45 protein-coding genes and 2 riboswitches (1 of these 47 only partly in view) are annotated in these 50,625 nt (G+C 67.3%); of the genes, 14 read left to right on the top strand and 31 right to left on the bottom strand.

What is annotated here, in order from left to right; genetic code table 11:
- The first annotated feature begins 102 nt into the window (after positions 1 to 102).
- The gene (locus ACFSCV_RS10490) at positions 103 to 2,250 is read left to right on the top strand and encodes a hypothetical protein (protein ID WP_378799540.1); all 2,148 of its coding nucleotides are present in this window, start codon (positions 103 to 105) and stop codon (positions 2,248 to 2,250) included.
- Between the two features lie 326 nt (positions 2,251 to 2,576).
- Here ACFSCV_RS10490 and ACFSCV_RS10485 read toward each other — a convergent pair whose 3' ends face one another.
- From ACFSCV_RS10485 to aceA, 12 genes are all read right to left on the bottom strand, one after another.
- Complete coding sequence (locus ACFSCV_RS10485; protein ID WP_378799539.1) at positions 2,577 to 4,673, bottom strand: catalase; 2,097 nt, start codon at positions 4,671 to 4,673, stop codon at positions 2,577 to 2,579.
- Positions 4,674 to 5,029: 356 nt separating this feature from the next.
- Positions 5,030 to 7,012 carry a Fe(3+)-hydroxamate ABC transporter permease FhuB gene (gene fhuB, locus ACFSCV_RS10480; protein ID WP_378799542.1) on the bottom strand — a complete coding sequence of 661 codons (1,983 nt, stop codon included), beginning with the start codon at positions 7,010 to 7,012 and terminating at the stop codon, positions 5,030 to 5,032.
- Position 7,013: 1 nt separating this feature from the next.
- Complete coding sequence (locus ACFSCV_RS10475) at positions 7,014 to 7,760, bottom strand: ABC transporter substrate-binding protein (RefSeq protein ID WP_378799538.1); 747 nt, start codon at positions 7,758 to 7,760, stop codon at positions 7,014 to 7,016.
- Between the two features lie 139 nt (positions 7,761 to 7,899).
- Positions 7,900 to 9,963: a TonB-dependent siderophore receptor gene (locus tag ACFSCV_RS10470; RefSeq protein WP_378799537.1), complete on the bottom strand. Its 2,064-nt coding sequence runs from the start codon at positions 9,961 to 9,963 to the stop codon at positions 7,900 to 7,902.
- 442 nt (positions 9,964 to 10,405) lie between these two features.
- On the bottom strand, positions 10,406 to 11,329 hold the full coding sequence (locus ACFSCV_RS10465) for a FecR family protein (RefSeq protein WP_378799536.1): 924 nt from the start codon (positions 11,327 to 11,329) through the stop codon (positions 10,406 to 10,408).
- A 126-nt stretch (positions 11,330 to 11,455) separates the two neighbouring features.
- Positions 11,456 to 11,956, bottom strand: coding sequence for an RNA polymerase sigma factor (locus ACFSCV_RS10460; protein ID WP_378799535.1), 501 nt, complete (start codon positions 11,954 to 11,956; stop codon positions 11,456 to 11,458).
- A gap of 454 nt (positions 11,957 to 12,410) precedes the next feature.
- A complete protein-coding gene (locus tag ACFSCV_RS10455) occupies positions 12,411 to 12,698 on the bottom strand; it encodes a hypothetical protein (RefSeq protein WP_378799534.1) in 288 nt (95 codons plus the stop codon).
- A gap of 20 nt (positions 12,699 to 12,718) precedes the next feature.
- The gene (locus ACFSCV_RS10450) at positions 12,719 to 13,096 is read right to left on the bottom strand and encodes a hypothetical protein (protein WP_378799533.1); all 378 of its coding nucleotides are present in this window, start codon (positions 13,094 to 13,096) and stop codon (positions 12,719 to 12,721) included.
- A 168-nt stretch (positions 13,097 to 13,264) separates the two neighbouring features.
- A riboswitch (cobalamin riboswitch) is annotated at positions 13,265 to 13,507 on the bottom strand.
- 124 nt (positions 13,508 to 13,631) lie between these two features.
- The gene (locus ACFSCV_RS10445; RefSeq protein ID WP_378799532.1) at positions 13,632 to 14,060 is read right to left on the bottom strand and encodes a GlcG/HbpS family heme-binding protein; all 429 of its coding nucleotides are present in this window, start codon (positions 14,058 to 14,060) and stop codon (positions 13,632 to 13,634) included.
- Positions 14,057 to 15,238: a bifunctional 2-methylcitrate synthase/citrate synthase gene (gene prpC / locus ACFSCV_RS10440; RefSeq protein WP_378799531.1), complete on the bottom strand. Its 1,182-nt coding sequence runs from the start codon at positions 15,236 to 15,238 to the stop codon at positions 14,057 to 14,059. Before prpC ends, ACFSCV_RS10445 begins: the two co-directional genes overlap by 4 nt.
- A gap of 107 nt (positions 15,239 to 15,345) precedes the next feature.
- On the bottom strand, positions 15,346 to 15,624 hold the full coding sequence (locus ACFSCV_RS10435; protein ID WP_378799530.1) for a hypothetical protein: 279 nt from the start codon (positions 15,622 to 15,624) through the stop codon (positions 15,346 to 15,348).
- Positions 15,621 to 16,922, bottom strand: a complete 1,302-nt coding sequence (aceA, locus tag ACFSCV_RS10430) for an isocitrate lyase (protein WP_378799529.1) — start codon at positions 16,920 to 16,922, stop codon at positions 15,621 to 15,623. Before aceA ends, ACFSCV_RS10435 begins: the two co-directional genes overlap by 4 nt.
- 153 nt (positions 16,923 to 17,075) lie before the next feature.
- Between aceA and ACFSCV_RS10425 the strand changes: the two genes are divergently transcribed.
- The 5 genes from ACFSCV_RS10425 to ACFSCV_RS10405 all read left to right on the top strand — a co-directional run bounded on the left by ACFSCV_RS10425 (position 17,076) and on the right by ACFSCV_RS10405 (position 24,991).
- Entirely contained in the window at positions 17,076 to 18,497 is a 1,422-nt protein-coding gene (locus ACFSCV_RS10425) for a short-chain fatty acyl-CoA regulator family protein (protein WP_378799528.1), read from the top strand.
- 144 nt (positions 18,498 to 18,641) lie between these two features.
- A riboswitch (cobalamin riboswitch) is annotated at positions 18,642 to 18,850 on the top strand.
- Between the two features lie 120 nt (positions 18,851 to 18,970).
- The gene (locus ACFSCV_RS10420) at positions 18,971 to 21,844 is read left to right on the top strand and encodes a ribonucleoside-diphosphate reductase subunit alpha (protein WP_378799527.1); all 2,874 of its coding nucleotides are present in this window, start codon (positions 18,971 to 18,973) and stop codon (positions 21,842 to 21,844) included.
- A gap of 78 nt (positions 21,845 to 21,922) precedes the next feature.
- Complete coding sequence (locus ACFSCV_RS10415; RefSeq protein ID WP_378799526.1) at positions 21,923 to 23,041, top strand: ribonucleotide-diphosphate reductase subunit beta; 1,119 nt, start codon at positions 21,923 to 21,925, stop codon at positions 23,039 to 23,041.
- Between the two features lie 309 nt (positions 23,042 to 23,350).
- Positions 23,351 to 24,061, top strand: coding sequence for a (2Fe-2S) ferredoxin domain-containing protein (locus ACFSCV_RS10410; protein WP_378799525.1), 711 nt, complete (start codon positions 23,351 to 23,353; stop codon positions 24,059 to 24,061).
- 534 nt (positions 24,062 to 24,595) lie between these two features.
- Positions 24,596 to 24,991 (top strand): Rap1a/Tai family immunity protein, encoded by a 396-nt coding sequence (locus ACFSCV_RS10405; protein ID WP_378799524.1) that lies wholly within the window; start codon positions 24,596 to 24,598, stop codon positions 24,989 to 24,991.
- Positions 24,992 to 25,165: 174 nt separating this feature from the next.
- Here ACFSCV_RS10405 and ACFSCV_RS10400 read toward each other — a convergent pair whose 3' ends face one another.
- The 7 genes from ACFSCV_RS10400 to ACFSCV_RS10370 form a co-directional block, all read right to left on the bottom strand.
- The gene (locus ACFSCV_RS10400) at positions 25,166 to 26,023 is read right to left on the bottom strand and encodes a hypothetical protein (RefSeq protein ID WP_378799523.1); all 858 of its coding nucleotides are present in this window, start codon (positions 26,021 to 26,023) and stop codon (positions 25,166 to 25,168) included.
- A 729-nt stretch (positions 26,024 to 26,752) separates the two neighbouring features.
- Positions 26,753 to 27,802 carry an Ldh family oxidoreductase gene (locus ACFSCV_RS10395; protein WP_378799522.1) on the bottom strand — a complete coding sequence of 350 codons (1,050 nt, stop codon included), beginning with the start codon at positions 27,800 to 27,802 and terminating at the stop codon, positions 26,753 to 26,755.
- The gene (locus tag ACFSCV_RS10390) at positions 27,799 to 28,779 is read right to left on the bottom strand and encodes a phosphoglycerate dehydrogenase (RefSeq protein WP_378799521.1); all 981 of its coding nucleotides are present in this window, start codon (positions 28,777 to 28,779) and stop codon (positions 27,799 to 27,801) included. Before ACFSCV_RS10390 ends, ACFSCV_RS10395 begins: the two co-directional genes overlap by 4 nt.
- A gap of 10 nt (positions 28,780 to 28,789) precedes the next feature.
- On the bottom strand, positions 28,790 to 29,674 hold the full coding sequence (locus ACFSCV_RS10385; RefSeq protein WP_378799520.1) for a dihydrodipicolinate synthase family protein: 885 nt from the start codon (positions 29,672 to 29,674) through the stop codon (positions 28,790 to 28,792).
- Between the two features lie 91 nt (positions 29,675 to 29,765).
- Entirely contained in the window at positions 29,766 to 30,755 is a 990-nt protein-coding gene (locus ACFSCV_RS10380) for a Bug family tripartite tricarboxylate transporter substrate binding protein (RefSeq protein WP_378799519.1), read from the bottom strand.
- Positions 30,756 to 30,814: 59 nt separating this feature from the next.
- On the bottom strand, positions 30,815 to 31,945 hold the full coding sequence (locus ACFSCV_RS10375; RefSeq protein WP_378799518.1) for an iron-containing alcohol dehydrogenase: 1,131 nt from the start codon (positions 31,943 to 31,945) through the stop codon (positions 30,815 to 30,817).
- Positions 31,942 to 32,808: an IclR family transcriptional regulator gene (locus ACFSCV_RS10370; RefSeq protein WP_378799517.1), complete on the bottom strand. Its 867-nt coding sequence runs from the start codon at positions 32,806 to 32,808 to the stop codon at positions 31,942 to 31,944. Before ACFSCV_RS10370 ends, ACFSCV_RS10375 begins: the two co-directional genes overlap by 4 nt.
- Positions 32,809 to 33,053: 245 nt before the next feature.
- Here ACFSCV_RS10370 and ACFSCV_RS10365 point away from each other — a divergent pair, with 245 nt between their 5' ends.
- The 4 genes from ACFSCV_RS10365 to ACFSCV_RS10350 all read left to right on the top strand — a co-directional run bounded on the left by ACFSCV_RS10365 (position 33,054) and on the right by ACFSCV_RS10350 (position 37,185).
- Positions 33,054 to 34,091: a 2-keto-3-deoxygluconate permease gene (locus ACFSCV_RS10365; protein ID WP_378799516.1), complete on the top strand. Its 1,038-nt coding sequence runs from the start codon at positions 33,054 to 33,056 to the stop codon at positions 34,089 to 34,091.
- A 1-nt stretch (position 34,092) separates the two neighbouring features.
- Positions 34,093 to 35,343, top strand: a complete 1,251-nt coding sequence (locus ACFSCV_RS10360) for a four-carbon acid sugar kinase family protein (protein WP_378799515.1) — start codon at positions 34,093 to 34,095, stop codon at positions 35,341 to 35,343.
- Positions 35,340 to 36,338 (top strand): 4-hydroxythreonine-4-phosphate dehydrogenase PdxA, encoded by a 999-nt coding sequence (pdxA, locus tag ACFSCV_RS10355; protein WP_378799514.1) that lies wholly within the window; start codon positions 35,340 to 35,342, stop codon positions 36,336 to 36,338. The genes ACFSCV_RS10360 and pdxA overlap by 4 nt, the downstream gene beginning before the upstream one ends.
- A gap of 82 nt (positions 36,339 to 36,420) precedes the next feature.
- Positions 36,421 to 37,185, top strand: coding sequence for a DeoR/GlpR family DNA-binding transcription regulator (locus ACFSCV_RS10350; RefSeq protein ID WP_378799513.1), 765 nt, complete (start codon positions 36,421 to 36,423; stop codon positions 37,183 to 37,185).
- 64 nt (positions 37,186 to 37,249) lie between these two features.
- Here ACFSCV_RS10350 and ACFSCV_RS10345 read toward each other — a convergent pair whose 3' ends face one another.
- From ACFSCV_RS10345 to ACFSCV_RS10335, 3 genes are read right to left on the bottom strand one after another with little or no spacing between them, the layout of a single operon-like run.
- Positions 37,250 to 38,635, bottom strand: coding sequence for an FAD-dependent oxidoreductase (locus ACFSCV_RS10345; RefSeq protein WP_378799512.1), 1,386 nt, complete (start codon positions 38,633 to 38,635; stop codon positions 37,250 to 37,252).
- A gap of 9 nt (positions 38,636 to 38,644) precedes the next feature.
- Positions 38,645 to 39,046 carry an indolepyruvate ferredoxin oxidoreductase subunit alpha gene (locus ACFSCV_RS10340; RefSeq protein ID WP_378799511.1) on the bottom strand — a complete coding sequence of 134 codons (402 nt, stop codon included), beginning with the start codon at positions 39,044 to 39,046 and terminating at the stop codon, positions 38,645 to 38,647.
- Positions 39,033 to 41,168, bottom strand: coding sequence for a molybdopterin-containing oxidoreductase family protein (locus tag ACFSCV_RS10335; RefSeq protein ID WP_378799510.1), 2,136 nt, complete (start codon positions 41,166 to 41,168; stop codon positions 39,033 to 39,035). Before ACFSCV_RS10335 ends, ACFSCV_RS10340 begins: the two co-directional genes overlap by 14 nt.
- 333 nt (positions 41,169 to 41,501) lie before the next feature.
- Here ACFSCV_RS10335 and ACFSCV_RS10330 point away from each other — a divergent pair, with 333 nt between their 5' ends.
- Entirely contained in the window at positions 41,502 to 42,119 is a 618-nt protein-coding gene (locus ACFSCV_RS10330) for a TetR/AcrR family transcriptional regulator (RefSeq protein WP_378799509.1), read from the top strand.
- Between the two features lie 77 nt (positions 42,120 to 42,196).
- On the opposite strand, the gene ACFSCV_RS10325 is transcribed toward ACFSCV_RS10330, so the two are convergent.
- From ACFSCV_RS10325 to nthB, 8 genes are all read right to left on the bottom strand, one after another.
- Positions 42,197 to 42,754: a histidine phosphatase family protein gene (locus ACFSCV_RS10325; RefSeq protein ID WP_378799508.1), complete on the bottom strand. Its 558-nt coding sequence runs from the start codon at positions 42,752 to 42,754 to the stop codon at positions 42,197 to 42,199.
- Between the two features lie 15 nt (positions 42,755 to 42,769).
- Entirely contained in the window at positions 42,770 to 43,423 is a 654-nt protein-coding gene (locus ACFSCV_RS10320; RefSeq protein WP_378799507.1) for a hypothetical protein, read from the bottom strand.
- A complete protein-coding gene (locus ACFSCV_RS10315) occupies positions 43,420 to 44,178 on the bottom strand; it encodes a CbtA family protein (protein WP_378799506.1) in 759 nt (252 codons plus the stop codon). The genes ACFSCV_RS10320 and ACFSCV_RS10315 overlap by 4 nt, the downstream gene beginning before the upstream one ends.
- A gap of 11 nt (positions 44,179 to 44,189) precedes the next feature.
- On the bottom strand, positions 44,190 to 44,411 hold the full coding sequence (locus ACFSCV_RS10310) for a CbtB domain-containing protein (RefSeq protein WP_378799505.1): 222 nt from the start codon (positions 44,409 to 44,411) through the stop codon (positions 44,190 to 44,192).
- A gap of 68 nt (positions 44,412 to 44,479) precedes the next feature.
- Complete coding sequence (locus tag ACFSCV_RS10305; RefSeq protein WP_378799504.1) at positions 44,480 to 45,001, bottom strand: DUF1097 domain-containing protein; 522 nt, start codon at positions 44,999 to 45,001, stop codon at positions 44,480 to 44,482.
- 104 nt (positions 45,002 to 45,105) lie between these two features.
- Entirely contained in the window at positions 45,106 to 45,444 is a 339-nt protein-coding gene (locus ACFSCV_RS10300) for a nitrile hydratase accessory protein (protein ID WP_378799503.1), read from the bottom strand.
- A 13-nt stretch (positions 45,445 to 45,457) separates the two neighbouring features.
- On the bottom strand, positions 45,458 to 46,078 hold the full coding sequence (gene nthA, locus ACFSCV_RS10295) for a nitrile hydratase subunit alpha (protein ID WP_378799502.1): 621 nt from the start codon (positions 46,076 to 46,078) through the stop codon (positions 45,458 to 45,460).
- Positions 46,079 to 46,144: 66 nt separating this feature from the next.
- On the bottom strand, positions 46,145 to 46,819 hold the full coding sequence (gene nthB / locus ACFSCV_RS10290) for a nitrile hydratase subunit beta (RefSeq protein ID WP_378799501.1): 675 nt from the start codon (positions 46,817 to 46,819) through the stop codon (positions 46,145 to 46,147).
- A 521-nt stretch (positions 46,820 to 47,340) separates the two neighbouring features.
- Between nthB and ACFSCV_RS10285 the strand changes: the two genes are divergently transcribed.
- The 3 genes from ACFSCV_RS10285 to ACFSCV_RS10275 all read left to right on the top strand — a co-directional run bounded on the left by ACFSCV_RS10285 (position 47,341) and on the right by ACFSCV_RS10275 (position 50,254).
- Entirely contained in the window at positions 47,341 to 48,495 is a 1,155-nt protein-coding gene (locus ACFSCV_RS10285; RefSeq protein ID WP_378799500.1) for a transporter substrate-binding domain-containing protein, read from the top strand.
- The gene (locus ACFSCV_RS10280) at positions 48,495 to 49,139 is read left to right on the top strand and encodes an ANTAR domain-containing response regulator (protein ID WP_378799499.1); all 645 of its coding nucleotides are present in this window, start codon (positions 48,495 to 48,497) and stop codon (positions 49,137 to 49,139) included. The genes ACFSCV_RS10285 and ACFSCV_RS10280 overlap by 1 nt, the downstream gene beginning before the upstream one ends.
- A gap of 128 nt (positions 49,140 to 49,267) precedes the next feature.
- Positions 49,268 to 50,254, top strand: coding sequence for an acetamidase/formamidase family protein (locus tag ACFSCV_RS10275; protein WP_378799498.1), 987 nt, complete (start codon positions 49,268 to 49,270; stop codon positions 50,252 to 50,254).
- Positions 50,255 to 50,382: 128 nt separating this feature from the next.
- Here the strand turns inward: ACFSCV_RS10275 and ACFSCV_RS10270 are convergent, their stop codons facing one another.
- Positions 50,383 to 50,625, bottom strand: partial view of a DUF3011 domain-containing protein gene (locus tag ACFSCV_RS10270; protein WP_378799497.1) — the end only. The gene runs 399 nt beyond the window's last position; the window shows 243 of its 642 coding nt (coding positions 400-642); its start codon lies beyond the right edge, outside the window; the stop codon is at positions 50,383 to 50,385.

Here is a 50,625-nt window from a genome sequence, read left to right as displayed (position 1 = left end):
GCGCCGCCGTGTCGCCGGCGCATAGAACGGATCGCCCTGCCGACAGGTCGTGGCTGAAAGGGCTTTCTGGCGGCATCGCCGGTCGAGGCGACCGTCGCGCTGATGCAATCGGTCGAGGGCTACGTCGCAAGAGCACACCCGCGGTCGGAAGACCTGGAGGAGCTCAATTTCACCGTGGACGGCGCCGCCGTCTGCCTGCAGCCCGACTACAGCCACATCTGGGCCCACGAGCCCCATCCCGAATACGGGCACGACGCTGACGAACTCCTCTCGCAATTTCTGACCTGGCTGGAGGCCGGCGAGGAGGCCGCGGTGCTTGCCGGGGTGGAGCACGCGGTCCCGCGCTGTCGGCTGGCGGTGCTTTGGTCCAGGCTCTTCATGGCCGCCGCCGCCCGGGGCGGCACCTTGGCAGAGCGCCTTCGACCCTATGCGGCCCGGCCCGAGTTTTTACTCGCATCAGATACGAGCAAGGACGCCATCGATCTTCTGGCCGCCCAATACGACCAACTCCCGGAGCCGAAGCGCCGCGCGCTGGAGCTCGACCTGCTCGCCCGTCCCTTCGACGAATATGTCCATCCGGAGACGGCCAAGGAGGGCTTCCTTCGCCGGCTTTTCGGAACGATCGGCGCGGAGCGCCTAGCCACCGAAGAGGCGCGCGGGGTCCTGGCCGCCGCTCCCGAAGCCGGGACCACGAACCACCGGCTCTTCAGGATCAGCTCGGCCTATGTCGAGGCCGGCGATGACTATCGATGGCTAGAACAGGATACGAGGGACGATCCAGCCGTCCGCGACGCGATCGCCGATCTGGATGTCGTGCGCGAGAAGCTTCGCCTGGAAGTCGGCGACAATGAGCCGGTCGAGGATCTCGACGCCGCGCTTGGCGCCTTGGGCGAACTGCGAAATCGCCTGAACGCTGAAGCCATTCCCGACCGAGGCCTGCTCCATCGCGCCGAAGGTTCGTTCGCCCAGGGGCTGCACAAGTTGGTCAAGAGCGACCACATCGGCCTGGACACCGGGCCGAACACGCTCAGTCAGCTCGTCGGCTGGATCGAGGATGCCAGCCGGCTCGGCAATCCCGAGGTCAATGAGGAGACCGAGGCGAAGTTCGAGGAGTTTTCCTCCTGGGGCTCGCCTTCAGCCCGACTGGAAGCGGCCGAGGCGGCGCTCGACCTTTGCCTCAAGCGGCCGGAGGTCTATCCGGACCTTGAGGCCCTGATCGATCGTATGTTGACCGACCCCCATCCCGCCGTCCGGATGAACACGGCCGTGCACCTCGTCCGCATCTGGGACATCGATCGGGCTGGTTTCTGGCGCCGCGCGGCGCAGGTTGTCCAAGCGGACGCTAACCGAAGCGTGCTCGATACTTTCATCTCCAATACATTGGGCCGGCTTGTCTGGCACGGGGCGGCCCGCGAGGTGGCCGACCTGGTCCTCCCCATGGTCGCGCGCTTCCCCGCAAGCGACCCGCGCAACAAGACCATACGGCATCACTTGGTCGAGCGGTCCCTGCAGCTATGGTTCCGGTTCGGCTTCGAGGACGCCGCGACACATGTCCGCGCTTGGTTCGACAACACGGCTGATCACGCCAAAGAGGTCCGTGACGGCATCCAATGGCTGCGCCCAGTGTTCACGGCCGGCTTGCGCCCCAGTGACGAGCCGCACTTCGCGCTCCAAAGGCCGCAAGCGATTACCCTGCTCGGCCAAGCCGTTACGCAGGCGGGGCAAACTCTTGACCACTACAAGACCCTACCCAACCCAAGCGGGGCGGAGACGGCGCTCGCCCAACAAGTGGTCCAGATCATCGATACGGCCTGCCAGCAGCTTTATTTCAGCTCCGGCGCCTTCCGGCACGGCGACAACAATCCTGCGCCGCTTAGCCCCGAGAATGCGGCGATCTTCCTCCACGACACAGCGCCAATCCTGCGCCAGATCGGTCAGCATGGAGGGCCTCACACCGTCTACTATCTGATCCAGCTCCTCGAGAACATGGTCGAGGCCGATCCAGCTGGTGTCTTCGACCTGATCGCCGCCGCCGTCCTGCAGGGCGGGCAGGAAACCGGCTACCAGTTCGAGCACCTGGCCTCCGACTTGATGGTGAAGTTGGTCGGACGCTTCCTTGCTGACCACAAGGAAATCTTCGACGATCCGCAGCGCCGAACCGCCTTGGTGGACACGCTCGAGGTGTTCGTCGCGGCCGGCTGGCCGTCGATCCGGCGGCTCTTCTACCGGCTTCCGGAACTGTTGCATTAGGCCCTCTCGTGCTCAGCTACGAAGCACTGGATTTGGATTTCAGTGCCGTCCTTCCTTCGAGCGGCTGTTCGGAACGCCCGCAATGGGTCAGAAGCCGCTAGCGCAGCGGCCGCAGCGGCAAGGCTTCTGACTTCTCCGTATGCCGCCGGCTCGGGTCTTGGATACTCGAAAGAGAACTCGTAGAACAGCACCGCCTGATCGACCTGCCGCGCGCCCATCATCGCCGCGTCCTCCGCTCATCGGTCAGGTGTTGACGGAGGTTCGCCCGCGCCCGCCGACTTGCGCCGCCGGAGGTCAGGATGGCCGCACTGCGGTTGCGGCCATGTTCAGGCGAGGATGCGCACCTTCGGTTCGCGGTCCCACTGACGGGTGCGCGCAGGCTTGAGGAACGCCTCCGCGCCACTTCCAAGATCGACCACGCCCGCGTCGGGCTCGACTCCGGCCTTGTCGAGCAGAGGCTGCGCCTCCTTCGTATGCCCGATCGCCTTCAGGTGGCCGAAGGCGTCCTTGACGAAGTCGATCGCCGCGCCTTCCCTCAGAAGTTCGGCGCAGCCCGCTTCGGAGGCCACGACCGCGACCGCGTCGAAGATGACCGAGGGGGCGCCCTGCAACTGAGCGTCGGCCTTCAGCTTCCGACCGTCCTTCAGCGTCACGCCGCCGACCTTGAGCGCGACGATCTTGACCTTCGCGTCTTCGGACGCGGCCGCCGCCTTGAGCGCGTCCACGATCGCGCCGTTGGCCCCGTCGGTGACGAGCAACCCCAGCGCGCGGCCGCGAAGCGTCTCCGGGTACTTGCCGACGATGCGAAGCGCAGGCGACGGATCGAGGTCGATCGGCTCGACGGCGGCTTTCGCCTTCTCCGGCAGGTCCATGTCGAGCCCGGCGGCGACGCGCGTCGCGAGATCCTCGTCGACGTTCTGCAGGTTGGCGAGCACGCGCAGCCGCACATGCTCGAGCGACACCTTCGAAAGCTCGAACACCAGCGCGCTCGCCAGATGCGCCTGCTCCGGCTTCGTCTGCGACCGGAAGAACAGCCGCGCCTGGCTGTAATGGTCGGCGAAGGTCTCGGACCGAATCCGCGCCTTGGTACCCTCGAACGGGACGGCCGTCGTCCGGAAGCCGCCCTTGGGGGCGGCACGCGGACCGCCGTCTTCGCCGGCCTCGGACAGGCTGTTCGGCTCGTAGTTCGCCCGGCCCTTTGGAACGCTCGTCTGCATCTGCCCGTCGCGCTGGAAGTTCTGGAACGGGCAGCCCTTCGCCTGGTTGATCGGGATCTGGTGGAAGTTGACCGTGCCGAGGCGCGAGAGCTGGGTGTCCTGGTAGGAGAACAGCCGGCCCTGCAGCAGCGGGTCCTCCGACACGTCGATGCCAGGCGGGATGTTGGTCGGCAGGAACGCGACCTGCTCCGTCTCGGCGAAGAAGTTGTCGGGGTTTCGGTTCAGCACCATCCGGCCGATCACGCGGATCGGCGCGACCTCTTCGGGGATGATCTTGGTCGCGTCGAGGATGTCGAACGGAAGTGCGTCGGCCTCCTCCTGGGTGAAGAGCTGGACGCCGAACTCCCATTCGGGAAACGCGCCGTCCGAGATCGCCTCGTAAAGGTCGCGCCGGTGGTAATCCGGGTCGGCGCCGGCGATCTTGACCGCCTCGTCCCAGCAGGTGGACTGCGCGCCAAGCTTGGGCCGCCAGTGGAACTTCACGAGAGTCGCGACGCCGTCCGCGTTCAGCAGGCGGAAGGTGTTGACGCCGAACCCCTCGATCATGCGAAGCGAACGCGGGATCGCGCGGTCCGACATCGCCCACATGATCATGTGGGTCGATTCTGGCATCAGGCTGATGAAGTCCCAGAAGGTGTCGTGGGCGGACGCCGCCTGCGGATAGCCGCTGTCGGCCTCCATCTTCACCGAATGGATCAGGTCCGGGAACTTGATCGCGTCCTGGATGAAGAACACCGGGATGTTGTTGCCGACGAGGTCCCAGTTGCCTTCTCTGGTATAGAACTTTACAGCGAAGCCACGCACGTCGCGCGGCGTGTCGACTGACCCTGCGCCGCCGGCGACGGTCGAGAAGCGCGTGAAGACCTCAGTCTTCTTGCCGATTTCGGTGAGGATTTTGGCGGTCGTGACGTCTGCGAGCGACTCCGTCAATTCGAAGAAACCGTGGGCGGCTGAGCCCCGCGCATGGACGATGCGCTCGGGGATCCGCTCATGATCGAAATGCTGGATCTTCTCGCGGAGAACGAAGTCCTCGAGCAGCGTGGGACCGCGGCCGCCCGCCTTCAGCGAATTCTGGTTGTCGCTGATCGGCGCGCCGTGATTGGTGGTGATCCGGGCGCCGGGGCTTGACGCGGTCTGATGAAGTTCGCCGCCGGTGCCAAGGTGCGTCGCCGAGATCGTGTTCTTGGTGGTTTCTGCGTCCGCCATGTTGGCCGCCTCATTTCTGTAAACGTCGTGCCGGCGGCGTCAGACAGCCATGGCTCGTCAGCCGAGCGAAGCCGTCGCTCTCCAACGAGCCAACTGGACTAAAGCGCTCAGCTGTTCGAAACGTTCCAGACTGCAGGCGCCAATTCGGGTCTTTGTGGGAGCCGACCGGGCGTCGAAGCCCGACGAACGCCCCATTCGCCGAGGCTGACGCCAGCCTCGGCGACGGTGAGCTCCGAAGGCGTTGCGACGCGCGCTTCGGCGCAGCTTCGCGCAGATTGCGAAGCTCTGGAGGCGTCAGGCTGCGACGGGGCCCTGACGAGCGTCGCCCCGCTCTTACTGTCCCTGCACCCGCTCGATTATCGGAAACGTCGAGGCGATCTATGGACGACCAGCATGGCGAGCGCCGCCGGCGCGCCGATGAAGGCTGAGACCAGGCCGGCGGGAAGCGGCCATGGATAGGCGACGTTTCGGCCGATCCAATCAGCCGCCGTGAGCAGGGCGGCGCCCACGACCGCCGTGGCGAACGCTCCCGCCCCGTCGGCCCGAAAGCCGGCGAGCCGGGCGAGCCGCGGCGCGATCAGCCCTATGAAGCTCAGCGGCCCGACGATCATGGTCGAGACGCCTGCCGCGAAGGCCGCGAGCCCGAACAGCAAGGCTCGCGTCCGTTGAGGAGGCAGGCCTCCGGCGGAGGCCGTGGTGTCGCCCAGGCTGAGCAGCGCGAGGTCGCGTTGGGCGAGGACGCAGAGCGAAAGCGCGATGACGGCCGCGCCGAGCGCGATCAAGGCGCTTGTCGACGTGACGAGAGAGGTCGAGCCCGACATCCAGTTGAGCAGCGCGATCGCTCTTGGGCCGGACAGCATGAGCAGCAGCGTGGCGACCCCCGAGAGGAACGCGCCGAGCGCCGCGCCGGCGAGCAGGATGTGATTCGGCGAGGCTGCGCCGCCCCGGCTAACCAGAGCGAGCAGCCCGAGCGCGACGGCGGCGCCGCCGGCGGCGGCGAGCGGTGGAACGAGTCCGGCCGCGGTGGGAGCCACCACCGCGATTGTCATCAGGCCGACGCTGGCGCCTTGCGCGACGCCCAGTATTTCGGGACTGGCCATCGGATTCCGGAACAGCGTCTGCAGCACGAAGCCCGACAACCCCGCGAGCGCGCCGGCGGCGCACGCCCCCATGACGCGCGGCCACCGCAGATCAAACGCGAGGTCGCCTGCGAGAGCCGCAAACTGCCAACCGGACTCCGAACGGACGATGAAAAGGGCGCAGAGCGCAACGAATGCGAGCATCGGCAACGCCGACGCGAGTTGGCCCGTCGACCATCGCCGCCGAGTGACGTCGTCTGCCATCGCGGCTCCCCCGCCGGACGACTTCAGTCGTCGCATCAGCCAAAGCAGCAGAGGCGCGCCAAGAAATGTGGTCGCCGCCCCGGTCGGAACGAAGCCGAGGCCCGGCGTCGCCTGCAAGATTTGGTCGGTCGTGAACAGCAGGACGGCGCCGACGGCGGCGCTGGAAATCAGTCGCGGCGTGAGCCGTCGCGCGCCCATGAGGGCCGCGACATGAGGCGCGGCGAGCCCCACGAAGCCGATGACGCCGACCGCTGCCGTCACGCTCGCCGCGAGGGCGGCGGCCAGCGTGAAGGCCATGATCCGGACAGCCGCGACGGGCAGGCCCGCGCCTCGCGCGGTCTCGTCCGACAGATCGAGCAGGCTCAGCGATCGAGCGAGGAGCGATGCGAGAGCCGCGGCGCATGCGAGCCGCGCCGCGAGACGAGCGGCCACGCTCCAGCCCGTCTGATCGAGCGCGCCCGACTGCCACAGCAACAGGTCGCTGAGGTGGTCGCGATGAAAGATTATGACGAGCGCCGTGAGACTCGTGCAGTAAAGACCGAAGATCAGGCCGCCGAGCGTCACCGCGACGGGCGCCGCGCGCCGCCGCGCCGCGACGAGCAGCGCAAATCCGACGGCGAGCGCCGCCCCCGCCAACGCGGGAATCTCAGCTCCGAAGACAAGAAGGCCCGGCGCGTAGAGCGTCGCGAAAACAAGGCCTAGCTGAGCGCCGGCGCTGACGCCGAGCACGGAAGGCTCCGCAAGCGGATTGCGAAGCGCTTGCTGACAAAGCGCGCCGCCAAGACCGAGCGCGGCCCCCGCGATCAGTGCGACGGCTGCGCGCGGCGCGACGGCGAGACCGAAGACCGCCTGCCTGAAGTCGTCGGGAGACGGCTCGCGCAGGGCGTCGAGCCAGAGCGCCGCCGGCAGGGCGGCGTCCGACCGCGCGAGGAAAATCACCAGCCCCAGAATGGCCGACAGAACGAGAAGAGCGATCGGAAGCCGTCGTCCCCGCATGCTAGCCATGGGCGGCTTCCACGGCCGCGACGGCCTGATCCGCGAAGCGAAGCAGAGACGCGAGGCCTCCATAGGGATAAAACCCGCCGAGCCGCGCGATGCGGCCCTTCCGGACCGCAGGCAGGCTGCGCCACAGGGCGTTTGCTGCCGTGGCCCGCGCGAAAGAGCCGCTCGCGTTTTCCAGATCGACGGCCAGAACGACCGCCTCGTTCTCGCCTGCGAGCGCGTCGAGGCCGACGACGGCGGTCCCCGAGTGGGAGAACCGGCCACGCCACGCATTGGGAAGGCCGAGCCGCTCCAGTGCGCCGCCGACCAGCGCGGAGCCGCCGTACAGGGTCGCGTTGCGTCCGGTCTGCGACAGCAGCGCCACGTAAACCGGCGGCGCGCCAACGGCGGCGGCTCGCGCGCGCAGCGCCTCCATTCGCTTTTCGGCTTCGCTCAACAAGAGTCTGCCCAAATCCTCCCGGCCGAGGCGGAGGCTAAGATCTCTCAGGAGGCCCGCCGCAAAGGCCCAACCCGACGCTTCCGGCGGATATGCCGGGATCGGCAGGACAGGGGCGACGCGCTCGAACGTCCGGCGGTCCAGCGCGGACCAAGAATCCATCAGGATCAGATCCGGCTTCAGCGCGATCAGCCGCTCGAGGCTCGGCTCCCAGAACGGTCCGAGATCGGCGACGGTGTCCGGCAAAGGCGGCGTGGCCACGCGGATCCGAAAGTAACCGACGTCCGCGACGCCGACCGGCGTCACGCCGAGCGCCAGCGCGTGCTCGGCGCCGAGCCAAGCGATCGCGGCGACGCGCGACGGGGCCGGCTCCGCCCGCGCGGCCGTCGCCGCGAGCAGCGTGCCCCCGGCAATCAGCGAGAGCGCGTAGCGCCGTGTCGTCGCCTCAGAAATCGACGCGCACCCGGCCGATCACAGTTCGGCGCTGGCCCTGATAACAGGCCGCATCGCTTTCGCAGGTGGTGAAGTACTTCTTGTCGGACAGGTTGACGGCGTTGAGCGCGAAGGTGGCATTGCGCCACCTGTAGCTCAGGCCGGCGTCGAACACAGTCCAACTGTCGACCTTCACCGTGTTCTGAGCGTCGCCATAGGTCTTGCCGACGAAGCGCGCGCCGCCCCCGAGGCTGACGCCCTGCAAGGCGCCGTCCTGGAACGTGTAGTTCAGCCAGCCGGACGCCGTGTGGGCCGGGACCAGCATGGGCCGCTTGCCGGGATAGGCGCCCTTTTTCACATCGACGTCCGCATAGGTGTAGGAGCCGATGAAATCGAGGCCCTGGTTCAGGCTGACCTTGGCCTCGAGCTCAAACCCCTGCGAGTTGGTCTCGCCCATCGGAACCGGGAAACCGTTCTGATAGACGGTAGCGTTGGTCTTGGTGAGGTCGAAGACAGCGGCGGTGAAGAGAGCGTTCCAGCCCTGCGGCTCGAACTTGACGCCCGCCTCGTACTGCCAGCTGGCCGAAGGTTTGAGCGTCCCGCCACCCTGAGTGAGGCCCAGCTGCGGAACGAAGGCTTCGGAATAGGACACATAGGGCGCGAGGCCGAACGGCGTCACGTAAGTCAGGCCAACCCGGCCCGAGAACTTGCCGTCCTTGCGCTTGTAGTCGTCGGCCGCCAGCCGGTCATGCGTATCGACCTCGAGATGGTCGTAGCGACCGCCGAGCGTCAGGACCCAGTTGTCCCACTTGATCTGGTCCTGCCCGTAGAAACCGACCTGCGTCAGCTTTTGACGGTAGTTCTGGAAGCTGGTTCCGAGCTTGCGCGGATCCGGCATGTCCACGCCGTAGATCGGGTTCGACGGGATCAGGATGGTCGAGCCCCAGGCCGTCTGCCACCCGCGGACGTCGGCGTCGACGTAGTTGTTGTCGACGCCGAAGAGGACCGTGTGGTTGACCGGTCCGGTCGAGAACTTTGCTTCCGCCTGCGTGTCCGACGCGAAGGCGGCCATGTCTTCGTCGAATGTGCGATTGCGTCTGGCGATGACGCCGAAGTCCGAAGCCCAGTAGCCCTGCGTCACGTCGAGCAGGGTTTCGGTGTGGCCGAAGCGGCTGTTTTGGCGCACGGTCCAGACGTCGTTGAAGGCGTGCTCGAACTCGTAGCCGATCTGCTGCTGGTCCTGCTTGAAGCCGTCGAAGTTCGGGTCGCCCGTCGGTAGCCAGCGAGAGCCGGGTGCCCGCGCATAGAGCGCGCTGCCGCCGGAACGGTCGCGCAGGGCCTCGCCGTAGACGGTGAGCTTGGTCTGATCGTTCGGCTTCCAGGTGAAGGACGGGGCGAGGTAGAGCCGGTCGTCTTTACGCTCGTCGCCGGTCGGATATTCGAACTGGGTGTCGGACTTCCTGGCCACGGCAATGACCCGGTAGAGCAGCTTGCCGTCGGCGTCGACGGGGCCGCCGACGTCGACCGCGCCCTGGAAGCGATCGTAGGAGCCGGCTTGGCCTTCGATCTGGTAATGCGGATCGTCGGTCGGGCGCTTGCTCACCTTGTTGATGAGGCCGCCGGCGTCGCTCTGGCCGTACAGCGCTGAGGACGGCCCGCGCAGCACCTCGACGCGCTCCAGCGCGTAGGGCTCGGTGCGGAAGAAACTGTAGCTGACGGACGACTGCCGCAGACCGTCGCGGAAATCGCTCGTGGACTGCGCGTTGAAGCCGCGCAGATAGACCCAATCGAAGCCCTTCGGATCGGGACCGTAGGTCTCGACCACGACGCCCGGCACGTAGCGCAGCACTTCGGTGACGCTGGTCGCGCCCTGCCGCTCCATCTGCGTGCGGCCGACAACAGAGATCGACTGAGGCGCCTCGAGGATCGGCGTGTCGGTCTTGGTCGCGCTCGCCGTGCGCTTGGCGACGATCCCGTTCACCGGACCGCGGGCGTTCTCGCCCGCGCCTAAGACGTCGATCGGCTCCAACGCGATCGTCACGCTGTCGTCGGCCTCGGAGGTCCGGTCGAGACGCACGAGCGTGACGGCCTGAGGATCAGTGCGCCTTAAATCGACGCCTGCGCCTTCTAAGAGGCGACGCAGAGCTTCGCCCGGCTTCATGACGCCTGCGACCGGCTTGGAAACCATTCCATTGGGGAGGTTGGCGGGGTAGCCAATCTGCCAGCCGGTCGCGCGCACGAAGGTATCGAGAGCGGACTGAAGCGGTTGCGCAGGAATGAAGAAAGTGATCGAGCGACTTTCGGAAGCCGCTGCTTTGGGTTGAGCTGCCTGCCCGTGCGCCGCCGAGCACAGCAGCGCAAGCGCCAGTCCGCCCGCGACGCCCCGACGCTTCTTAAGTCCGTTCCGCATGAACATCCCCGCTCGCGAAAGGCTGGTCGCGCCGTCGCGATCACCCTCCCCATGCGCTGAGACGAACGAGGCGTCGCAGCCTCACAAATTTTTCTGATGCGTTTGACGCTCAGCGGAGCAGCGCGATCCCGCCCGGCAGATCGATAAGGGTCGCCCCCGCCGCGGCGGCAAGCGAACGGAGCGCCACGTCCGGTTGATCCAGGCGGTAATCACCGCTCACGCGGACGTGCGCCACGCCGCTCCCGAGCATCACGATGCGGCCTTCGCGATAGGCGCGCAGCCGGTCGACGATCTCGCCGAACGTCCTGTCCCGGAAGCTGAGCCAGCCCTCCATCCAAGCGACCGTGCGCGCTGAGTCGACGGTTCGGGGCGAGGACAAGGCGCTTCGCGTCACCTCGACCGCCTGTCCGGGCTGGAGCGCACGCCGCTCGGATGGCGCGGCCAGTCGTTCGACGTCCACCCGGCCTCGAACGAGAGTGATCTGATCGGCGCTTCCCTCGCGCCGGACTTCAAAGGCGGTGCCGATCACCTCCACCAGGCCGAAAGCGCTCTCGACGCGGAAGGGCCGCGATGGGTCGGCCCGGACATCGAAAAAGGCGGCGCCTTTCAGCAGGCGCACCGAACGCCTGTCGCCCGAGAAATCGAGCGCCACAGCGGAAGCTGCATCGAGCGTCATGAGGGATCCGTCGGACAGCGCCACGCGGCTGCGCTCGCCGGTTCCGGAAACGTGGTCCGCCTCGATCTGGATCAGCAATTCCGGCGCCCGGAGTGCGCTCAGTCCAGCGACCGCGGCGAAGGACGCCGCAGCGGCGACGACGAGACGGCGGTTTACGGGCGCGCGCGCAGGAGGCGGTTTGCGAAAGCGCAGCGCCGCGCCGCCGATCTCGGGCGAGCTCCAGAGCTCGGCGATGGCGGCGAAGGCCGCGGCGTGCGCCGGATCAGCCCCGCACCATGCGTTGAACGCGCGGACGACCTCAGCCTCCTCTCCCTGAGCCTGGATCTTCAGAAACCAGGCGAGCGCTTCGTCGCGCACGTCATCTGGAGACTGATTATGGTCGCCTGCAGTCTCTCGAAACAATGTCGCCGTCCGCTGTCGTGCGAGGCCTTATAGTCCAGACGATCCGCGACGAAGAACATCACAATCGTCGATCCTCGCTCGCTAGCGGCGATCGAACCTCTCGATGGCGTCAATGCACGCGCTCATTGCGAGCTTCATGTCGTTGTAGACGGTATTTGGCGACACCCCCAAAGCTTCGCCGATGCGCGGATAGGACCAGCCCTCCAGACGACTCAGCGTGAAGACGCGGCGCGCCCGCTCCGGCAGGCGCCCGAGCACGGCCTCCAGCGCCGCCAGCCTTTCGCGGTCAATCAGCGTCTGGTCGGCCGGCGGCGCGGGCGACATGACGAGCCGAGACTCGACGCTGTCCGGATCCACCTCGACGAGCCTTCGGGCGGCTTGCCGACGGGCGTGATCAAGCGCGAGGTTCCGCGCCGTCTGAAACAGAAACGCCTGAACGTGCTCGACGGGATTCTCGCGGATGGCCTGCGCGACGCGCAGGTAGCTTTCCTGCGCGATGTCCTCTGCTGTCTGCGCATCGCGGACGACGCGAAATATCGAGCCGATCAAAAGACCTCTTCGGTTCAGATAAATCGCGTTCAAGGACGAGTTCGGCATGGAGCACCCGGCGGCGACGGCACCGTAAGCCTCATAACGGCCGCACGACGACAGCCATCGTTCTGGACAGAAGTAAAAAATATAGCAAGTTCAGTATTTTAGAATTAATACAATGATGAGAGGGGTTACGCGTCGGACAGGCCTCGCGATCGGATGATCATTGCGACGATGGCGATTGCCGCGCGGCAGTTGATCTGCCCCTGAGAAGTGGTCCTCCCTGAGGTATGGCTTTTGGCCATATGGAGGACAGCAGGATGCCAATGAAGAGGCACGCCCCTGAAGAGATCGTCGCCAAGCTGCGGCAGGTTGCTTAGCGACACCTGCGTCGGCGACCGATAACCGCGGATTGCGGTCGCCGCTCCCGTCGCGCCGACATAGGAGAAGTCGTTGATGTTGTCGTAGGTTTCGCCGAGGGAGATCAGGCTGCCCGCCGTTAGGGTCAGCGTCGCGGCGTCGCCGGGCTCGCGGCCGTGTAGACGCGGATCTGGTTTCCGCGCGCGAGCCAGATCCGGTCGTTGTCGGGCGTGTACTGGGCCGCCCAGAAGTAGCCCGGCGCACCCGCGGTGAAGTCGTCGACAGTCGTGAGGGTGGTGAAGTTGGTGGTGCTGACCAGCTTGCCCTTCATCTGCCAACTGCTGTCGTAGGCGCCGAGAAGCACGTAGGCGGTCGAGCTCTTGAAGCTGATGTCACGGACTTCGTAAGGGTTGCTCGCGCTCGGAGTGAACACGTTCGTTACGGGGGCGGTCGTCAGGTTCGCAGCGCCGTAGGCGATCCGCTGCAGCCGCGAGGCCGCATTATTATAGGTGCCGCCGACCTGCGCGCCGCCGAGACCCGCGACGTAGTGTACTGGCCGGTGCCCGCGACGCGCCGCGCATAGACGCCGGGAATCTGGTCGAGCAGATCCGGAAGGGCCTTGTGCTCGCCCTTCACGTCGTCCGGGTAGACGACCGAGACCTCGCCCGGAGACAGGACATCCTTCAGGTCGGGCTCGGAGCCGAAGACTGTGATGGTCTCGAGTTGCGTCGCGCCGCCGTCGTCGTCCGAAGACTGGCCGGACGCCGGGCCGACCAGCCCGATGCTCGCTGCGAACGCGATCGCCAGCGGCAACCGACCGATGAAACTCATGTTGCGTCCCCGAGCGCTACGAGCTCAACAGGGGATACCGTCGAACGGTCGGCGCGTCTCGACGGTCTCGCGCTCACGACCCGTCAGGACGAACCGATGCGACCCCTGCCACACCGCGTATCGCTCAGACGGACAAAGCCGCGCCCAGGCCACCCCCTGGGCCTCGGCAAGAGCGATCAAGCGCCGGCAGGTCTCCTGGCTCGCGGGTCATCGTTCGATGCGCTGGCCTTCCCGGGCAGTTCCTCCGAACGGAGACCTGCGCCAGTGGCTGGAAAATGGGCCACGGGCCCATCCCCAACGCGCATCGAACTCGCCGCTTACAGTTGCAGGGACAGCCTCGGAATCGGGCGGCCATGCCGCCCTCACCGCGTTCCCTATTAAGCTCCTTGCGAAGCACCGGCGCGATCGACGCCCCCGACCGGAGCCGGAGGGGAATTGGAAGCTAGTGGTCCCTCGATGAGGTCACAATCAGAAGAAAGGCGAAGGGAAAGCCGGCCCGCGCGAGCCGCGCCCGTCGCGCCATTAAGTGACGCATTCAGGGAGGTCGGCTCCCAGCGCCGCCCAGAACGGCGCGAGCGACGTCGACGTCCTGCTCCGGCGTGCCCGAGCCCACGCCTACCCCTCCGACGCACTCCCCGCCGAACAGGATCGGCAGTCCGCCCGCGAGGTTGGTCAGCCGGCCTCCGGAGGCGATGGCGAGCCGCGTCTCCAGCGCCGGGTCGAGCCGCCTGATGGGTTGGCGGTGTGACGCGGCTGCGATCGCCTTGGAGAGCGACGTCTCACGCGACAGCAGCTTCGCGCCGTCGGTGCGCACGAAGGCGAGCAGATTGCCGCCGTCGTCCACGATCGATACGTTATGCGGGACGCCGATCTCGTCGGCCCTGGCGGCGGCCGCGGCGAGCGCGCGCAGGGCGGCGGCGTGGGTGAACGCAAGCTTCGCGCGCGTCGGAGGCGTCTCGCTCATGCGGCGCGCGCCTCGGCCGCCGCGGGGCTGCGTCCGGCGATCGGCACGAAGGCGCGCTGACCCGGCCCGATGTATTCGGCGGCGGGGCGGATGATCTTGTTGTCCGCGCGCTGCTCGATCACATGCGCGCACCAGCCGGCGGTCCGCGCCATCGCGAAGAGGGCCGTGAACATGGACTGCGGCGTGCCGAGCAGGTGGTAGACCAGCGCGCTGTACCAGTCGACGTTCGGAAACATCTGCTTGGCGTCGGCCATGACGGCCTCGATGCGCTCGGCAACGTCGAACAGCCGCGACGGCGAGCCTTCCCGCACAAGCCGCGCGGCCACCTCCTTGATTACGAGGTTGCGCGGATCGCCGGCTACATAGACAGGGTGGCCGAAGCCCATGACGACGTCCTTCCGGGCGATGCGCTCGCGGACGCGGACTTCGGCTTCGTCCTCGCTGACGTAGCGGCACATCTCGATGAAGGCCTGTTCGTTCGCGCCGCCATGCTTCGGTCCGCCGAGCGCGCCGATCGCTCCCGCGACGCAGGAATAGAGGTCGGCGCCGGTGCCGGCGATCGAGCGCGCCGTGAAGGTCGAGGCGTTGAACTCGTGTTCGGCGTACACCACGAAGGAGGCGTGCATGGCGTCGACCTCCGAGCGTGATGGCGTCGAGCGCCGGAGGGTGTGAAGGAAGTGGCCGCCGATGCTGTCGTCGTCGGTCTCGACCTCGATGCGGCGCCCGCCGAAGGCGAAATGGCGCCAATAGGTCAGCATCGAGCCCATGCTGGCGAGCAGCTTGTCTGCCACGTCGGTCGCGCCGCGCGGGTTGGAGCGCAGCGGCTCCGGCAGCACGCAGCCGAGCGCCGAGACGCCGCTGCGCAGCACATCCATCGGATGGGCGGACGCAGGAAGGGATTCGAGCGCGCGACGCACCGCTTCGGGCAGGCCGCGCGCGGCCTTCAGCCTCGCCTTGTAGTCGGCGAGCTCGGCGGCAGTCGGCAGCGCGCCATAGATCAGCAGATGCGCGACCTCCTCGAACTCGCAGGCGGTCGCGAGGTCGACGACGTCGTAGCCGCGGTACCGGAGTTCCGCCCCGCCGACGCTCGACAGGGCGGTTCGGCCGGCGACGACGCCGGACAGAGCGACGGATTTCTTGGGCGCGGGGCGCGCGGCTTCAGTGAGGGATAGGACCATCTTGCGTCTCCTCCACTTCGAATGCGGTCGGGTTTGATGCGTGCGCCGGCCAGGCGCCGAAGACCGCCGGCCTATGGGCCGGCGGCTGTCGTGTCGTTCGCGGGAACCTAGCGGCCGTCGCGAGGCGCCTCGCGGACCATGGGGACCATCTGGTCGCCCCAGCTTCCGGTCCCGTTATGGTAGCGGGACACCCTGGTGAGCTCGACCGAGAGGCCGGACTCGACCGCCTTGACGATCGCGAGGTTGAGCCGATGGACGGAGTCCGCCACACGGCGGAGCGCCCGGTCCTGTTCGGTCTCGTCGACGGGGCGGATCTTCCGGAACTCACCGGGAGGGGTCGGACCTACGGCGGTCGGCGCGAGGAAATCGACCGTATCGACGCTCATTCCGCGGCCTCCTGAACGCGGACCCCGCCTTCGAACTGCTCGGTCTCGGTCGAGTGGTCCATCGCCGTGGTCGAGGAGGCGCCGCCCGTGATCGCCATCGAGACGGCGTCGAAATAGCCGGTGCCGACCTCGCGCTGGTGGCGCGTCGCGGTGTAGCCGTTCGCCTCTGAGGCGAACTCGGCGTTCTGCAGCTCGGAATAGGCCGCCATGCCGCGGTCGGCGTAGCGCCGGGCGAGCTCGAACATGCCGTGGTTGAGCTGGTGGAAGCCGGCGAGCGTCACGAACTGGAACTTGTAGCCCATGGCGCCGAGTTCGCGCTGGAAGCTCGCGATCGTGTCGCGGTCGAGGTTCCGCTCCCAGTTAAACGACGGCGAGCAGTTGTAGGACAGCAGCTTGCCCGGGAACTTGGCGTGGATCGCTTCGGCGAACAGCCGGGCCTCCTCGAGGTTCGGCTTCGAGGTCTCCCACCACAATAGATCCGCGTAGGGCGCGTAATCGAGGCCGCGCTGGATGCAGGCTTCGACGCCGCATTTGTAGCGGTAGAAGCCCTCCGGCGTGCGCTCGCCCTTTTCGATGAACGGGCGGTCGCGCTCGTCGACGTCCGAGGTGATGAGCTTCGCCGACTCCGCGTCGGTGCGCGCCATGACGAGCGTCGGAACGCCGAGCACGTCGGCGGCGAGGCGCGCCGCCACGAGGTTGCGGATGTGCGCCTGGGTCGGGATCAGCACCTTGCCGCCGAGATGGCCGCACTTCTTCTCGGACGCGAGCTGGTCCTCGAAATGGACGCCCGCTGCGCCGGCCTCGATATAGGCCTTCATGATCTCGAACGAATTGAGCGGGCCGCCGAAGCCGGCCTCCGCGTCCGCCACGATCGGGGCGAACCAGCTGTCGACCGAGCTCTTGCCCTCGGAATGTTCGATCTGATCGGCGCGCTGGAACGTGCGATTGATCCGCCGGCACAGCTCCGGGCCGGAATTCGCGGGGTAGAGGCTCTGGTCGGGATACATCGCGCCTGCGGCGTTCGCGTCGGCCGCGACCTGCCAGCCGGAGAGGTAGATCGCGTTCAACCCGGCGCGGACCATCTGCATCGCCTGGTTGCCGGTGACGGCTCCGAGCGAATGCACGTAGGGCTGCGTCTTCAGTATGCGCCACAGCCGGTTCGCGCCGTAAACCGCGAGGGTGTGGTTGACCTGAAGTGAACCACGCAGGCGCTCCACGTCGGCCGGCGAATAGGGGCGCTCGATCCCGTCGAAGCGGCCGGCGGGGGTGTTGGGGACGAGCTTCTCAAAAACGGACATGGGATCCTTCCTCACGCGAATGGCGCGCTTGCGCCGTCGTCACGAACGCAATATTCGCAACCGAAATGCGCAAGGGAATGACTGAAAAAGCGAAGATCAGCGTAGGATTTGCAGCAAATTTGCAAATTTTGCGAACAAGGACGTGAGGTTCGAATGCGCAAAGCCTTCATGGGCGTGCGGCTGAAGAGGCTGCGGGAGGAGCGGGGCATGACGCAGGTCGCGCTCGCCCGCGCGCTCGAACTCTCGCCGAGCTATCTGAACCAGCTCGAAAACAACCAGCGGCCGCTGACGGTGCCGGTGCTGCTGAAGCTCAACGCCGTCTTCGGCGTCGACGTGCAACTGTTCTCCGAGGACGACGAGGCTCGGCTGATCTCTGACCTGCGGGACGCCGTCGCCGATCCCGCGATCACGGAGACGGTCGCGGTCAGCGAACTCCGCGAACTCGCGGCCAGCATGCCGGCGGTCGGGCGCGCGCTCGTCACGCTCCACCGGCGCTACCGCCAGGCGGTCGATCAGGCCGAAGCGCTCGCCGCGGGCCTTCTGCCGGGGGGCGAGGGGGCGGGGCTGGCGCCGCTGACGCCCTATGAACAGGTGCGCGACTTCTTCTACGCGCGGCATAACCATTTCGCGGAGCTCGACGAGCCTGCCGAGCGGATCGCCATCGCATTCGGCGGCGCGCTTGGCGCCGCTGCCGCGGGGCCTTTGGCAGCGCTGCTGGAGGAGCGGCACGGCGTCCGCGTCGTCGTCGGCGGCCCGGACGTTCAGGACGAGCGCCGCCGGCTCTACCGGCGGACGGGCGACGCCCTGCACCTGACGGTCGGCCTCAGGCCGGGGCAGCAGGCGTTCCAGATGGCGACGCAACTCGCCTATCTCGAACTTGGAGATGTCGTCGAACGGCTGGCGTTGGAGGCCTCGAAGGGCGATCCCGAGACGCACGCGCTCGCGCGGATCGGGCTCGCGCATCACTTCGCGGGCGCCGTGCTCATGCCCTATGCCGCGTTCCTGGAGGCGGCCGAGGCCGCGCGTTACGACGTCGAGCTGTTAGCGGAGCGCTACGGCGTCGGGTTCGAGACGATCTGCCATCGTCTCAGCACGCTGCAGCGCCAGAACGCGCGCGGCGTGCCCTTCGTGTTCGTGCGTGTTGATCGCGCCGGCAACATCTCGAAGCGGCAGTCCGCCACGGACTTCCATTTCTCGCGCGTCGGCGGCGCCTGCCCACTCTGGAACGTCTACGAGGCGTTCGCGCAACCCGGACGAATCCTGACGCAGATCGCGCGCATGCCGGACGGAAGGACCTATCTCTGGATCGCCCGCACCGTCGGGCGAAGTTCAGGGGGCTATGGCGCGATCCGCAAAACCTTCGCGATCGGCCTTGGATGCGATCTCCGCCACGCCGACCGGCTCGTCTATTCGAAGGGGCTCGACCTCTCCGATCCCGACGCGGCCACGCCGATCGGGGCGGGGTGCAAGGTCTGCGAAAGGCCGGCGTGCCCGCAGCGTGCCTTTCCGCCGCTCGGCCGGAAGCTTGCCATCGACGAGGCGAGCCGCACCGTCGCGCCCTACGCGTCGGGCTGAGCGGCCATTACGGGCTGCGCGTGCGTATGGCGTGGATGAAGACCACGACGAACGAGAGGTTAACGCCGGAGACGGAGCCGCATCCGCGGCTGCGCTGCATTGTGGATAGCTTGAACTACATGTTGACGGGAGAGGTTAACGAGCGGCTACATATGGTGTCGAGGTTCTCCTCCGCTGTTGCGGGGGAGCTAAGAGGGAAGCCGGTGAGCCTTCGGGTGATGCCGGCGCTGCCCCCGCAACTGTAAGCGGCGAGCCAAGGTCCATTTGAAATCACTGGGGCGAGAGCCTCGGGAAGACAGGACCGACGGCGCTGACCCGCGAGCCAGGAGACCTGCCCCGACAGCATGAGAACGTCCTCGGGCGGGGTGTCCCGGTGGATCGCTTGCGGTCGGCCGTCCCGCACGTCGGGATCCCTCAAGACCTCTCGCGTCCGCTTGGCCTCGTCCCCAACAGGTTTTCGGGGTCTGAAGCCGATGTCTCTCTCCATCTCCCAGGATCGCGCCGCGTCCGGCGCGCCGATCTTTACCGACGCCGAGCGGCCCGAAAAGGCCGCCGCGCCCGCGTTCCACGTCATCCGCCGCAACGGTTCGGTCACGCCGTTCGACGGCTCCAAGATCGCGGTCGCGGTCACCAAGGCGTTTCTGGCCGTCGAGGGCTCCGGGGCCGCCGCCTCGCGACGGGTCCACGAAGCCGTCGAGGAGCTGACCGGGGACGTGGTCGCGACGCTCACCCGGCGCGCCGACGCCGACCGCGCGCTCCACATCGAGGACATCCAGGACCAGGTCGAGCTCGCGCTGATGCGCGGCGGCCACCAGAAGGTCGCCCGCGCCTACGTGCTCTACCGCGAGGCCCGCGCCGAGGAGCGGCGCGCGAAAGCGGCGAAGAGCAAGGCGAAGCCCGAGACGCTGACGCTCAACGTGCGGCACGCCGACGGCTCGCTTGTCCCGCTCGACGAACGCCGCCTCGCGCTGATCATCGCCGAGGCCTGCGAAGGCCTGGAGGGCGTCTCCGCCGAGACCGTCGCGGCCGAGACGCGCCGCAACCTCTACGACGGCGTCTCGCCGACCGAGCTTCAGCAGGCGCCCGTGATGGCGGCCCGCACCTTGGTCGAGACCGAGCCGAACTACGCCTATGTCAGCGCCCGGCTGCTGCTCGACATGCTGCGGACCGAGGGAATGTCGGCTGTCCATGGCCGCGCGATCTCGGCCACGCAGGCCGACATGGCCGAGGCGTACCCCGACTACTTCCCGGCCTTCATCAAGGCGGGCGTCGTTGCCGGCCTGATCGACGCCGAGCTCGAGCGATTCGACCTCGCCCGGCTCGCCGCCGCGCTGAAGCCCGAGCGCGACCTCGACTTCCAGTTCCTCGGCCTCCAGACGCTGTACGACCGTTATTTTCTGCACACCAAGGGCAAGCGCATCGAACTGCCGCAGGCCTTCTTCATGCGCGTCGCCATGGGCCTTTCGCTTCGCGAGATTGATCGCGAGGCGCGCGCGATCGAGTTCTACGGCCTGCTGTCGAGCTTCGACTTCATGGCCTCGACCCCGACCCTGTTCAACTCCGGCACGACGCGGCCGCAGCTCTCGTCCTGCTTCCTGACCACGATCGCCGACGACCTCGACGGCATCTTCAAGGGCGTGAAGGATAACGCGCTGCTGGCCAAGTATTCCGGCGGCCTCGGCAACGACTGGAGCCGTGTCCGCGGCCTCGGCGCGCACATCAAGGGCACCAATGGCGAGAGCCAGGGCGTCGTGCCGTTCCTGAAAGTGGCGAACGACACCGCGATCGCGGTCAACCAGGGCGGCAAGCGCAAGGGTGCGGTCTGTGCCTATCTCGAGACGTGGCACGTCGACATCGAGGAGTTCCTCGACCTCCGGAAGAACACCGGCGACGACCGCCGCCGCACCCACGACATGAACACCGCGAACTGGGTGCCGGACCTCTTCCTCGAGCGCGTCGAGGTGGACGGCCAGTGGACCCTGTTCTCGCCCGATGAGACTCCGGACCTGCACGACCTCTACGGCCCGGCGTTCAAGGCCGCCTACGAGGCCTACGAGGCCAAGGCCGCGCGCGGCGAGCTCAAGGTATACAAGACCATGCGGGCGCTCGACCTGTGGCGGCGCATGCTCACCATGCTGTTCGAGACCGGCCACCCCTGGATCACGTTCAAGGACCCCTGCAACATCCGCTCGCCTCAGGGCCATGTCGGCGTGGTGCACTCCTCGAACCTCTGCACCGAGATCACGCTCAACACCTCAGACGACGAGGTCGCGGTCTGCAATCTGGGCTCGGTCAACCTCGTGGCGCATGTGACGCCGGACGGCCTCGACGTGGCGAAGCTAGCCCGGACGGTCGCGACCGCGATGCGGATGCTCGACAACGTCGTCGACATCAATTTCTACACGATCCCCGAGGCGCGCCGCTCGAACCTGCGCCACCGCCCGGTCGGCCTCGGGATCATGGGCTTCCAGGACGCGCTGCAGACGCTGCGCATTCCTTACGCCTCCGAGGGCGCGGTGACGTTCGCCGACGAGAGCATGGAGGCGCTGAGCTTCCACGCGATCTCGGCCTCGGTCGATCTCGCCGCCGAGCGCGGCCGCTACCCGAGCTTCGAGGGCTCGCTCTGGTCGAAGGGGATCCTGCCGATCGACTCGATCGAGCTGCTCGCCGACGCCCGCGGCGGCCTCGAGATGAACCGCTCGGCGACGCTCGACTGGGAGGGCTTGCGCGAGCGGGTGAAGACCATCGGCATGCGCAACTCGAACTGCATGGCGATCGCGCCGACCGCGACCATCTCGAACATCTGCGGCGTGTCGCAGTCGATCGAGCCCGCCTACCAGAACCTCTTCGTCAAATCGAACATGTCCGGCGACTTCACGGTGGTGAACGCGCGGCTCGTCCATGACCTGAAGGCGCGAGGCCTCTGGGACGAGGTGATGGTCTCGGACCTCAAATACTTCGACGGAAGCCTCTCGGCGATCGACCGCGCGCCCGACGACCTCAAGGCGCTCTACGCCACGGCCTTCGAGATCGACGCCTCATGGCTGATCGAGGCGGCGTCGCGTCGCCAGAAGTGGATCGACCAGGCGCAGTCGCTCAACCTCTACATCGCGAGCCCCTCGGGCAAGGCGCTCGACGCGCTCTATCGGCTGGCGTGGAGGCGGGGTCTCAAGACGACCTACTACCTGCGCTCCCGCTCGGCGACGCATGTGGAGAAATCCACGCTCAAGGGCGTCGACGGTCGGCTCAACGCCGTAACGTCGTCGAGCGTCGCGGCGCAGCCGATCATGGTCCCGGAAGGGACGGTCTGCTCGATGGACGACCCCACCTGCGAGGCCTGCCAGTAGGCGGCCGAGCACCGCAGCCAGCCGCTCCGGCGCTGGCGTCGCCCCAACCATTCAATTCCCGTCTCAAGGACGTCCGTGATGCTCGACTGGTCCGAACCCTCCGCCACACCCGCACGCACTATCCCGCTCCCTCAGATCGCCGCCGATCCGACCGGCCTCGGCGCGATCGACCGCTCGGGCGGCCGCGTCTCGGTCGACGAGAAGCGGATGATCAACTGCCGCGCCGACGTGAACCAGCTTCTGCCGCTCAAGTACAAGTGGGCATGGGAGAAGTACCTCGCGGGCTGCAACAACCACTGGATGCCCACGGAAGTCTCGATGCAGGCCGACATCGCGCTCTGGAAGTCGCGCGACGGGCTGACCGAGGACGAGCGCCGCATGGTCAAGCGGAACCTCGGCTTCTTCGCGGCGTCGGAGAGCCTCGTCGCCAACAACATCGTGCTGGCGATCTACCGCCACCTCACCAATCCGGAATGCCGCCAATACCTCCTGCGGCAGGCCTTCGAGGAAGCGGTCCACACCCACACGTTCCAATACATCGTGGAGAGCCTCGGCCTCGACGAGGGCGAGCTCTTCAACATGTACCGCGAGGTGCCGTCGATCACCGACAAGGCCGCCTGGGCGCTGAAGCACACCCAGCATCTCGACGATCCGGACTTCCGCACCGGCACGCCCGCGGCCGACACCGCGTTCCTGCGCGATCTCGTCGCCTTCTACGTCGTGTTCGAAGGTATGTGGTTCTATACGGGCTTCGCCCAGATCCTGTCGCTCGGCCGGCGCAACAAGATGGTCGGCATCGCCGAGCAGTACCAGTACATCCTGCGCGACGAGAGCATTCACCTGAATTTCGGCGTCGACGTCATCAACCAGATCAAGGCGGAGAACCCGCATCTGTGGACGGCGGCGTTCCAGGACGAGGTGCGCAGGATGCTGCGCGAGGCGGCCGATCTGGAGGCGGCCTATGGGCGCGACACCATGCCGAACGGCTTCCTTGGGCTGAACGCCGCGTCGAGCGAGCAGTACATGCGCTTCATCGCCAACCGCCGCTGCGCTCAGCTCGGCCTGTCGCCGGCGTTCGAGGCGGTCGAGAATCCGTTCCCCTGGATGTCGGAGGCGATGGATCTCAAGAAGGAGAAAAACTTCTTCGAGACCCGCGTCATCGAATACCAGAACGGCGGCGCTCTGGCGTGGGACTGACCGGCGCGGAGTTTCTACAGGGCGCTCTGCTTCGACGCGCAGAGGGCGGTTCGCCGCCGTCTCCGCGTCCGTCGCCACCTGCTCCCCTGGATACGTCCTACCAGAACTGGGTGATCGCGACCTCGCGGCGTCCTTTCCAAGCGGGGGCTTGCGATCTCCTCCGAAGGATCAGCCCGCCGGCCGGCGAGCCGGACAAACGACGCGGCGCCCTTGCGGCGAGGAACGCGCGGAGCGGACGCCGCCGGACATCGCCGGGCGGACGAGGAGCGTATGATGGCTGACGTTGTCACCGAGGCGCCTGACCGGGCGGTGATCCTCTACGGCCGCGCGTCCTTCGACAGCCGTCAGCGGCTTCAGGGGATCGTGGACCGTCTGCGCGCCGGCGCCCCTTCACGGCAGGTCGCCTGTGCTTTCGCCGACCTCAGCGGCCCGTCTCTCCCGGAGGTTCTCGGCCGGCTGGCGGACAGCGGGATCGCGGAAGCCGTCGTGGTGCCCTGCATGATCCCGACGGATCCCAGCATCGCGACGTGGTTGCCCGGCGCGCTGAGCGCTTGGAGGTCGGAACGCTCGACCGCGCCCCGGGTGACGATCGCGGCGGCGGTGGAGTGTTTCGTCGACCTGGCGGACCTTGCGGCAAGATCGCTCGAAAGCGCCGACGCGGCGGATGTCGGCGGAGCGGCGCCAAGCATGGGCAAGCCCGGCTGGTCGGAGATTCCACGACACGGCCGGCAGATATTCTTCTGCACCGGCGCGCGCTGCCTTCACCGCGGCGCTGAGCCACTCTACCAGAGGCTCAGGGATCTGATGAGGCGCGAGCACGGCTTAGTGCGGGGACCGCGTCGGGTGCTTTGTGCGCGAAGCTCGTGTCAGTTTCCGTGTAATCTCGGCCCGGTGATGACCGTCCATCCGGACGGCGTTTGGTACGGTCGCCTCGACCCTCAGGCGCTCGACCGCATCGTCGCCGAACACCTGATTGGCGACGAGATTGTGCAGGACTTCTGCATTCGGGACCTGGATTAGGGCCCATGGGTCGAGGCCAAAGCGCTGCCGTGGCCTTTGCGCGACGACCAGCTCTTCGTGGTCGTGCGCGGATCGAAGACGCGGAAACCTCGGATTCTGGGGCAGTTCGTCCGTAGGCGTCTTGTCGCCCGCAGAGCGGCAAAGGATCGGCTTGAAAGCGGACGGAACGCGTGACTGCTACGGGTCAAAATCAGCTAACGAAGTCAGCCGTAGAAAGTAGGAAAGTGGTCCCAGCGACCTTGATCGTATGCAGGATCACGCAGCTACCTCATGGAACCTACGAGCGCGGGAAAGTCTCGGATGGCCCAGCGCCTCTGATCCTCTGCGAATACGAGATCAGAGCCTCCGCTCAAGTCGGCGCGAAAGCTCATAGCCGAACGCCCGCTCGTGACCCTTTGCAAACGTTTGAGAAACCCGCTTCCGGGCGTCTCCTCACGAGCAATCCCTTCGAGATCGGCCGCCATCGGCCGTGTTTGGGCGACCGCCCGAATCTGTTCTCGTCGGTGGACGGCCTGATCAACGGAGTGGACAGCGATGTGGGGATTTTTGGCGCCTCTTCCCGCGGCGATGCTGTCGATGGTCTTGGCCACCAATGTCGCATCGGCAGAACCGGGCGACGATGCGGCCCCCGACTGGATGATCACCGGGACGGAGCTGATCAAGGCGCTCGAAGGGAAGCTCGATGACGGCGCCCTGCAGAGTGAGGCTGGCCGGATCACGTCGGCGGCCCGCGGTAACGCTTACATAGCCGGAGTGGCGGACGCCACCAGCGGGACCGCGTGGTGTGGCGCCGGATCGGTCCTCCCCCATGAGCTTACAGACCGCGTATACACGCATCTTCGGAGCGTCACGCCTGAGCGCCTTAAAGAAAGAGCGTCGACATTGGTGATCGAGGGGCTGGCCGCTGTTTTTCCCTGTCCACCGGATTAAGGCGAGTTTTCTCGTTTCACGCACCTTCTAAATGGCCCCGTATAGGATGTAAGATTATTTCGGTTCTGAAAAACTTTCTCTTCAGAGTCGTTCGGGGGTTATTCTTGAGGACCATCAAGATCATCGCGGCAGCCGATCAGGCGGCGTTCGGTTGGGAGAGTCCGTCGGCTCCCGTCACCACTCACGCCATTGCGCGGTGACATCCTCATCATCGGGAAGGATGAAGCCTGACGCCCTCACCACCGCGTCAATCAGGACGCCAAGTTCGTCGCGCTCCAGGGTTTCGATCATCCCGCTCCTGTCGTTGATCTCATTGATCGCAAGAACGATATCCTTGACCGCCGCCCAGATGGCCTGCGCATCCCGCTGGCTGGTCGCGGCCTTCACCGTGTCGACGAACACATTCAGCGCCGTTTCAGCCGCGGCGATGTCGGCCTCGTTGAATAGCCCGTCTCCCCGGGCCATCGATTCCCGCCAACGTGGCGTCGGAATTTTGTCCCGCAATGCTTCTACTTTATCGATACTGCCGGGCGCGATCTTATGCTTGGGAAAGGACGCCTTCCGGCGCTTGGCCTTGAGCATGGCGCGGTCGGCCTGCATCAGATAGACCGCCATCAGCCGCAGGTCCGCGTCATATTTCGCGATCACCACCATATCGCCGACGGCATGGGAATGCTCGAAGCGTTCGGCCGAGTATTCCGGCAGCGTGCTGCTCTTGCCTTTCCGAAACGGACCCGCCCCGAGCTTCTCGGCCACGACCTCGCTGCTGTCTCCAAACGTCAGATCGAATGGCAGCGCCGACATATAGGAACGCTGCACGGCCCTCATGGCGTCCAGCCCGGTAAAGGACAGCCGAGAGACGATCCTCTCCTCGTCGTCCGGCAGGCGCCGTGACCGTACCTCTTCGAATTCTGCGCTGTATGCGGAAAGGCTTTCCACCTGCAGGCTGAAACCGCTATCGAAGCCGCCGAAAAATCCAATCTCCGCATTTGCGCGGAAATCGATAGGGTCCAGCTTTTCGTGATCGGCCAAGTACGATTCGACGATCGGGTCAGCTATACTTCGGCCAAGCATATCGGAATGATTCATTCTACGCCTTTTTTCTTTCACAGCATCCCTATCCGATATTATCTTGCGATCTTGGTGACGTCGAATGCCTCGACGCCGTGGCGCGACGGCCCGACGTCTGTTGTCGGGCGCGCACGCGCTGTCCCGTCTTGGGGCGTCGCCGAACGGTGATGGACGTATGATCAAGTTGAGGGCCGCCTCGCCTGCGCCGAAGGAAGGTGTCGCTGATCTACAAGAAGGCCGGTCACCCGTGAGCGCGCGGTTGCTCCTAGGCCATGGGAAGCTCGACAGCACAGACCGCTATCTGGGCGTCGAGGTCGACGACGCTTTGGCGCTTTCCGGGCGACTCGAGCTTTGACCGCAGCAAAGCCGGCGCCCCCGCCTACGCTGGAAGAGGCGCCAAGAGAAATATCAGCCGATGTCTGCTTTCGACGTTCGACGCGACGTTTCAACCCTCCAACGTCAGCGGCGGCACAAGCTGCCACGGACCTTGACGCGGCCTTCAGATGATCCGCTTTGATCCTGCTCTCGTGGCACTAAGAAGCCGCGTGGCTGCAACGCTTGTCGCCGTCAAGCGGCGCGCTGGCGGCGAGTTCGAGCGTTCGGAGACGTGGGCCTGTCAGACCGCGATAGGGTGGCGACCGATCATCGGCGGATCTCCTGAAACGACCATTGAGCGAAGCGTCAAGCGTCTCAGATCGCGGTCGGCGGATGAACGCCGAGACGGGCGGCGTGCGGCTCCAGCGAGGCCAGGACGCCATCGTGGATCGCGGCGCCGTTCGCGAGCGCCTCGCGCTTACGCTTCAGCGCCGCCTCTCCCGGCAGCCGCACCGCGTTGACGCCCGGCCGCGGCGGGTTGGAGCGGCAGGCGTCCGCGAGCCAGCCGGTCTGGCGCAGGAACCCGTCCCGACCGCCGAAAGCCTCGGGATCGTAGACCTGCACGGTCACCGCCGCGTTGGTGCCTTTCGGCGCGTCGGCCCGGCCGTAACCCGCCAAGCCCTGCGTCACCGCCTCGACGTGGAGCGCCATGCCATAGCCCTTCTGGCCGTGGTCGAGGCCGCCGGTCGGCAGCAGCGTGCCGCCCTCCTGCATGACCTTCGGGTCGCGCGACGGCTTGCCGTCCTTGTCCATCAGCCAGTCATGCGGGAACTGTTCGCCCGCCTTGATAAGCCGCTGGCTCATGTTGACGGTGGTGATCGAGGCCGAGATGTCGATCAGGATCGGGTCGCCCGGCGTCGGAATCCCGTGCGCGACAGGATCGGGCGTGTAGAGCCCCTTCAGCCCGCCGAACGGCGCGACCTGCGCGCCGGACGGACTGGAGCTCGCGATCGTGACCATCAAACCTTGGCTCGTCGCGATCGGCAGATAGGCCGCCAGGCAGCCGATGTGGTGGCTGTCGCCGATGACGATCGTGGCCGCGCCGTGGGTCTTCGCGCGCTCGCAGCCGAGCTTCACCGCCTCAGCCGTCAGCCATGCGCCCGGCAGGCGCCGCCCGCGCCAGCAGACCGCCGCTCCGCGGTCCGAGACCACGTCCGGCGCCCCGGCCTTGGTCATCACGCCGTCCGCGATGGCGTCGAGATACCAGCCCGCGAGCGCGAGGCCGTGGGTGGTGTGGCCCATCAGGTCGGCCTCGACCAGATAGGCCGCCACCGCCTTCGCCTTGTCGGACTCGAGACCGGCGGCCGAAAACAACGCCTCGGCGTATGCGACCAGGTCCTCGGCGCGGAAACGGGGCGCGGTCACGCCGGCGCTCCCGCCCGCTCGAACACCTGCGGGTTCAGCACCCGGGCCGGGCGGCCGCCGGCGAGCAGCGTCTCGATGTCCTCGATGTTCATCAGCCCCACGCGTTCGACCGACTCGACCGTGTCCGCGCCGGTGTGCGGCGTGAAGACGACGCGCGGCTGACGGAAGATCGGGTGGGAGACGTCCGGCGGCTCGACCGGATAGGCGTCGATCCCGGCGCCCGCGAGTTTCCCCGCGCTGAGCGCCGCGTCGAGCGCGTCGAGATCCACGACCTCGCCGCGCGCAAGATTGAGCAGGCACGCGGTCGGCTTCATGAGCGCGAGGCGCTCGGCGTTGATCAGCGCGGCGTTGTCCGCCCCGCCGAAGACGTGGAGCGAGACGTAGTCGGAACGCTTCAGGAGCTCGTCGAGCTCCACGATATCGACGCCGTGCTTCTCCGCGAAGCCTCGGTCCGGATAGAGGTCCGACGCCACGACTTTCATGCCGAGGCCGATGGCTTTCAGCGCGAGCGACCGGCCGATCGCGCCAAGGCCCACGATGCCGAGCGTCTTGCCGCCGATCTCGCTGCCGACGACGCGGTTCCAGCCCCCGGCGACGATGCCCTGATGGCCCGCCGGAATGTTGCGCGCGAAGGAGAACATCATGCCGATCGCGAGCTCCGCGACCGCGGCCGCGTTCGCGCCCGGCGTGTTGAGCACCGGAACGCCGCGCGCCGTGCAGGCCGCGACGTCGATGCTGTCGACCCCGACGCCGTGCTTCAAAACCGCCTTGAGCTTCGGCGCGGCGGCAAGCGTCTCCTCGGTCACCCTGACGAGGCCCGCGACCAGGAAATCGACGTCTGCGAGATGCTCCGAGAGGCCCCCATCCGGCTTCGTCATGTCGACGCAGCGGAGGAGGGTCCAGCCCTTCTGCGCGAGCTTGTCCGGAACGGCTCCGTAGCGGCCGAAGCCGGGCGACGTGGTGGCGACGACGGTCATCGGGCGCTCCTCAGACGAGGCCATGAATCTTCAGCAGGGCGGCGATCTTCTCGTCCTGCTCGGGGCTCGGCGGCAGCGCCGGCTGGCGGCTCGCGCCGACGGAAGCGTCCATCAGGTAGAGCGAGCGCTTCACGAGCGCCGGCGGGTAGCCGAGCTTGTAGAGGTCGGTGCGGAAGGCGGTGAACTTCGCCTGCGCGGCCTCGGCCTTGGGCAGGTCGCCGGCGTTGTAGCCTTCGGCGATCTCCGCCAGCACCTTGGGCATCACGTTGCCGAGGCCGGAGATGCAGCCCTTGGCGCCGTTCTGGAACGCCCAGAGCACGAGCGAATCCGGGCCCGAATAGACGTCGAACGAGCCTTCCGTCTTGGAGACGCCGAGATAGGCCTCGAGTGTCGCCTGCTGGCCGCCGCTGTCCTTGATGCCCGCGATGTTGCCGTGGCGGGCGAGGACGCGCGCGGTCTCCGGCTCGATGTGGTTCTGGGTGCGGGCCGGGATGTCGTAGAGGTAGATCGGCGTCTTCACGGCGTCGGCGACCGTCGAGAAGTGCCGGATCAGTCCGTCCTGCGTGCATTCGATGAAGAACGGAGTGATGACCGCGATCCCGTCGACGCCGATGCGGTCGAACTCCCGCGCGAGCTTCACCGTCTCGTAGGTCGCCGGCATGCCCGCGTTGACGATGACGCGCGCCTGGCCGCCGGCCTCTTCCACGACCTCTTCGGTCAGCCTCACCTTTTCCTCGAAGGTGAGCGCGGTGAAGTCGCCATTGGTGCCGGCGCACATGATGTTGTTGCCCGCCTCGACCTGCCGGCGCACCTGCGCACGGGTCGCGCGGAAGTCGATCTCCTCGGCGTCGTCGAAGCAGGTCACGAGGGCGACGAAGGTTTCGCAGGCGGTCATGGAACTCTCGGAAGGATTGCGGGCTCAGGGGAGGAAGACCGTCATCCCGGCGCTTTAGCCGGGACGACGGCCGTAGCTCAGGCGTCCGACGTCATTCGGGCTTCACGCCGGCGGTCTCGATGACCTTGCTCCACTGCCCGGCCTCGTCGCCGATCAGCTTCGCGAAGGCCTCCGGCGACGTGCGCATCGGCAGCACGCCGAGCTCCTCGAAGCGCTTCTGCGTCTCGGGTCGCTCCATGAAGGCGTTGATCTCCTTGGCGTAGGCCTCGATCAGCGGCTTCGGGGTCTTCACCGGCGCGAGGAAACCGTGCCAGGCGACGGCCTGGAAGCCCGGCACCGTCTCGGCGACGGCCGGCAGGTCTGGGGCGACCTTGAGGCGCTCGGCGGTCGCGGTCCCGAGCGCGATCAGTTTGCCCGACTTGATGTGCGGCCAGAGCAGCGGCGCGTTGTCGAAGGCGATGTCGATCTGGCCGGCGATCAGGTCCGGCATCATCTGGCTCGAACCCTTGTAGGCGACATGCGTCATCTTCGTGCCGGTGCGCTGCATGAACAGCTCGCCGGCGAGATGCTGCGTGGTGCCCACGCCCGACGAGCCGAACGCGACCTTTTCAGGATTGGCCTTGAGGTGGTCGATGAGTTCCTGGACGGTGCGGGCCTTGATGCGCTCCGGATTCACCACCAGGAGGTTCGGCACGAGCGAGATCTGGGTGATGGGCGCGAGGTCGCGCAGCGTCTGGTACTGGATCCGGTCCTTCAGCAGCGTCGGATGGATGGAGAGGTTCGAGGTCGAGGCGATCGCGATCACCGAGCCGTCCGCGTCGGAGCGCGCGAGCCGGCCAAGCGCCAGCGTGCCGCCGCCGCCGCCGACGTTCTCCGCCACGATCGGCTGGCCGGTGACCCTGTTCAGGTGGTCGCCGATCATGCGGGCGAAGATGTCGGCGGTGCCGCCGGCGGTGAACGGCACCAGCAGCGTGATGGGCTTCTTCGGCCAGTCGCCCTCGGCCGCCTGCGCGGACGAACTCAGGGCGAGCGAGAGCGGCGTCGCGAGCGCGAGGCCCGCGACCAGCAGGGATTTCAGCATCGGGCGTCCTCCAGTTTTGGTTGGCGGCCGTCCGGCCGCATCGTGACGACGGCCGCTTCTCAGGCGGCCTTGGCGTAGATCGCGAGGATGTCGTCGCGGCTCATGTCGCGAGGGTTGTTGTCGAGCAGCCGGCGGATGGCGTGGGCCTCCGTCGCCATGGTTCCGAAGTCGCCGTCCGGCACGCCGAGCGCGGACAGCCGCATCTCGACCCCGAGATCCGCGCAGAACCGGTAGGCGCCCGCGAAAGCGGCGTCGGGAGCCGTCGCGCCCTTCAGGCCAAGCGCCTCGAGGACCAGACCGGTCTTCTCAGGAACCGCCGGCGCGTTGAAGGCGAGCGTGTGCGGGAAGATCAGCGCGCAGGCGAGGCCGTGGGCGACGTGGTGCCGCGTGCCAAGCGGATAGGCGACCGCATGGCCCGCGGTCGTGTTCACCGGCCCGAGGCAGAAGCCGCCATAGAGCGAGGCGAGCGACAGCCCGACGCGCGCCTCGCGGTCCGCTCCGTCGGCGACCGCGCGGGCGAGATAGCGGCCGACGAGGCGCGCGCCTTCGAGCGCGTAGAGGTCGATGACCGGATGCGCCTTCTTGGAGGTGAAGGCCTCGACGCAATGCGCCATGGCGTCGACGCCGGTCGCCGCGGTGACGGAGGGCGGAACCGTCATGGTGAGGTCCGGGTCGACGATCGCGAGGTCCGCAAGCATGTGCCGGCTCTGAACCGCAAGCTTGTTCTTAGTCTCGGGGTCGGTGACGAGCGAGCGGGTTCCGCCTTCGGAGCCGGTGCCGGACGTGGTCGGGATCTGGATGAGCCCCACGGTGCGGCCCGACACTTTCTCCGGCCCGACGACATCCTTGAGCGTCTGGCCCGAGCCGGGCAGCACGGCCACGAGCTTGGCGAGGTCCATGGCGCTGCCGCCGCCGAAGCCGATCACGACGTCGGGGCGGGCTTCGGCCGCGAGCGCGAGCGCCTTGTCGAGGTTCGGCGCATCGGGCTCGGGCTTCACCTCTCCGAAGACCGCGACGTCGCCGCGCAAGCCGAGCAGGTCGACGCGGGCGGCGTTGAAGGGATCGGCGACGACGAGCGGGCGCGTGTAGCCCCTCTCGGCCACGTAGGCCCTTAGGCCGCCGAGCGTGCCGGGGCCGAAGTCTATCCGCGCCGGGCGCAGGAGCTCGATCGGGGCGACGAGCGACGTCATGACCATCCTCCGGCGGGCGGGACCGCGATCGCGCCGAGAGACAGGCGCGCGGCGTCCGAGAGCGCGCCTGCGATGCGGATTGCATGGGGCGCGGCGACATCTACGAAATCATCGACGCTCATGCGCTCGGCGCGGATCGTGAGGCTAACGCCAGCGACCGCGAGACCCTCGGCGTCGAAGACGGGGGCGGCGACGGTGCGCAGCCCATAGGCGTTCTCGCCGTCCGAGACCGCGAAGCCGCGCGCCCGCACCTCGTCCAGGCGAGTCGTCAGCGCGTCGAGGTCGATCAGCGTCCGCTCCGACAATTTCACGCGCGGGGCGGCGTCGAGATGCGCGATCTGCGCATCCCGCGGCAGATGGGCGAGGATTGCGTGGCCGAGCGCCGCGGCGTAGGCGCCGGTGCGGCTGCCCGGGCGACGGCTGACCGGCTGCGGGCCAGACTGCTCAATCCGCGCAAGATAGACCACGTCGCCCTCGTGCAACGCGCCGAACGAGGCGCTGTCGGAGACCGACGGCACGACGTCCGCGAGCAGCGGGCGGGCGTGGAACGGCAGGTCGCGCTGGCTGAGCGCCGTGAAGCCGAGCTCCAGGCATTTGAGCGTCAGGCGAAACTTCCGCGTGCCCGCGACCGGCGCGAGATAGCCGAGCGCCGCCAGCGTGTGGGCGAAGCGGAACGCCGCTCCGCGGTCAAGCCCGGCGCGCTTCGCGATCTCGGCGCCTGTCAGCTCGGCGGCGTCGGGGCCGAAGGCGCTCAGGACCGCGAACGTCTTGGCGACGCTGCCGACGAAGTTCTTCGCATCGCCGGACGCCGCCGATCGGCCGGCCGCTGCGGGGCGCGCGTCGACGTCAACGCTTTCGCTCATCTCGTCCTCCCATGGCCCGGCGCCTTAGCGGCGCTCGTATGTTCGGAATGCGAACTTATGCTCGCTATGGTCACTAGGATGGCGGGGAGATCTTGCGCTGTCAAACCTTTCCTGCGCAAAGCGCGCATAAGAATTGACGATCTGCGCATTTTGGGCGATCACGCAGTAAGACTGGGCCGTCCGTGCGCGTTCGGCCTGCAACGCCAGACAAAACATGCGCGAAACGCGCAGACAGGGAGGCTGACATGCAGGTGCCGATCAAGCGGGCGATCGAACGCGTGCCCGGCGGCATGATGGTGGTGCCGCTGCTCCTGGGCGCGTTGATCGCGACCTTCTTTCCAGGCACGCCCAAGTTCTTCGGGTCGTTCACAGGCGCGCTGTTCTCCGGCGCGCTCACGATCCTCGCGGTGTTCTACGTCTGCATGGGCGCCTCGATCGACTTCCGCGCCACCCCCTACATCGTGAAGAAGGGCGGCACGCTGCTCGTGACCAAGGTCGGCATCGCGGTGGTGCTCGGCGTGGTGTTCGGCCAGTTCCTCGGCGAGGCTCCGGTTTCGGCCGGCATGTTCGCCGGGCTTTCCACGCTCGCGATCGTCGCCGCCATGAACGACACGAACGGCGGCCTCTACATGGCGCTGATGGGCCAGTACGGCCGCCCGCGCGACGTGGGCGCCTACACCATCATGTCGCTCGAGAGCGGCCCGTTCTTCACCATGATCACGCTGGGCGTCGCGGGGCTTTCGGCCTTTCCCTGGCAGACCATGGTCGGCGCGATCCTGCCGCTCGTCGTCGGCATGATCATCGGCAATCTCGACCGCGAGATGCGCGCCTTCCTGTCGAAGGCGGTGCCGGTGATGATCCCGTTCTTCGCCTTCGCGCTCGGCGCGGGGCTTGATCTGTCGAAGGTCTGGCAGGCGGGCCTGCTCGGCCTCGCCATGGGCGTCGGCGTCGTGGTGGTGACGGGCGTTCCGCTGTTCTTCGCCGACCGCCTGACGGGCGGCACCGGCGTCGCGGGCGTCGCCGCAGCCTCAACCGCCGGCAACGCGGCTGCGGTGCCCGCGATCGTGGCGTCGGCGAACCCGGCCTACGCCGAGGCCGCGACGCATGCGACGGTGCTGGTCGCGGCCTGCGTGGTCGTGACCGCGATCCTCGTCCCGATCGCGACCGCCTGGACCGCGCGCGTCTTCGGCCGCCCCGAAGATCCCGACGGAGTCGAGGGCGAGGCGACGGAGGCCGCCGCGCCGGCCGACCCCGTTCCCACCGCTCCGACGCCCGGCCGCTGACATGGATGGGCGCTGGCTCATCCTCGCCGACGACCTGACGGGGGCGGCCGACTGCGCGATCGCCTTCGCCAAGCGCGGACGGGCGGCGGCCGTCGGCTGGGGCGTCGCCCCGGTCGCGGCCGAGCGACCGGAGGCGTTCTCCTACGACGCCGACAGCCGCAACATGACGGCCGAGGCCGCCGCCGCACGCCACGCCGAAGCGCTCGAGGCCCTGCTCGAACCTGGCCGCACGCTCTTCAAGAAGATCGATTCAACGCTGCGCGGCCAGCCGGCCGCCGAGACCGCGGCGGCGATCGCGCATCTGCGGAACGCAGGCGTACAGCCTTTCGGCGTGTTCGCGCCGGCCTTCCCGGGCGTCGGCCGCACGACGATCGACGGCCGGGTGCGGGTCGCGGGCGAAGCGCTCGAGGCGACCGAGCTCTGGCGGCGGGACCATACCTATGAGAGCGCCGACCTCGTCGAGGTCCTGGCTAGCGCCGGGGTGACGTCCAAAAGGGTCGGGCTCGCCGAGATCCGCGGTCCGCTCGACGGGCTGAGAGCCGCTTTCGCGCGCCTCGCGGCGACAGGCGCTATCGCAGTTTGCGACGCCGAGATCGACGAGGACCTCGCGCGGATCGCCGAGGCGAGCCTGCCGGCCGCGCCCGGAACCTTCTTCATCGGCTCCGCCGGTCTCGCGCATGCGCTCGCCGCCGTCCAGGCGAAGCCCGCCGCAGAACCGCCGGCGGTGGACGCCTCGGAGGCCGGCGCGCTCATCGTCGTCGGCTCGCTCGCCGCGACCTCGCGCAGGGGCGCAGCGGCGCTGCGCGACGAAGGGCTTGTCGCCCATATCCCAGCCGATCCCGAGCTGCTGCTCGAAGACATGGAAGGCCGCGCAGCGCTCGGCCGCCGCGTTTCCGAAACACTCCGGGCGGGCGAGGACGTGCTGGTCGAGATCACGATCGGCGACGCGCTCGACATGCGGCTCGGCCCGCGGCTCGCCTCCGGCCTCGCCGACGCGCTCCAGCCCGCCGCCGCCGTCATGAGCGGCTTCGCGGCGACCGGCGGCGAGACCGCCGCGGCGCTGCTCTCGCGCTTCGGCGTCCAGGGCATCCGGCTCGTCGACGAGGTCGAGCCGGGCGTCTCGCTCGGGCTTTCCATGGGCGCGCTTTCCGTGCCGGTCGCCACCAAGGCCGGAGCCTTCGGCGACGACCAGAGCCTCATCCGCATCGCGCGCGCTCTTCGCGCCGTCCGTCAGAAGGGATCCTTCGCATGAGCCGCCCGACGATCGCGATCACCATGGGAGATCCGTCCGGCATCGGGCCGGAGATCATCATGAAGGCGCTGGCGCACAGGCAAGTCCAGGCCATGTGCGAGCCGCTCGTCGTCGGCGACGCCGAACGGCTTCGGCTGGCGGGCGAGATCGTGGGCTCGTCGCTGCACGTGGAGGCCGTCGAGGACGCCCACGACGCCCGCTTCGCGCCCGGAACCGTCCAGTGCCTCGACCTGAAGCTCGTGCCGGCGAACCATCCCTTCGGCGAGATGTCGCCGATCTCGGGCGAGGCCGCCTACCGCTACATCGAGAAGGCCGTGCAGGTGGTCGAGGCCGGCGGCGCGCAGGCGATCTGCACCGCGCCGCTGTCCAAGGAGGCGCTGCACGCCGCGGGCCACAAGTATCCGGGCCACACCGAGCTGCTCGCGCACCTCACCGGCACGCCGGAGGTCTCCATGATGCTGGTGTCGCCTAAGCTCCGCGTCATCCATGTGACGACCCATATCGGCCTGCTGGACGCGATCGCGAAGATCGAGCCCGGGCTTGTGGAGCGCGTCATCGCGCGCGGTCGCGACGTGCTGGTGAAGGCCGGGATCGAGAATCCGAAGATCGGCGTCTGCGCCATCAACCCCCACGCCGGCGAGAATGGCTTGTTCGGCCGCGGCGAAGAGGCGGAGAAGATCACGCCGGCAGTCGAAGCGTGCAAGGCCAAGGGCTGGGACGTTCGCGGGCCGCTGCCGGCCGACACGCTGTTCTTCCTCGCGGGGCGCGGCGACTACGACATGGTGGTGGCCATGTATCACGACCAGGGCCACGGGCCGATCAAGGTGCTGGGGCTCGAGGCCGGGGTGAACATCACCGTCGGGCTGCCCGTCATCCGCACGTCCGTCGACCACGGCACCGCCTTCGACATCGCTGGCAAGGGGATCGCGGACGACGGCTCGATGATCGAGGCGCTCCGGCAGGCGGTCGACCTCGCGCCGAAGCGCGCGGCCTGACGGTGCCGCGACGTTCGAGGCGATAGCCAAGAGAGCGTGGAGCGGGCAGTTTCTCCGGCCCACGCAATCTGGAGGCGCCGAGGTGATCCGTAGCCGAGAACGCCGCGCGCAGCTCCTGGAGGCGCTGCGCGCCGGCGAGGCCGACGTCGAGGACCTCGCGGCGCGCTTCGGCGTCTCGGCCTCGACAGTGCGCCGGGACCTGCAGCGGCTGTCCCGCGACAACGCGGTGCGCCGCACCTATGGCGGCGCGATCCTCGCGAACCATCAGCCCGAGACGACGCTCGGCGAGCGCTTCTCGGTCAACAACGCCGCCAAGCGCGCGATCGCCAAGGCCGCGGCGGCGCTCGTCGAGGACGGCGACACCCTGATCCTCGACGCGGGCTCGACGGTCGTCGCCCTCGCGGAGCGGCTGCGTGGCCGCAAGCTGACGATCGTGACCAACAATCTTGCGGTGCTGCCGCTTCTCGCCGACGAGGCCAGCGTGGAGATCATCGCGCTCGGCGGCGCGCTGCGGGCGACCAGCATGGGGACCGTCGGCCCGCTTGCGGTCGAGGCGATGCGCCGGCTGACGGCCGACCGCGTGTTCATGAGCGCCGACGGCGTGGTGGCGGGCCGAGGCCTTTGCGAGGCGAGCCTCGAGCAGGTGGCGCTGAAGTCGCTGATGATGGCGCAGGCGCGCGAGACCGTGGTGCTCGCCGACGCGACCAAGATCGGCCGCGCCAACTGCTCGGCCTGGGCGCCTCTGCCTTCCCAATGGACGCTCGTGACCGACGTCGACGAGAAATGCGAAAAGATCCCGGAACTTGAACGCTACGGAGCGCGTGTGGTCTTCGCAGGCGGAAAATAGCCGAGGCGCGCTTCGCTCGATCGGAGGCCTCCGCGGGGCTGACTGCCAAGTCAGCGGAGAGCCATCACGTACAGCAGTACTGCGGAGCAGACCCCGCACCCGCAAAGGCGGTGGCCAGCATCTTGTCCACCGATGTGAACTTCTCCCGAGGCTTCCCCAGGGCCGCTCCGGCCTCGACCTCCGCCGCATCGATCCTTGACCAGGAGATGAAGTCGACGTGCCGCACGCCGCGCGCTGCGAGCGACGTCCGCAACGCTACGCGACCGGGCGCTTTCGCCGGCCGATCGGCAAAGTCCGCCAGCATCGACTCGACGGTTTCGAGGCTGCAAGCACGATTGACGCCGATCACTCCCGAGGGGCCGCGCTTGATCCATCCCGCCACGTAAAGTCCGTGCGCCGGCGCGCCGCCATCCATGACACGTCCGCGCTCGTGTGGAATCGTCCCGGACCGGGCGTCGAACGGCACGCCGTCGGTCGCGACGCCCTTGTAGCCCACGCTCCTGAACACGGCGCCCGCTTCGAGCGACACGGTCTCCCCGGTCGGTTGGGCGACTTGCGCGAAGGCCCCGCCCGAAAGGCGGCATCGATCGAACAGCGCGCGCTCGACGCAGCCGCCTCCCTCGAGGGCCCGCGGGCTCAGGTTGAAGTGGAGATGCACCGCCTTGGCGCGCTCGCGCGGGCGTCCCTGGAAGGTGCGCAGGATCTTTACGCTCTGCGCCGCGGCGACGCCGCGCGGATCAGCAAGCTCGGCTTGGCAGGTCGAGCCGATGACGAGATCGCACTCGTCGAGCACGACATCGGCTTCGGCCAGCATGCCGATCTCACGCAGTTCCTTGGCCGTCCATTTCGCCTGCGCCGGGCCGCGCCGGCCGACGAGATGCACCTCGCGGATCCGGCTCTCGCCGAGCGCCTCAAGCGCATGCTCGCAGATATCGGTCTGGCGGAGTTCGTCGACGGACTTCGACAAGATCCGGCAGACGTCGATCGCGACGTTGCCATGGCCGAGGATCACCGCGGCCTCGCACGAGAGATCGAAGGTCCGGTCCCGAAAGTCCGGATGGCCGTTGTACCAGGAAACGAATTCGGTCGCCGACCAGCTTCCGGAAAGGTCTTCGCCGGGCACTCCAAGTTTGCGGTCCGCGGACGCGCCGCTCGCGATCACCACGGCGTCGTAGAAGCCCCGGAGCTCGTCGATCGTCACGTCCCTGCCGAGCGCCACGTTGCCGAAGAAGGCGAAGCGCTCGTGACCGGCGATCTGGGTGAAGTTCCGGCAGACGGATTTGAGCTTCGGATGGTCGGGCGCGACGCCGAACCGAACCAGGCCGAACGGCGTCGGCAGACGCTCGATCACGTCGACCTCGGCGCCGGCTTCGAGCAGCGCCTCTGCGGCATAGAAGCCGCTGGGCCCGCTGCCGACGACGGCGACTTTGCGCGCGGCGGTTCCCGCCATGTCAGGTCCTCAATTCAGGCCCAGCTCGCTGCGGCGAGCTTCCGCCGTCGGCAGCGGGGACTGTTTTGCTCGGATGATCGGCAAGTCGGGAGCGCGCGCGGCGTTGATCCTGATCCACTGCTCCTCGTCATCGGAGAGGTCGAACTCCTCCTTGATGGCGCCCACGGGACAGGCCGGAATGCAGGCGCTGCAGTCCACGCAGACGTCGGGGTCGATGTAGAGGCGTTCGTCATCGCCATGGAAACAGGCGACCGGGCAGACCGTGACGCAATCGGTGAAGCGGCAAGCCTGGCAGTTTGCGGTGACGACGTGAGTCATCTTGAACCCCTCGAACGCGACCAGTGGTGCTGGGAAAGAGGGCGCAGCGCCCCGGAAGGACGCCGCGCTGGGGCTGCAATCACGCAGCGACATGCTCGACTTCGACGAGGTTGTCGGAATAGCTGCCGGCCATTCCCATTCCGCAGTGGGCGTCGGAGCTGATCGCGTTCACGGCCGTGCCGGAGCTCGTGAAGCTCGGCCAATGACCGAGATTCGCCATGACGAGGCCGGGCATGAGAGCGTCGACGATCTCGGCGCGGCCGTCGAAGTGGCCGCGGTCGTTGAAGACGCGGACCAGGGCGCCCGTCTCGATCCGCCGAGCGGCCGCATCGTCAGGGTGCATGAAGACAGTCTGCTCTCCCTGCCGCTTCTGCTTCGGCTTCTCGTTGGCGTATTGCGAGTTCAGGAAGGCGTGGGCCTTCGGCGAGACGATCGAGAGCGGGAAACGCTTGGCAAGCTCGGGATTGGTCTCCCGCGACTCGTAGCCCGGCACATAGTCCGGGAGCGGGTCGATCGGTTCGGCCGGCTGCATGCCCTCGTACATCGAGCGCCAGACCGGCACGACGAAGTTCTCCGTCACGCTCGACCTCAACTCGCATTTGCCGGACGGCGTCTTGAAGTTGCCTTCCGCGTGCGGCTTTCGCTCGTGCGGCAGCCCCACGTTGATGCGCGCCCAGCCGGTCTCCTTCAGCGTATCGAGCGTGATGCCCTGGAGCGCGGGGGACTCCCAGTCGTAGAAGTCCTGGAGCATCTCCCAGTCAGAGCGGTCCCAGTAGTCGTCATTGAAGCCCATGGTCTTGGCGAGGCGTCGGAACATCTCGACATTCGGCACGCACTCCGGCGGGGGGGAGATCGCAGGCTGGTTGAGGCTGATGTACAGGTGACCCCAGGTCACCATGATGTCGAGCTGCTCCCCTTGCATCGCCGCCGGCAGGATGATGTCGGCGTATTTCGCCGTGTCTGTGATGAAGAGCTCGCTGACCACCGTGAACAGGTCCTCGCGCTCGAGGCCCCGGGCGATCTTCGCCTGGGCCGGCGCCTGGCTCATCGGGTTTGAGTTGTAGACGAACAGAGACTTGATCGGCGGATCGAGCTGCAGCTCGCCGGTGAGCGCGGCGCCGAGGTCGAGCTCATTGACGACACGCGTTCCCGGCCGGATCCAATCCGGGCGGCAGATCCGGTCGAAGTTGGTCGGGAACTCCCAGATCGGCATTTCCATCGCGCCGCCCCCGACATGCCGCCATGCGCCGATCAGGGCCGGGAGACAGGTGATGGCGCGGATGGCCTGGCCGCCGCCCCGGCTGCGCTCGATCGCGACGCCCTCGCGGATCGCGGCTGGCGGGGTCGTGGCGTATTCACGGGCGAGCGTGATGATGTCGGCCGCCGGGATGCCGGTGATCTCGGAGACGCGCTCCGGCGGATAGAGCGCCGCGCGCTCCTTCAGCTCCTCGTAGCCGAGCGTGTATTTCTCGACATAGTCATGGTCGACGAGATCCTCGGCGATGATGACGTTCATCATGCCGAGCGCGAGCGCGCCGTCGGTTCCGGGCTTGATCTGGACGTGCCAGTCGGCGGCCTTCGCGGTGCGCGTCTTGACCGGATCGATGACCACCACCTTCGCGCCGGCCTCCTGCGCCTTCACGATGAAGGGCCAGCCGTGGATGTTCGTCGAGGTCATGTTCATGCCCCAGACGATGATGTACTTCGCGTGGACGAAGCTTTCGATGTCGAGCCCACCGGACGGGCCGACCGTCATGACCCAGGCCGTCGACGAGCCGCTTTCGCAGTAGGTCTTCTCGGCGACCGTCGAGCCGAGCCGGTTGAAGAAGGCGTCGCCGGCGGTGAGGCCGTTCAGGGTGCCCTGATGCCCGAGATAGGCGTGTGGCATGATCGCCTGCGCGCCGTATTCGGCGATGATGGCGTTCCATCTGTCCCGGATCGTGTCGAGCGCCTCGGTCCAGCTGATCGGCTCAAACTGCCGCGACCCCTTCGGACCGACGCGCTTCAGCGGCGTCAGAATCCGGTCGGGATTGTAGTGGTGGCCGGCGAAGTCCTTGAGCTTCACGCAGAGGCGGCCCTGCGTCATCGGGTGGTTCTTGTCGCCGGTCACCTCGACCAGCTTTCCGCCCTTCACGTGATACTCGAATGCGCATGTGTCGGGGCAGTCGTGGGGGCAAGCGCCGCGCACGATCCTCGTATCCATCTCAGCGTTCATGGCTGGCTCCGTCGTTCCGGACGTTGCGAACGCCGCCCATCGGCGACGGCGGGACGATTGCCTGGAACGATACCAAGGAGCCCAAAACCGTAAATAGTACGGCCGTCCTAGATCGCTTAAATGATGTGCAGATTAGGACGCTGCCTGGCAAAAAAGCTGGGCGCCGCCGCGTGCATTGGGTGCGCCGCAGCAATTGGACGCCCGTACAGACCAAATGTCCAGCGGCGACGTGAGGGTCGCTAAGCTAGGCCTTCAAGGCCTAGCCAAAATTCTCGTACGGTCGTACTGGGGGCTTCGCGTCCCTCAGGGTCGCGCCCGCTACGAGGAGGCCATATGGACGTCCTGCCGCCGGCCGTAAAACGCTCAACCCTGAAGGGAGCCGGCCGCACCGCCGCAATCCTGGAGGCCGCGAAGGATATCGTGGTGGCCGAAGGCTTCGCGAACCTGTCCTATCGGAACATCGCAAAGCGGGTCGGCATCGCGGTGGGAAACGTCAACTACTACTATCCGTCAAAGGACGATCTAATGGTCGATCTTGCGGAGTTTATTTTCGATCGCTGGGACCAGCGCCTTAAAAAGCGTGTGCCCTCGCGGCTCAAAAGTGACCGTGAGATCTTCCGATTCTCGATCCAGTTTATGATCGAGGAGAACAAGCGGGAGCGGACCGTCACCCTCCTCATGGAGATGTGGGCGATGGCCAATCACTCTCCGCCCGTGTCCAAAATGCTGGGAGCGTTCTACGCGCGGATGCGAACCTGGATCTCGGGCATGATCGAGCGCGTACGGCCGGACATCAATCGCGAAAGCCGAGAACTTCGGGCGGCGCTCATCACCGCGCAGATCGAGGGCCTGATGATCCTGATCGGCCCGAAGCGGGTTAAGCACGACGAACTCGCCGGCCTTGAATTAGCTGCGGTTGCGCACATCGAAGACCTGGCCTTTAGCGGCTAAGTAAAAAAATCGGCGGCCGGCGTCTGGGCGCGGTGGGGCTCCTTCCGCCAAAGGGCTGACGTATTCAGTTTCGGCCTTCATCGCCGATCGCCGATCGCTCGGAGATTCCAGCGGTCGCCATCACTTACAAAGACAACCATGCTCAGGGGCTCGAGGTCGATCCGGGCGTAAGACGTCGCCGGCGCTGCGATCACATGGAGCATGCAGGCCTTGACCACCATGGCCGGCGCGACCGCGACGGTCCGACCGGTCAGGGCCGCGCAAGAGGAAAGCCATCCGCCGACGCGCGCCAACAGGGCTTCGATCGACTCTCCCCCATGGGGCGCCTCAGACGGCTCGGCGACCCAGCTCCGGAAGCCCTCCGGGTCCGAACGAGAGACATCCTCCAGCGTGCGTCCGCGCCATGATCCAAAATCGATTTCGGCGAGCTCGGATCGGACCTCGACGTCGAGGCCGAGCCCCGCGGCGGTGCGGCGCGTCATCGGTTCAGGCCCGCACCAGAACCTGTCGCCGCTGAGCGTCGACGCCGGGAGGTTCCGGCGCGCGCCGTCCCCGGCGTCGTCCGGCTCGGCGCCGCCCGGAAAGACGGGCCGCCGCGATCGCATCGCACAGATCATCTCCAGGCGATGCGTCATCGAGCCGTCCCGCCGTCAGTCGGCCGCAGGACGGCGCGTCCGCGAACGTCGGCGCAGCGACCCGGCCGCAAGCCCGCCGCCCGCGAGGAGCCCCGTCGCCGCGAACCCGATGGCGGCGGACGCCGGGTCCCGGACGATCTCGGTCAGGCGCGGCCGGACGACCGCCGCCGTGTTGAACGTCTGCGCGCTCGACGAGCAGATTGCGCCGGCCTCCGGCGTCGCGCGTCGCCGCGTCTCGAGCCGGTCGATGATCGCGAGCGCGGGGCCTGCGCTCGCCGGCTCGCGGCTCATGACGACGAGCAACTGCTTGGCGGCCGCGAGATAGGCGTGGGCGCACGGGTTGAACGGGCTGCCCTCGCGCGTGACCCCTCCGGGCGCGAGACCCCAGAGGCAGTAGGCGAATTGGACGCCGTAGTGATTGTAGAGCCGGCGAACCGACCCGTCGGTGGCGGCCTGGCGCTTCGCGAGCGCGACGATCTCGCCGAGCCGCTCGTCGACGAGCGCCATCTCGCCATGAGAAATCTGCGGGATCGGCAGGCCCGCGTTCGCGCCGTCGACCGGACCGCCGGAATGCGCGGAGGCGGCGCCCGAGACGGAGGCCAGCGCGACGACGGCCGCGGCCCACGCGAGGCGCCCGGGCCGCGGAGACCGGCCGGCGCGTCCCGTCATCGGAACGCGGCCGCGCCGGCCGCGTGGCGCAGCGCGCCTTGCTTTCGGGACGCCCGTTCGGCGAGGGCGCCGAACATCAGCCCGATCGAGGCCCAGAGCACGGCCTGCACGCCGATCGACGCGATCCGGAAGTTCCAGAGCGCGGCCGGCGAGAACGAGGCGGGGATCTCCTCGATGTCCGGCAGGCCCGCGAACATGACCGCGACCACCCCGACATAGACGAGGCCCGCGACCGTCGCCGCGTTCCAGCCGCCGACGCGTTCGGCAAAGCGCCTTGCGAGCATGACGACCGCCGCCATCAAGGCGATCGAGAACGCCATCATGGCGAAGAACAGCTCGGTTCGGGCGACTATTGTGTCCGCGCTGCCGACGGCCGGCGGGTTGGCCGGATATTTGAGCTGCGGGACGACGACGACCGCGACGAAGCCGAGCGTCGCGATCAGGGCCGCGACAGAGCGCGGGCTCAAACGCCCGAGCCGGCCGTTGGCGAAGGCGAAGGCGAGCGCCAACAGGCCGCCGATCGCGGCGCCGTAGACCACGAGGCCGGCGAAGAGGCCGACGCCCGCCTGCGTGGCCCGGCTTACGATTTCCGGTTCTTCCGCCTCGCCGTGGGCCCCCGAGGCACGGCTCGCGCTTTCCTCGAACGCGATGGCGTACTCAACCCAGGGCTCGCCGAAGGTTGTCGCGAAGCCGAAGGCGAGAAGGCCGGCGAGCACGCCGACCATCATGCCCCTCAGCAGAAGGTTGCCGACCATCTCGCCCTCCGTCAGTGGCAGGGGAAGCCGAGCAGGTGGCGGCCGTCATGCACGAACTCATGCACGACGGAGCTCCCGATCAGCGAGGTCGCGCCTTCCTCTGCGCCCACGAAGTAGACGGTGAGAAGGAGCATCAGGCCGCCGAAGACGGCCCAGGGAAGGATCGCCGAGACCGGGATCGGTTCGGCGCGCGCCGGGGTCAGCGCAGAGGTGGCGAAGGCTGGGTTGATCATCTGGAACTCCCGAGTTCGACGTTGGAGAAGACGCCGCGCGGCCTTGCCGCGCGGCGGCATGCGCAGGTTCAGGAGGCGCTGACGGACGCCTTGGGCGCGAGCGTGTGGATCCAGGCCGCGAGCTTGGCCGAGGCGAAGGCGAAGCACGCCCCGATGATCATCGAGAACGGCACGATCAGGAGCGCGTTACGGCCCGAGGCGGACAGCATGGCGGCGGGCGTGAAGGCGTCCGCGTTCTGCGTCAGGAACGAGAAGGTGCAGGCGTAGCCGTAGGTGACCGCCGGGATCGACGAGAAGGCCGGAATGTGGGCGGCGAGGATGTAGGCGACGATCGAGATCGCCACGATCACCGCGCCGAGGGCGGGTCCCGGAGCGACGAGCGCAAGCGCGAGCCCCGCGCTCCAGGCCACCAGCACCCCGAAGGCGTTGGAGACGACGGTGGTCCGGAAGGCCGCGGCGTCGCCGCCGCAATGGTAGAAGCAGGCCCATGCCGCGAACGCCGCCCAGATCAGGAAGGCGTTGGTGGCGAGGAACGCCCAGGTGCAGATGCCTCCGAGCAGTCCCACGCTGATGGCGAGAGGGATGATCATGGTTGCGCCTTTCGAGACGCGTGAGGACAAGACTTCCCCTGCCGGCGCGCAGGGTTTCGCGCGTCGGTCGGCGGAACGTCGGTTTGGAAGCGCCTACGAGGAGGTCAGATGACCTCGTCGCGGGTGCGGTGCAGGAACTCTTCCGTGCGCCGGTCGAGCTCCTCCGGGTTGATCAGTCCCTTTTCGAGCGCGAGCTTCTCGAAGGCTGCGAGCCACTGCTCGTAGTAGCTCCAGGTTTCGTCGCCCGGCTCGTGGGTCTTGTCCCACTCGCCGATCGTGCTGATCAGGCTCTTGCGGAAGTCCTCGTAGGGGTAGGACTTCGCCTCCGCGAGCGCGAGAACCATGCCGAAGGCGCGGCCCTGCCAGGGCTCGTCGAACTTCAGGCTCTCGCAGTTGCGCGGGATGGCTTCGCGGCCGGTGAGGTCGTCGACATAGGCGTCCATCGTCCGCGCCTCCTCAGGCCGTCGCCAGGCCGAGGCCCTGCATGGCCTCGGTGGAGACGAGCGCCGCGAGCTTCTCTTCGTCCCAACCTTCGGTGCCGGCGGGGCGCTCGGGGATCACGAAGTAGCGAACCTGCGCGCTCGAATCCCAGATCTCGATCTTAGACTCGTCCGGCAGGGTCACGCCGAAGTCCGACAGCACGCCGCGCGGCTCGCGGACGACGCGGGCCCGGAACACCGGGTCCTTGAACCAGTAGGGCGGCAGCCCAAGCAGCGGCCACGGCCAGCAGGAGCACAGCGTGCAGCAGACGACATTGTGGGTGCCGGGCGTATTCTCGACGACCTTGAGGTTCTCGCCCTCGATGCCGTCGCGCATGCCGAGCTCGGCGATCGCCTTGTTGGCGTCGGCGAGGAGGCGGCCCTTGAAGGCCGGGTCGGTCCAGGCCTTGGCCACGACCTTGGCGCCGTTGAACGGCCCCATCTCGTGCTCGAAGAAGTTGATGACGCGGTCGACCGTGTCGGTGCCGATCAGGCCCTTCTCGCGGAACAGGGACTCCAGAGCCTTGGTGCGCGCGGCGTAATAGGTCTCGCTCTCGCGCAGGTGGTGATGATGTTCGTGATCGTGATCGTCGCTCATAGAACTCGCCTTATCTAAGCGGGCTCGCCGCCGTTATTCGTCATGAAGCTGGAAGAAGATCGGGGGTCACACCGCCTCGAGGTAGACCTCGAAGCAGTCGTTGTAGAGAACGTCGCCCTTGTCCGGGATGTCGTCCCAGAGATCGCGCGTCTTGAACTTCACGAGGTAGACCGGCTGCGCCGTGCAGATCCCGTCAGTCGGGACATTGTCTGCGTAGAGATATGCGCCCTTGTAGACGGTCTCGACGACGCCGGTCTTGTTGCGCAGGTAGCCCGGAAGCCTGGTGTGGACCGCCGGCGGCATGTCCTTGACCCGCACCGTGTCGCCGACCTTGAAGACCGGGTTCACGGCGACGTCGCGATAAGGATTCGCGCCGGTGTAGAAATACTCGATGACGCGGCCGGTGACGTCGTTGTCGCCCGCATTGGGCTGCGGAGCGTCGGGGTTCTCGAGGTAGTATTTGGTCTTGGCTTCGAGCTCCTTCTCGGAGATGTAGTTTCTGGAAACCAGAAACTTGCACATTCCGCCGAGCCATTTGATGTAGTAGCGATACTTGAAGTAATCGAGCGGATTCATGGACTCGGCCAATACCCTGAGGTCAGGCCACGCCCAGATTCCCGTGCCCATCATCGTCGTATGGACGGCGAAGAGCTGCGCCTCCCACGGCTCGACGAAGACGCGCTTTTCGACGTCGACGGGGCCGAGATTCTCGATGCCCCCGAGATAATGCTGGACCTTCACGCTGTGGCCTCCGCGATCGCTGGGCGTAGCTCCTGGAGCCGGCGCCTCGAGTGAACCTGGCCCGCACGTCAGGCCGCGCTTCCGCGGCGCTCGTCGCAGGCGAGTAAAGTCGAAGATGCAAGGCCCCTTCGCGAAGCAGCCGTCAGCGGCGTAACGCAAAAAAGCCCGTCAGCATCCTGCTGCGGGCGACTGTGCCGAATTCCTGTGGATGCGCGTGACTTGCGTCTACATGGGCAGCACTGCCCGACGCGTGGCCAAAGGTTGACCTGCGCCCAATTGACAGTCAAGCACAATTTTTGATCGATGACCGCGCGAATTCTACTCGCCTGCTGAACCCGTTCAGGATGGATCTCCGCTTGACAAGAGGCGCGGCTCGTTCAAGCCTAAGAGATAGGCGCTGGGCAAAGATGCCCAATTGAGCGTCAGGCACTTCGATGAACATCACGGCGCGGACACATCTCCGCGCAGGCAGCGACGCCCTCAAGCCTATGGCTCGAGGGCTTTTTTCGTTCGGCGGTCCGATGACGACAGACACTTTCCGCATCGGCCTGATGTTCTCCTCGACCGGGCCCTACAGCTCGGTCGCCGAACCCATGCTGAACGGCGCTCTGCTCGCCGTATCCGAGGTCAACGCGGCCGGCGAGGTCCGTCTCGATCCGGTGGTCGTGAACCCCGGCGGCGATCTCTCGCGATATGCCGCGCTAAGCTCCCAGCTGCTGTCGTCGGGGATCAAGCAAGTCGTCGGCTGCTACACCTCGTCGAGCCGCAAGGAGGTGATCCCGGCCTTCGAGAAATATGATGGAATGCTCTGGTACCCGTCGCATTACGAGGGCTTCGAGAGCTCCGACAACGTTGTCTACACGGGCGCCGCCCCGAACCAGCACATCCTGCCGCTGATCGACTTCCTGATGTCGTCCTATGGCGATCGCGCCTTCTGCGTCGGCTCGAACTACATCTGGGCCTGGGAGAACAACCGGATCCTGCGCGAGATGGTGACCGCGCGCGGCGGGACCGTTCTCGCCGAACGCTATCTGCCGGTCGGCGAGACCGATTTCGCTAAGACCATCGAAGCGATCATCCTGGCGCGGCCGAGCTTCGTGTTCTCCTCGCTGATCGGCGTGAGCGGCTATTCGTTCATCCGCCGGCTGCGCGAGACGTGCGTGGCCCGCGGCATCGACCAGCCGGCCGTCATGCCGGTCGCGAGCTGCAACCTGAACGAGCTGGACCTCGTCGACATCGGCGACGGCGCGATGGACGGCCACATCAGCTCAAGCGTCTACTTCTCCTCCCTGCAGACGCCTGAGAGCCGGGCCTTCGTCGAGAGCTACGCGAAGGCCTATCCGGACAAGCCCTGGGCGTCGGCGGACGCGGAGGCCTCCTACATCGCGGTCAAGCTGCTCGCGGCCGCCATGTCGGGCGCGGGCGGCGACGAGATCGGCGCGGTGCGCCGCGCGCTCGCCGACCAGCGCCTCGCAGCGCCTCAGGGCGAGGTCAGCGTCGACGCCGAAACCATGCATCTCTGCCTCACCCCGCGCATCGGGCGTTCCCGCGCGGACGCCTCGTTCGACGTGATCCGACAGGAGCCCGCGCCCATCCGCCCGGACCCCTATCTCGTCCGGTTCTCGGCGACGGAGGCCTGGGGCTCGCCCGCCTCCCGACTGCGAGTGGTGAGCTGATGACACAGACGCAGGTCCAGAACTTCCGCGGCATGCGGGCGGTGATCTTCGCTTCCGGAGACGGCGGCGTGGACACGTTGGCGTCGGTCCTCGCCAAGCTCGGCCTCGTGGTCGAGCGTCCCGGTCCGCCGGAGGCCTCGGTCGACGCGTCGACGTTCAGCTTCGAGCGCGACGTGCTGTTCGTCGACGGCGACCTCGAGGGCGTGCTCGGTCCGGGCGCCATCCGGAACGGGCTGCCGCCGGCGGCGGTCGTGGGCCTCGTCGGCGTCGAGGCGCCGAGCCGGCTGAAGGGGCTGATGGCGCAGGGCGCGACGGCGTTCCTGCGCAAGCCCGTCTACGCCGGGGCGGTCTACACCACGCTGTTCCTCGGCGTGAACCAATACCTGCAGCGCAAGGCGCTGACCGACGAGCTCCACGACCATCAGGACCGCCGCCGCAGGCGTCGTCTCGTGATCAAGACCATCGTGCGCATCATGGAGCAGCATGGCGTCGATGACGACGAGGCCTACGCCATCCTGCGCCGGGACAGCATGCGCAGCCGCCTCAGCCTCGAGGACTACTGCGAACAGCAACTCGCCTGCCGGTCAGCGCCGACCGGAACCTCCCGGGACGCGCCGGACGAGCTGGCGCCCGCCCGACGCTGACGTTTCGACAGTCCGACGACGGCGTCAACCGACGCCCGCCCATCTGACGGGGCGGCGCCTTCGCGCATTTTTTCGGGACCGGCGGCCGCCATCGAGGCCGGCCGCCGCGCCTTCAGGAGAACGGCACTATGAGCTGGCTCGAACACTCGATCATGGCGGCGCGCGGCGAAGCGAAGGGGCGGCCCGGCCAGTCCTACGCGATCACCGAGGAGATTCAGGGCAAGTACCACTACGTCTACGGCCCCTACGCCGAACCGGTCCTGCGGGTCGATCCGGGCGCGGTGGTCTCGGCCGAGACGCACGACGCCATGGAGGGCCAGATCAAGCATGAGACCGACAGCCCGAGCGCGATCCTGAACTTCCCGTTCCTCAACCCCCAGAACGGCCCGATCTTCGTCAACGGCGCGGAGAAGGGCGACTGCCTGGCGGTCTACATCCAGAAGATCGTTCCGCGCGGCCCCCAGCCCGTCGGGACGACCTGCATCATGCCGGAATTCGGCGCGCTCGTCGGCACCAACGACACGGCCATGCTCAATGCGCCGCTGCCCGAGATCGTCAAGAAGCTCGAGGTGACGCCCGAAAGGGGCGTGGTCTGGAACGACAGGATCGCGCTGCCCTATGAGCCCTTCATCGGCACGATCGGGACCTCGCCCGAGATCGAGGCGATCTCCTCGCTCGTCCCCGACTACTACGGCGGCAACATGGACCTCCCGGACGTCGGGCCGGGCGCCGTGATCTACCTGCCGGTGCATGCGCCCGGCGGCCTGCTCTATCTCGGCGACTGCCACGCCACGCAGGGCGACGGCGAGCTCTGCGGATTCGCCATCGAGCATCCGACCGTGACCACCATCCAGATCGACCTGATCAAGAACTGGAGGTTCCGCTGGCCGCGGCTCGAGACCGAAAACGCGATCATGACGATCGGCTGCAGCCGGCCCATGGAGGACGCCGCCCGCATCGCCTATCGCGAGCTCGTGCGCTGGATGGCGGCCGACTACGGCTTCGACGAGCTCGAGGCCTATATGCTGCTGACGCAGGCCGGCAAGCTCCGGGTCGGCAACATGGTCGACCCCAAATACACGCTCGGCGCGTCTGTTTCGAAGGCCTTGCTTTAAAGGGTTGCGAGCTGATCGAGCTCGCAGAGCGCCGGTCTCGGCAAGAAGTAGCTCGCGTCGTTCGACTAGAGTTTCGTGCGAAACGTGACGTCGCATTCTTGGCTCCCGTTTTCGGGGGCGCGTCCCGCTCAATCTGGATCCCCAGAATCGGCGTCGCTTTTGTCGTCCGGATTGTCGACGAGGCATCCCGCGCCGTGGCAGCCCTGATAGTTGCCATGCGTGTCGAAGTTCGGATTGCCATCCTTGTCGAATTGCGGCCTGGGATCGATGCTCCGGTCGTTGTCGTCAGGGTTGTCGACCGTGCATCCAAGCCCGTGGCATCCGTTATAGCCGCCGTCATCGCGGTAGTTGCTGGTCGTGTGATGGTGCTT

Origin of the sequence: Methylopila henanensis, from assembly GCF_042681025.1 — a bacterium.
Lineage (GTDB): Bacteria > Pseudomonadota > Alphaproteobacteria > Rhizobiales > Methylopilaceae > Methylopila > Methylopila henanensis.
The sequence above is the reverse complement of the archived record's forward strand: the minus strand, read 5'-3'. Positions and strand labels throughout refer to the sequence as shown.

What these genes read in the sequence shown, in the direction of transcription:
- prpC (WP_378799531.1), bottom strand. Translation starts at nt 15,238, where the DNA reads ATGGTCCTATCCCTCACTGAAGCCGCGCGCCCCGCGCCCAAGAAATCC.
- ACFSCV_RS10305 (WP_378799504.1), bottom strand. Translation starts at nt 45,001, where the DNA reads ATGATCATCCCTCTCGCCATCAGCGTGGGACTGCTCGGAGGCATCTGC.
- ACFSCV_RS10405 (WP_378799524.1), top strand. Translation starts at nt 24,596, where the DNA reads ATGTGGGGATTTTTGGCGCCTCTTCCCGCGGCGATGCTGTCGATGGTC.
- ACFSCV_RS10325 (WP_378799508.1), bottom strand. Translation starts at nt 42,754, where the DNA reads ATGACGCATCGCCTGGAGATGATCTGTGCGATGCGATCGCGGCGGCCC.
- ACFSCV_RS10450 (WP_378799533.1), bottom strand. Translation starts at nt 13,096, where the DNA reads ATGAGTTTCATCGGTCGGTTGCCGCTGGCGATCGCGTTCGCAGCGAGC.
- ACFSCV_RS10445 (WP_378799532.1), bottom strand. Translation starts at nt 14,060, where the DNA reads ATGAGCGAGACGCCTCCGACGCGCGCGAAGCTTGCGTTCACCCACGCC.
- pdxA (WP_378799514.1), top strand. Translation starts at nt 35,340, where the DNA reads ATGAGCCGCCCGACGATCGCGATCACCATGGGAGATCCGTCCGGCATC.
- ACFSCV_RS10320 (WP_378799507.1), bottom strand. Translation starts at nt 43,423, where the DNA reads ATGACGGGACGCGCCGGCCGGTCTCCGCGGCCCGGGCGCCTCGCGTGG.
- ACFSCV_RS10365 (WP_378799516.1), top strand. Translation starts at nt 33,054, where the DNA reads ATGCAGGTGCCGATCAAGCGGGCGATCGAACGCGTGCCCGGCGGCATG.
- ACFSCV_RS10415 (WP_378799526.1), top strand. Translation starts at nt 21,923, where the DNA reads ATGCTCGACTGGTCCGAACCCTCCGCCACACCCGCACGCACTATCCCG.
- nthA (WP_378799502.1), bottom strand. Translation starts at nt 46,078, where the DNA reads ATGAGCGACGATCACGATCACGAACATCATCACCACCTGCGCGAGAGC.
- ACFSCV_RS10360 (WP_378799515.1), top strand. Translation starts at nt 34,093, where the DNA reads ATGGATGGGCGCTGGCTCATCCTCGCCGACGACCTGACGGGGGCGGCC.
- ACFSCV_RS10490 (WP_378799540.1), top strand. Translation starts at nt 103, where the DNA reads ATGCAATCGGTCGAGGGCTACGTCGCAAGAGCACACCCGCGGTCGGAA.
- fhuB (WP_378799542.1), bottom strand. Translation starts at nt 7,012, where the DNA reads ATGCGGGGACGACGGCTTCCGATCGCTCTTCTCGTTCTGTCGGCCATT.
- ACFSCV_RS10345 (WP_378799512.1), bottom strand. Translation starts at nt 38,635, where the DNA reads ATGGCGGGAACCGCCGCGCGCAAAGTCGCCGTCGTCGGCAGCGGGCCC.
- ACFSCV_RS10300 (WP_378799503.1), bottom strand. Translation starts at nt 45,444, where the DNA reads ATGGACGCCTATGTCGACGACCTCACCGGCCGCGAAGCCATCCCGCGC.
- ACFSCV_RS10335 (WP_378799510.1), bottom strand. Translation starts at nt 41,168, where the DNA reads ATGAACGCTGAGATGGATACGAGGATCGTGCGCGGCGCTTGCCCCCAC.
- ACFSCV_RS10310 (WP_378799505.1), bottom strand. Translation starts at nt 44,411, where the DNA reads ATGATCAACCCAGCCTTCGCCACCTCTGCGCTGACCCCGGCGCGCGCC.
- ACFSCV_RS10425 (WP_378799528.1), top strand. Translation starts at nt 17,076, where the DNA reads ATGCGCAAAGCCTTCATGGGCGTGCGGCTGAAGAGGCTGCGGGAGGAG.
- ACFSCV_RS10285 (WP_378799500.1), top strand. Translation starts at nt 47,341, where the DNA reads ATGACGACAGACACTTTCCGCATCGGCCTGATGTTCTCCTCGACCGGG.
- ACFSCV_RS10435 (WP_378799530.1), bottom strand. Translation starts at nt 15,624, where the DNA reads ATGAGCGTCGATACGGTCGATTTCCTCGCGCCGACCGCCGTAGGTCCG.
- ACFSCV_RS10375 (WP_378799518.1), bottom strand. Translation starts at nt 31,945, where the DNA reads ATGACGTCGCTCGTCGCCCCGATCGAGCTCCTGCGCCCGGCGCGGATA.
- ACFSCV_RS10340 (WP_378799511.1), bottom strand. Translation starts at nt 39,046, where the DNA reads ATGTCGCTGCGTGATTGCAGCCCCAGCGCGGCGTCCTTCCGGGGCGCT.
- ACFSCV_RS10380 (WP_378799519.1), bottom strand. Translation starts at nt 30,755, where the DNA reads ATGCTGAAATCCCTGCTGGTCGCGGGCCTCGCGCTCGCGACGCCGCTC.
- ACFSCV_RS10420 (WP_378799527.1), top strand. Translation starts at nt 18,971, where the DNA reads ATGTCTCTCTCCATCTCCCAGGATCGCGCCGCGTCCGGCGCGCCGATC.
- ACFSCV_RS10370 (WP_378799517.1), bottom strand. Translation starts at nt 32,808, where the DNA reads ATGAGCGAAAGCGTTGACGTCGACGCGCGCCCCGCAGCGGCCGGCCGA.
- ACFSCV_RS10330 (WP_378799509.1), top strand. Translation starts at nt 41,502, where the DNA reads ATGGACGTCCTGCCGCCGGCCGTAAAACGCTCAACCCTGAAGGGAGCC.
- ACFSCV_RS10275 (WP_378799498.1), top strand. Translation starts at nt 49,268, where the DNA reads ATGAGCTGGCTCGAACACTCGATCATGGCGGCGCGCGGCGAAGCGAAG.
- ACFSCV_RS10315 (WP_378799506.1), bottom strand. Translation starts at nt 44,178, where the DNA reads ATGGTCGGCAACCTTCTGCTGAGGGGCATGATGGTCGGCGTGCTCGCC.
- ACFSCV_RS10390 (WP_378799521.1), bottom strand. Translation starts at nt 28,779, where the DNA reads ATGACCGTCGTCGCCACCACGTCGCCCGGCTTCGGCCGCTACGGAGCC.
- ACFSCV_RS10280 (WP_378799499.1), top strand. Translation starts at nt 48,495, where the DNA reads ATGACACAGACGCAGGTCCAGAACTTCCGCGGCATGCGGGCGGTGATC.
- ACFSCV_RS10385 (WP_378799520.1), bottom strand. Translation starts at nt 29,674, where the DNA reads ATGACCGCCTGCGAAACCTTCGTCGCCCTCGTGACCTGCTTCGACGAC.
- aceA (WP_378799529.1), bottom strand. Translation starts at nt 16,922, where the DNA reads ATGTCCGTTTTTGAGAAGCTCGTCCCCAACACCCCCGCCGGCCGCTTC.
- ACFSCV_RS10485 (WP_378799539.1), bottom strand. Translation starts at nt 4,673, where the DNA reads ATGGCGGACGCAGAAACCACCAAGAACACGATCTCGGCGACGCACCTT.